General features: G+C 65.4%; 53 protein-coding genes, 1 tRNA gene and 3 pseudogenes (1 of these 57 cut by a window edge). 36 read left to right on the top strand and 21 right to left on the bottom strand.

Features of this window, described 5'->3' with window-relative positions; translation table 11 throughout:
• From HHA01_RS11340 to speB, 3 genes are all read right to left on the bottom strand, one after another.
• On the bottom strand, positions 1 to 1,495 hold the 5' portion of the coding sequence (locus tag HHA01_RS11340; RefSeq protein ID WP_141320764.1) for a 5-guanidino-2-oxopentanoate decarboxylase. The gene continues 137 nt to the left of window position 1, outside the view; 1,495 of the gene's 1,632 nt are visible here — the first part of the coding sequence; the start codon lies at positions 1,493 to 1,495; its stop codon lies off the left edge, out of view.
• A gap of 11 nt (positions 1,496 to 1,506) precedes the next feature.
• Positions 1,507 to 2,892, bottom strand: coding sequence for a YjiH family protein (locus tag HHA01_RS11335; RefSeq protein ID WP_141320762.1), 1,386 nt, complete (start codon positions 2,890 to 2,892; stop codon positions 1,507 to 1,509).
• A 67-nt stretch (positions 2,893 to 2,959) separates the two neighbouring features.
• Positions 2,960 to 3,910, bottom strand: a complete 951-nt coding sequence (gene speB, locus HHA01_RS11330; RefSeq protein WP_141320760.1) for an agmatinase — start codon at positions 3,908 to 3,910, stop codon at positions 2,960 to 2,962.
• Between the two features lie 171 nt (positions 3,911 to 4,081).
• Here speB and HHA01_RS11325 point away from each other — a divergent pair, with 171 nt between their 5' ends.
• Entirely contained in the window at positions 4,082 to 5,497 is a 1,416-nt protein-coding gene (locus HHA01_RS11325; RefSeq protein WP_141320758.1) for a sigma-54 interaction domain-containing protein, read from the top strand.
• A 40-nt stretch (positions 5,498 to 5,537) separates the two neighbouring features.
• Here HHA01_RS11325 and HHA01_RS11320 read toward each other — a convergent pair whose 3' ends face one another.
• The 5 genes from HHA01_RS11320 to HHA01_RS11300 all read right to left on the bottom strand — a co-directional run bounded on the left by HHA01_RS11320 (position 5,538) and on the right by HHA01_RS11300 (position 12,228).
• Positions 5,538 to 6,311 (bottom strand): DUF3726 domain-containing protein, encoded by a 774-nt coding sequence (locus tag HHA01_RS11320; protein ID WP_141320756.1) that lies wholly within the window; start codon positions 6,309 to 6,311, stop codon positions 5,538 to 5,540.
• A gap of 43 nt (positions 6,312 to 6,354) precedes the next feature.
• Positions 6,355 to 8,097: a hypothetical protein gene (locus HHA01_RS11315; protein ID WP_246053892.1), complete on the bottom strand. Its 1,743-nt coding sequence runs from the start codon at positions 8,095 to 8,097 to the stop codon at positions 6,355 to 6,357.
• Complete coding sequence (locus HHA01_RS11310; protein ID WP_141320754.1) at positions 8,084 to 9,670, bottom strand: BCCT family transporter; 1,587 nt, start codon at positions 9,668 to 9,670, stop codon at positions 8,084 to 8,086. Before HHA01_RS11310 ends, HHA01_RS11315 begins: the two co-directional genes overlap by 14 nt.
• 90 nt (positions 9,671 to 9,760) lie before the next feature.
• Positions 9,761 to 10,765, bottom strand: a complete 1,005-nt coding sequence (locus tag HHA01_RS11305; RefSeq protein ID WP_141320751.1) for a dipeptidase — start codon at positions 10,763 to 10,765, stop codon at positions 9,761 to 9,763.
• Positions 10,766 to 10,785: 20 nt separating this feature from the next.
• A complete protein-coding gene (locus tag HHA01_RS11300) occupies positions 10,786 to 12,228 on the bottom strand; it encodes an aldehyde dehydrogenase family protein (RefSeq protein WP_141320750.1) in 1,443 nt (480 codons plus the stop codon).
• A 106-nt stretch (positions 12,229 to 12,334) separates the two neighbouring features.
• On the opposite strand from HHA01_RS11300, the gene HHA01_RS11295 reads away from it, so the two are divergent.
• Positions 12,335 to 13,234 carry a LysR family transcriptional regulator gene (locus HHA01_RS11295; protein WP_141320748.1) on the top strand — a complete coding sequence of 300 codons (900 nt, stop codon included), beginning with the start codon at positions 12,335 to 12,337 and terminating at the stop codon, positions 13,232 to 13,234.
• A 118-nt stretch (positions 13,235 to 13,352) separates the two neighbouring features.
• Here HHA01_RS11295 and HHA01_RS15105 read toward each other — a convergent pair.
• Positions 13,353 to 13,550 (bottom strand): annotated as a pseudogene (locus HHA01_RS15105) (hypothetical protein); the annotation flags it as partial.
• Positions 13,551 to 13,680: 130 nt separating this feature from the next.
• Positions 13,681 to 14,571, bottom strand: coding sequence for a LysR family transcriptional regulator (locus HHA01_RS11285; protein WP_141320746.1), 891 nt, complete (start codon positions 14,569 to 14,571; stop codon positions 13,681 to 13,683).
• 103 nt (positions 14,572 to 14,674) lie between these two features.
• Between HHA01_RS11285 and HHA01_RS11280 the strand changes: the two genes are divergently transcribed.
• The gene (locus HHA01_RS11280; RefSeq protein WP_141320744.1) at positions 14,675 to 15,781 is read left to right on the top strand and encodes an aldo/keto reductase; all 1,107 of its coding nucleotides are present in this window, start codon (positions 14,675 to 14,677) and stop codon (positions 15,779 to 15,781) included.
• A 160-nt stretch (positions 15,782 to 15,941) separates the two neighbouring features.
• Here the strand turns inward: HHA01_RS11280 and HHA01_RS11270 are convergent, their stop codons facing one another.
• Positions 15,942 to 16,232: a winged helix-turn-helix transcriptional regulator gene (locus HHA01_RS11270; RefSeq protein WP_246053891.1), complete on the bottom strand. Its 291-nt coding sequence runs from the start codon at positions 16,230 to 16,232 to the stop codon at positions 15,942 to 15,944.
• On the opposite strand from HHA01_RS11270, the gene HHA01_RS11265 reads away from it, so the two are divergent.
• The 5 genes from HHA01_RS11265 (at position 16,218) to HHA01_RS11250 (ending at position 20,881) form a co-directional block, all read left to right on the top strand.
• Positions 16,218 to 17,153, top strand: a complete 936-nt coding sequence (locus tag HHA01_RS11265) for an SDR family NAD(P)-dependent oxidoreductase (protein WP_246053890.1) — start codon at positions 16,218 to 16,220, stop codon at positions 17,151 to 17,153. The two genes, HHA01_RS11270 and HHA01_RS11265, sit on opposite strands and share 15 nt — an antisense overlap.
• A 35-nt stretch (positions 17,154 to 17,188) precedes the next feature.
• Positions 17,189 to 17,311 carry a hypothetical protein gene (locus tag HHA01_RS15015; protein ID WP_281285697.1) on the top strand — a complete coding sequence of 41 codons (123 nt, stop codon included), beginning with the start codon at positions 17,189 to 17,191 and terminating at the stop codon, positions 17,309 to 17,311.
• Positions 17,312 to 17,462: 151 nt separating this feature from the next.
• The gene (locus HHA01_RS11260) at positions 17,463 to 18,851 is read left to right on the top strand and encodes a YfcC family protein (RefSeq protein WP_141320738.1); all 1,389 of its coding nucleotides are present in this window, start codon (positions 17,463 to 17,465) and stop codon (positions 18,849 to 18,851) included.
• A gap of 2 nt (positions 18,852 to 18,853) precedes the next feature.
• Complete coding sequence (locus tag HHA01_RS11255) at positions 18,854 to 19,558, top strand: DUF1028 domain-containing protein (RefSeq protein ID WP_141320736.1); 705 nt, start codon at positions 18,854 to 18,856, stop codon at positions 19,556 to 19,558.
• Positions 19,559 to 19,639: 81 nt separating this feature from the next.
• Positions 19,640 to 20,881 carry a M20 family metallo-hydrolase gene (locus HHA01_RS11250; protein ID WP_141320734.1) on the top strand — a complete coding sequence of 414 codons (1,242 nt, stop codon included), beginning with the start codon at positions 19,640 to 19,642 and terminating at the stop codon, positions 20,879 to 20,881.
• Between the two features lie 24 nt (positions 20,882 to 20,905).
• On the opposite strand, the gene HHA01_RS11245 is transcribed toward HHA01_RS11250, so the two are convergent.
• Positions 20,906 to 21,655, bottom strand: a complete 750-nt coding sequence (locus HHA01_RS11245; RefSeq protein WP_141320732.1) for a FadR/GntR family transcriptional regulator — start codon at positions 21,653 to 21,655, stop codon at positions 20,906 to 20,908.
• A gap of 72 nt (positions 21,656 to 21,727) precedes the next feature.
• Positions 21,728 to 22,921: a GAK system CofD-like protein gene (locus tag HHA01_RS11240; RefSeq protein ID WP_141320730.1), complete on the bottom strand. Its 1,194-nt coding sequence runs from the start codon at positions 22,919 to 22,921 to the stop codon at positions 21,728 to 21,730.
• Positions 22,922 to 23,079: 158 nt separating this feature from the next.
• On the opposite strand from HHA01_RS11240, the gene HHA01_RS11235 reads away from it, so the two are divergent.
• The 5 genes and pseudogenes from HHA01_RS11235 to HHA01_RS11215 form a co-directional block, all read left to right on the top strand.
• The gene (locus HHA01_RS11235) at positions 23,080 to 23,574 is read left to right on the top strand and encodes an NUDIX domain-containing protein (RefSeq protein WP_218023805.1); all 495 of its coding nucleotides are present in this window, start codon (positions 23,080 to 23,082) and stop codon (positions 23,572 to 23,574) included.
• Positions 23,555 to 25,195 (top strand): phosphotransferase, encoded by a 1,641-nt coding sequence (locus tag HHA01_RS11230; protein ID WP_141320728.1) that lies wholly within the window; start codon positions 23,555 to 23,557, stop codon positions 25,193 to 25,195. Before HHA01_RS11235 ends, HHA01_RS11230 begins: the two co-directional genes overlap by 20 nt.
• Complete coding sequence (locus tag HHA01_RS11225; protein ID WP_141320726.1) at positions 25,188 to 26,075, top strand: GAK system ATP-grasp enzyme; 888 nt, start codon at positions 25,188 to 25,190, stop codon at positions 26,073 to 26,075. Before HHA01_RS11230 ends, HHA01_RS11225 begins: the two co-directional genes overlap by 8 nt.
• Positions 26,072 to 27,187, top strand: coding sequence for an HprK-related kinase B (locus HHA01_RS11220; protein WP_141320724.1), 1,116 nt, complete (start codon positions 26,072 to 26,074; stop codon positions 27,185 to 27,187). The genes HHA01_RS11225 and HHA01_RS11220 overlap by 4 nt, the downstream gene beginning before the upstream one ends.
• Positions 27,184 to 28,083: pseudogene (locus tag HHA01_RS11215) on the top strand (histidine phosphatase family protein); the annotation flags it as partial. The gene HHA01_RS11220 and the pseudogene HHA01_RS11215, both read left to right, overlap by 4 nt.
• On the opposite strand, the pseudogene HHA01_RS15060 reads toward HHA01_RS11215, so the two are convergent.
• Positions 28,004 to 28,177, bottom strand: a pseudogene (locus tag HHA01_RS15060) (hypothetical protein); the annotation flags it as partial. The pseudogenes HHA01_RS11215 and HHA01_RS15060 sit on opposite strands and share 80 nt — an antisense overlap.
• Here HHA01_RS15060 and HHA01_RS11210 point away from each other — a divergent pair.
• From HHA01_RS11210 to HHA01_RS11200, 3 genes are all read left to right on the top strand, one after another.
• Positions 28,158 to 28,865 (top strand): histidine phosphatase family protein, encoded by a 708-nt coding sequence (locus tag HHA01_RS11210; RefSeq protein WP_141320721.1) that lies wholly within the window; start codon positions 28,158 to 28,160, stop codon positions 28,863 to 28,865. The pseudogene HHA01_RS15060 and the gene HHA01_RS11210 overlap by 20 nt on opposite strands.
• A gap of 92 nt (positions 28,866 to 28,957) precedes the next feature.
• Positions 28,958 to 30,397: a metallophosphoesterase gene (locus HHA01_RS11205; RefSeq protein ID WP_141320719.1), complete on the top strand. Its 1,440-nt coding sequence runs from the start codon at positions 28,958 to 28,960 to the stop codon at positions 30,395 to 30,397.
• Positions 30,394 to 30,669 (top strand): amphi-Trp domain-containing protein, encoded by a 276-nt coding sequence (locus HHA01_RS11200; RefSeq protein WP_141320718.1) that lies wholly within the window; start codon positions 30,394 to 30,396, stop codon positions 30,667 to 30,669. The genes HHA01_RS11205 and HHA01_RS11200 overlap by 4 nt, the downstream gene beginning before the upstream one ends.
• A gap of 109 nt (positions 30,670 to 30,778) precedes the next feature.
• Here the strand turns inward: HHA01_RS11200 and HHA01_RS14955 are convergent, their stop codons facing one another.
• On the bottom strand, positions 30,779 to 30,991 hold the full coding sequence (locus tag HHA01_RS14955; protein WP_281285699.1) for a type II toxin-antitoxin system RelE/ParE family toxin: 213 nt from the start codon (positions 30,989 to 30,991) through the stop codon (positions 30,779 to 30,781).
• A gap of 59 nt (positions 30,992 to 31,050) precedes the next feature.
• Complete coding sequence (gene relB / locus HHA01_RS11190) at positions 31,051 to 31,248, bottom strand: type II toxin-antitoxin system RelB family antitoxin (RefSeq protein WP_141320717.1); 198 nt, start codon at positions 31,246 to 31,248, stop codon at positions 31,051 to 31,053.
• 346 nt (positions 31,249 to 31,594) lie between these two features.
• On the opposite strand from relB, the gene HHA01_RS14855 reads away from it, so the two are divergent.
• A complete protein-coding gene (locus tag HHA01_RS14855; protein ID WP_218023804.1) occupies positions 31,595 to 31,819 on the top strand; it encodes a PIN domain-containing protein in 225 nt (74 codons plus the stop codon).
• A gap of 242 nt (positions 31,820 to 32,061) precedes the next feature.
• Here the strand turns inward: HHA01_RS14855 and HHA01_RS11180 are convergent, their stop codons facing one another.
• Positions 32,062 to 33,000: a DMT family transporter gene (locus HHA01_RS11180; RefSeq protein WP_141320715.1), complete on the bottom strand. Its 939-nt coding sequence runs from the start codon at positions 32,998 to 33,000 to the stop codon at positions 32,062 to 32,064.
• Positions 33,001 to 33,094: 94 nt separating this feature from the next.
• Between HHA01_RS11180 and HHA01_RS11175 the strand changes: the two genes are divergently transcribed.
• Positions 33,095 to 34,015, top strand: coding sequence for a LysR substrate-binding domain-containing protein (locus HHA01_RS11175; RefSeq protein WP_141320713.1), 921 nt, complete (start codon positions 33,095 to 33,097; stop codon positions 34,013 to 34,015).
• Positions 34,016 to 34,197: 182 nt separating this feature from the next.
• Positions 34,198 to 35,346, top strand: coding sequence for an alpha-hydroxy acid oxidase (locus HHA01_RS11170; protein ID WP_141320712.1), 1,149 nt, complete (start codon positions 34,198 to 34,200; stop codon positions 35,344 to 35,346).
• Between the two features lie 155 nt (positions 35,347 to 35,501).
• Here the strand turns inward: HHA01_RS11170 and HHA01_RS11165 are convergent.
• Together HHA01_RS11165 and ispB are read right to left on the bottom strand one after the other, a co-directional pair.
• Positions 35,502 to 35,578 (bottom strand) — tRNA-Pro (locus tag HHA01_RS11165).
• Between the two features lie 105 nt (positions 35,579 to 35,683).
• Positions 35,684 to 36,685, bottom strand: coding sequence for an octaprenyl diphosphate synthase (gene ispB / locus HHA01_RS11160; RefSeq protein WP_141320710.1), 1,002 nt, complete (start codon positions 36,683 to 36,685; stop codon positions 35,684 to 35,686).
• Between the two features lie 279 nt (positions 36,686 to 36,964).
• Between ispB and rplU the strand changes: the two genes are divergently transcribed.
• The 15 genes from rplU to HHA01_RS11085 all read left to right on the top strand — a co-directional run bounded on the left by rplU (position 36,965) and on the right by HHA01_RS11085 (position 51,008).
• On the top strand, positions 36,965 to 37,276 hold the full coding sequence (rplU, locus tag HHA01_RS11155) for a 50S ribosomal protein L21 (RefSeq protein ID WP_141320709.1): 312 nt from the start codon (positions 36,965 to 36,967) through the stop codon (positions 37,274 to 37,276).
• A gap of 34 nt (positions 37,277 to 37,310) precedes the next feature.
• Positions 37,311 to 37,568 carry a 50S ribosomal protein L27 gene (rpmA, locus tag HHA01_RS11150; protein ID WP_141320707.1) on the top strand — a complete coding sequence of 86 codons (258 nt, stop codon included), beginning with the start codon at positions 37,311 to 37,313 and terminating at the stop codon, positions 37,566 to 37,568.
• A gap of 174 nt (positions 37,569 to 37,742) precedes the next feature.
• Positions 37,743 to 38,873: an Obg family GTPase CgtA gene (gene cgtA, locus HHA01_RS11145; RefSeq protein ID WP_141320705.1), complete on the top strand. Its 1,131-nt coding sequence runs from the start codon at positions 37,743 to 37,745 to the stop codon at positions 38,871 to 38,873.
• A 143-nt stretch (positions 38,874 to 39,016) separates the two neighbouring features.
• Positions 39,017 to 40,156 (top strand): glutamate 5-kinase, encoded by a 1,140-nt coding sequence (gene proB, locus HHA01_RS11140; RefSeq protein WP_141320703.1) that lies wholly within the window; start codon positions 39,017 to 39,019, stop codon positions 40,154 to 40,156.
• A gap of 212 nt (positions 40,157 to 40,368) precedes the next feature.
• A complete protein-coding gene (gene rpsT, locus HHA01_RS11135; protein WP_141320701.1) occupies positions 40,369 to 40,635 on the top strand; it encodes a 30S ribosomal protein S20 in 267 nt (88 codons plus the stop codon).
• A gap of 247 nt (positions 40,636 to 40,882) precedes the next feature.
• Positions 40,883 to 42,406, top strand: coding sequence for a murein biosynthesis integral membrane protein MurJ (gene murJ, locus HHA01_RS11130; protein ID WP_141320783.1), 1,524 nt, complete (start codon positions 40,883 to 40,885; stop codon positions 42,404 to 42,406).
• Between the two features lie 153 nt (positions 42,407 to 42,559).
• Complete coding sequence (gene ribF / locus HHA01_RS11125) at positions 42,560 to 43,588, top strand: bifunctional riboflavin kinase/FAD synthetase (RefSeq protein ID WP_141320699.1); 1,029 nt, start codon at positions 42,560 to 42,562, stop codon at positions 43,586 to 43,588.
• Between the two features lie 10 nt (positions 43,589 to 43,598).
• On the top strand, positions 43,599 to 46,433 hold the full coding sequence (ileS, locus tag HHA01_RS11120) for an isoleucine--tRNA ligase (protein WP_141320698.1): 2,835 nt from the start codon (positions 43,599 to 43,601) through the stop codon (positions 46,431 to 46,433).
• Positions 46,434 to 46,443: 10 nt separating this feature from the next.
• Positions 46,444 to 46,962, top strand: a complete 519-nt coding sequence (gene lspA / locus HHA01_RS11115) for a signal peptidase II (RefSeq protein WP_246053888.1) — start codon at positions 46,444 to 46,446, stop codon at positions 46,960 to 46,962.
• A gap of 47 nt (positions 46,963 to 47,009) precedes the next feature.
• Complete coding sequence (gene fkpB / locus HHA01_RS11110) at positions 47,010 to 47,471, top strand: FKBP-type peptidyl-prolyl cis-trans isomerase (protein ID WP_141320694.1); 462 nt, start codon at positions 47,010 to 47,012, stop codon at positions 47,469 to 47,471.
• 62 nt (positions 47,472 to 47,533) lie between these two features.
• Entirely contained in the window at positions 47,534 to 48,487 is a 954-nt protein-coding gene (gene ispH / locus HHA01_RS11105) for a 4-hydroxy-3-methylbut-2-enyl diphosphate reductase (protein WP_141320692.1), read from the top strand.
• Between the two features lie 97 nt (positions 48,488 to 48,584).
• Positions 48,585 to 49,079, top strand: a complete 495-nt coding sequence (locus tag HHA01_RS11100) for a type IV pilin protein (protein WP_141320690.1) — start codon at positions 48,585 to 48,587, stop codon at positions 49,077 to 49,079.
• Positions 49,080 to 49,102: 23 nt separating this feature from the next.
• Positions 49,103 to 49,504, top strand: coding sequence for a type IV pilus modification PilV family protein (locus tag HHA01_RS11095; RefSeq protein WP_141320688.1), 402 nt, complete (start codon positions 49,103 to 49,105; stop codon positions 49,502 to 49,504).
• Positions 49,501 to 49,968: a PilW family protein gene (locus HHA01_RS11090; protein WP_170214868.1), complete on the top strand. Its 468-nt coding sequence runs from the start codon at positions 49,501 to 49,503 to the stop codon at positions 49,966 to 49,968. The genes HHA01_RS11095 and HHA01_RS11090 overlap by 4 nt, the downstream gene beginning before the upstream one ends.
• Positions 49,965 to 51,008: a pilus assembly PilX family protein gene (locus HHA01_RS11085; protein ID WP_141320684.1), complete on the top strand. Its 1,044-nt coding sequence runs from the start codon at positions 49,965 to 49,967 to the stop codon at positions 51,006 to 51,008. The genes HHA01_RS11090 and HHA01_RS11085 overlap by 4 nt, the downstream gene beginning before the upstream one ends.
• Before the next feature lie 9 nt (positions 51,009 to 51,017).
• Here HHA01_RS11085 and HHA01_RS11080 read toward each other — a convergent pair whose 3' ends face one another.
• Complete coding sequence (locus HHA01_RS11080; protein ID WP_141320682.1) at positions 51,018 to 51,587, bottom strand: GspH/FimT family pseudopilin; 570 nt, start codon at positions 51,585 to 51,587, stop codon at positions 51,018 to 51,020.
• Positions 51,588 to 51,679: 92 nt separating this feature from the next.
• Between HHA01_RS11080 and thiO the strand changes: the two genes are divergently transcribed.
• A complete protein-coding gene (thiO, locus tag HHA01_RS11075) occupies positions 51,680 to 52,777 on the top strand; it encodes a glycine oxidase ThiO (protein WP_141320680.1) in 1,098 nt (365 codons plus the stop codon).
• Between the two features lie 19 nt (positions 52,778 to 52,796).
• Here the strand turns inward: thiO and HHA01_RS11070 are convergent, their stop codons facing one another.
• Entirely contained in the window at positions 52,797 to 53,054 is a 258-nt protein-coding gene (locus tag HHA01_RS11070; RefSeq protein WP_141320678.1) for a PP0621 family protein, read from the bottom strand.
• Positions 53,055 to 53,163: 109 nt separating this feature from the next.
• Between HHA01_RS11070 and HHA01_RS11065 the strand changes: the two genes are divergently transcribed.
• Positions 53,164 to 54,795, top strand: a complete 1,632-nt coding sequence (locus HHA01_RS11065; protein WP_141320676.1) for an NAD+ synthase — start codon at positions 53,164 to 53,166, stop codon at positions 54,793 to 54,795.
• Positions 54,796 to 54,961 lie beyond the last annotated feature (166 nt).

Genomic DNA, 54,961 nt, shown 5'->3' with positions numbered 1-54,961 from the left:
CCGCCAGCATCTGGAAATCCGGGGAGCGGAGGTCCACCCCGAGTCGCTCGACGCCGGCATCGTCCATGAAACGACGAATCTCCTCGTAGCCCTGGTTATGCCACAGCAGGATCACCAGTGGCAGCCGCTCTTCCACGGCACAGGCCAGTTCGGGGAGGGTGAACATGATGCCGCCGTCACCGACCAGCGAGACGACCGGCAGGTCGGGACGGCCGAGCTGCGCCCCCATCGCCGCCGGGAGTCCGTAGCCGAGGGTGCCGTAGCCGGTGGAGGCGTTGAAGAAGCGCCGGGGCGCGGGCTGTGACACAAGGTGATTGGCGGCATAGGTGGTGGCGCAGGAGTCGCCGACCAGAATCGCCTCGGGCAACGCCTCGGCCAGCGTCGCGAACAGCGGCGCATAATCGGCAAAGGCGGGGGCCCGGGGCAGGTCGAGGGCATCCAGGGCGTCACGGGTACGCTCGGAGCCCCGGCGCTCGAGTCGTTCTGGGAAATGAGGCGCCAGAGCGTTCAAGGCCAGGCCGGCATCGGCGCAGATGGCCAGAGCAGCGTGCTGGTTGCGGGCCAGTTGCTCGGCATCGATATCGATACGGATCAGTCGGCCGGAGAGCGCGAAGCCACCGTCGAACACCACGTCGTAGTCGGTTTCGCCGAGCTCGGTGCCGACGGCGAGTATCACATCGGCCTCGTTGGCCAGACGGCGCACCGCCGGCAGTGAGGCATTGGCCCCGAGGTCCAGGGGATGGTCGCGGCCCAGCAGCCCCTTGGCGTTGATGGTGGTGACGGTAGGGGCATCGAGGCCCTCGACCAGCCGACGGGCCGCGTCGGCGGCATCCACGCAGCCGCCGCCCAGCAGCACCAGCGGGCGTTCGGCCTCGCGCAGCCAGGTGGCGGCCTCGCGGATGGCGGTGGTAGCGGGCGCCGGGGGCGACGGACGCAGGCGTTGCCAATGTGTGGGGGGTGTCACCGGAGCATTGAAGAGGTCGATGGGTATCTCGATATGCACCGGGCCGGGCCGACGGCTGTCGAACACCGCGAAGGCCCGCGCCAGGGCTTCCGGCAGCCCCTCGGGATCGAGCAGGGTATGGCTGAAGCGCGAGACGCCGGCCAGCAATTGCTGCTGGCAGGGTAGCTCGTGGAGCCGTCCCTGACCGCGCCCCAGGGTGTCGCGGCGATTGACGCTGGAGATCACCAGCATGGGCACGGAATCGGCCAGTGCCTGACCCATGGCGGTGGCGATGTTGGTCATTCCCGGCCCGGTGATGATGAAACAGACCCCGGGCTTGCCGGTGGCCCGGGCATAGCCGTCGGCCATGAAGCCGGCACCTTGCTCGTGGCGCGGCGTGATGTGGCGCAGGCCGCTGTCGTGCAGGCCGCGGTAGAGCTCCACGGTGTGCACGCCCGGGATGCCGAAGATGGTATCCGCCTGGTAGGTATCGCGCAGCAGGCGGATCAGCAATTCGGCGCAGGTCATGTCATGTCGGGTGGCATCATTCATGAAAGGGCTCCTCAGCCGACCAGCCAGTGGCCCATGACCACGATGATCGGCAGGGTGATGGCGGTACGCAGCAGGAAGATGACCACCAGCTCCCAGAGCTTGAGCGGAATTCTGGACTTCAGCAGCAGGGCGCCGATCTCGGACATGTAGATCAGCTGGGTCAGCGACAGGCAGGCGATCACGAAGCGGGTCAGCTCGCTCTCGATGTCGCTGGCCAGCACCGCCGGCAGGAACATGTCGGCGAAGCCCACCAGGGTGGCCGGCGCGGCGGCCGCGGCTTCGGGCACGCGCATCCACTCGAGGATCGGCACCATGGGGTACGACAACCAGGTGAACAGCGGCGTGAACTCGGCGAGCACCAGGGCCACTGTGCCGATGGCGATCACCAGCGGCAGCAGGCCGAAGAAGATGTCGGCGACGTTGAACAGCGCGCGGCGCAGCAGTTGGCGCGCCCCGGGCGCCTTCTCCGCCCGGGCGACGGCCATGCCGAGGCTGTAGCGCAGCAGGCCGGCGGAGCCGGTACGTTCCTCGGCGATCTGACAACCCGCCGGCTCGTAGTAGGTGTTCGGCTTGCGTGACAGAGGCGGCAGGCGCGGCACGATCACCGCGGCGACCAGGCCGGCCACCACGACCGTCAGGTAGAAGGGAATGAAGAGGTGGTTGATGCCGATGAAACTGGTCACCAGCAGGGCGAAGGCGATGGAGACGATCGAGAAGTTGGTGGCGATCGCCGAGGCTTCACGCCGGTTGTAGTAGCCCTGTTCGTATTGCTGGGTGGTGATCAGCACGCCCACGGTGCCCGAGCCCATCCAGGAAGCGGTGGCGTCGATGGCGCTGCGGCCCGGCAGGCCGAAAATCTTGCGAAAGGGCGTGCGCACCAGGCTGCCGATGAACTCCATGAAGCCGAAGTCGACCAGGAAAGGCAGCAGCAGAGCGGCAAAGAAGAAGAAGGTCAGCAGGACCGGCGCCAGGTCGTTGAGCATCACCCCGCCGGTGAAGGAGGCGGTGATCACGCCCGGCCCGACCTGGAAGAAGGTCATCAACGCGAAGACGGCACCCAACAGGCGCATCGCCATCCATAGAGGCGCCACGTCGAACAGCTCCCCCAGGGCGTTATCCCGGGCCCAGCCCGGCTTGGTGAACTTGACCAGCAGCGTCAATAGCGCCGAAGCGCACAGCACGACCGTGGCGATGGCGGGCAGGGCGTCGCCGAGCAACGCCTTGAGGCCGTCGGCAAGAAGGCCCATGCCGATGTTGATGGTGTCGCCCGTGGAGAAGGGCACCAGGAACATGCCGATGCCGATCAAGGAGGGCACGAGGAACTTGAGCAGGCCGGCCTTGCCCAGAGGGGCGCCGCCTGCTGCGGTATTCGGTGTGGAGTCGAGAGAGGAAGACATGGTGAAACCCTGTTTGGCGTTGTAATGGGGATGCCCGGCCGCAGTGCCGGGCAGGTACGGTCGGGTGTCAGTCGCGATGCTGGACGCCGGGCAGCACGCACAGCATCTCGTAGAGCAGAGTGGCGCCCATCAGTGCGGTGTTGCCGCTGGTGTCGTAGGGCGGCGCCACCTCGACCAGGTCGCCGCCGACCACGTTGAGCCCCTGGGCGCCGCGCACGATCTCGAGTCCCTGCTGGGCGGTCAGGCCGCCCATCTCGACGGTGCCGGTGCCCGGGGCCACCGAGGGATCCAGGCCGTCGATGTCGAAGGAGATATAGACCGGGCGGTCGCCCATCTGTTCGCGAACCTCGGCCATCAGGCGCGCCAGCGACTTGTACCAGCACTCCTCGGCGGTGACGACGCGGAAACCCTGCTCGCGGCACCAGTCGAAATCGTCGGCCGCATAGCCGGTGCCGCGCAGGCCGATCTGGACGACGCGGTTGCTGTCCAGCAGGCCCTCTTCCTGGGCACGGCGGAAGGGGCAGCCGTGCGCGACCTCCTCGCCGAACATCTGCTCGTTGATGTCGGCGTGGGCGTCGATATGAATCAGCCCGACCGGCCCGTGTTTCCTGGCGATGGCGCGCAGCACGGGCCAGGTCAGGGTGTGGTCGCCGCCCAGGGTCAGCGGCACGCAGTCCCGGGCGAGCACGGCGTCATAGTGGCGCGTGATGATGTCGAGGTTCTTGGGCAGGTTGAAGGTGTTGATCGGTACGTCGCCGATGTCGGCCACCTGCAGGCTGTCGAAGGGGGCGGCGCGGGTCGCCATGTTGTAGGGGCGCAGCATGCGCGACTCGTCGCGGATCTGGCGCGGCCCCAGGCGCGTCCCGGGACGGTTCGAGGTGCCGATGTCCATGGGGATGCCGAGGAAGGCGGCATCCAGGCCGGCGGCGTCGTCCTGGGTGGGCAGGCGCATCATGGTGGAAGGGCCGCCGAAGCGCGGCATCTCGTTGCCGCCGAGGGGCTGGTTGAAATGGCTCATGGTGGTCTTCCCGAGTCGTGGTGATTGTCCTCAGGTTCAAGCAGGAAATGTGCCAGGAGTTGGTTTTCTTGTTTTTCAGTTAGTTATATAAGTCAGTGATTCATGAATGAATCACATGAGGCGTCGGCGTGATACACTTCTGTATCAATGATCCGACAATGAATCAGTCCCATGAGTGATATCGACTCTCAGACCCTGCGCACCATCATCGAAACCGCCCATGATCATTTCTTCGTGGTCGAGGCCGATGGACGAGTACGCGATGTCAGTCCGGCCGCGGCGGCGGTATACGGCATGTCCCGTGAGGACCTGTGCCGCACCACGGTCCAGGCGCTGGAAGCCGAGGGGGTGTTGCGGCCATCGGTCAGTCTGGAAGTCATGCGGACCGGCGAGCCGGCTCAGGTGGCGCAGATAACCAGCACGGGGCGGCGGGTCATCGCCCAGGCGCATCCGGTATTCGATGCCGGCAAGCTCATTGCCGTGGTCAGCCGCTCGATGGACCTCACCGACCTGCAACTGCTGCAGGAGGAATATGCACTGCTGCAGCGACGTTTCAACGAGCATCTGAGGCGAGGTGGCGGTGAAGAGGCCGGCGGCGAGATCGAGTTGTCGGATCTGGAGGCTCGCAGCGGGCTGATGCGTGAGGTCGCGCTGTTGCTCAAGCGGGTGGCGCCGACGGATGCCACGGTGTTGATGCTCGGCGAGTCGGGGGTCGGCAAGACCGCTTTCGCACGGCAACTGCACCGCTGGAGTCCTCGGCAGGCGGGGCCCTTCGTCGATGTCAATTGCGGGGCGATCCCCGAGAGTCTCTTCGAATCCGAGATGTTCGGTTATCGGCAGGGGGCCTTCAGTGGCGCTGCGCCGGGTGGCAAGGCGGGACTGATGGAGCAGGCCGAGGGCGGCACGCTGTTCCTGGACGAGGTCGGCGAGCTGCCGTTGCCGATGCAGGCCAAGCTGCTCAAGGTGATCCAGGACGGCTTCATCACGCGGCTTGGCGACACGCGAGCGAGGCGTGTCGACTTTCGTCTGGTGGTGGCCACCAACCAGGATCTGGCGCGTAGCGTCGAGGCCGGTCGCTTCCGCCTGGATCTCTATTATCGCCTCAACGTCATTCCCGTGACCCTGCCGCCGCTGCGGGAGCGGCGCGAGGACATTCCCGGGCTGGTCGAGCGCCACCTGCAGCGACTCAATACACGCTATGGTCGCGACAAGATCATCGCCCGGGATGCCTGGCAGATGCTGATGGGCCAGGAGTGGCCCGGCAACGTGCGTGAACTCGAGAACTGGCTGGAACGGGCCTGGCTCTCGGCGGGCGAAGATGTGATCCGGCCCCGGGAAGAGGCCGAAAAGACAGGAGGCGTTGAGCGGGTCGTGGCGCCGGCGGAGGAGGCACCTTCCGGGCGCCGTGGTCTGGCCGAGGGCGAGACACTCCAGGCCGCCCTGGCACGCACCGAGCGGGATATCCTGGCCGGGCTCTGCCGCGAGGCGGCTTCGACTTATGCCATCGCCGAGCGCCTCGGCATCAGCCAGCCCAGTGTGGTGAGGAAGCTGCGGCGGCATGGGCTGCGTATCAACCGGTCCCGGTGATACGGGGCATGAGTCGCGAGAACCGGGGGGCATAGCTTGTTCAGTCGTTGTCCTGGTCACCGGCGCCGGCGCCGGCGCCGTCCCGCGAGGCGTCGGTGGCTTCCACCAGCATGCGGCTGGCCAGGTGCTTTAGGCGGGCCCACACAGCCTCATCCACCTCGATGCCTTCCGTCAGGGACTGGTTGCGGCTGGCCAGCAGAGTGGATTCGTCGTGGTGGGCCAGCAGGTCGTAGCGGTAGTCGGAGCGCATGGCCGGCAGCAGGTCGACGTGGTTGGCCATCACAATGGTGATGGCATTGTTGGGCTCGTTTTCTTCCGGAATCTCCTGCACGGCATAGACGCGGATCTCCGGGACCGCACTGTTGGCACGAAAGCCGACGACCTGCTCGGTCAGCGGTTGCTGGGCGTTGCGCCAGAAGGCGGTGACGTTCATGCCGCGTCCGGCCAGTCGGGCCAGGTAGCCCATGATCAGCTGGCGGTTGTGGCAGTGGCGAATCTTGATGACCGCCAGGCCGCGTGCCCGGGCCTTGGCGAAGCCGAGCTCCAGCGACAGGGTGGAGCTGCGCAGCACGCTCTGGCCATGCCCGTCGATGACCGCCAGGTCGCCGTCCTGGTAGAGCACGCTGGGCAGGTCGTCGGGGTCATCCTCGAGCAGGAAGTCGAGGCCGCGACTCAGGGCGGCCAGGCCGCCGAGGCCGAAACACTGCATCCAGGCGACCATGTCCGCCGCATCGGCGGCGTCACCCTCCTCGAAGCCCATGCCGATGAAGGCCTTGAGACACAGGCCCTGCAGCTCGTTGTAGGATGCTTTCATGATGGTTCCCCTGCAGAGTGGTGTATGCGTTCATGGGCCCGTCTCAGCGGGCCTTGGCGGACTCTCCCGGTGACTCGGGTTCCAGCGGGAAGCTCCAGTCATCGAAGTCCTGGAGGTCGTGGGGCTCGGCATTCAGCTCCTCGACCAGCGGGGCGCCCTGAAACAGCGTGATGCGCACCCAGCGGTCCGACTTGGGGTCGAAGCGGCTGGCGCCGAAGAACGACAGCTTGGTGCGCAGCAGGTGCATGGGCTTCATGTCGCGATGCCAGAGGTTGGCGCGAATTTCGCCGTAGGCGGTATCCACCATGGTCTGGATGCGTCGCACGATGTCCTTGTGGCGCGGGTGCGCGATCAGGAACTCGACCACCAGGGCGCGCGGATTGGCCTCGAGGAACTCGCTCAGCACGCCATGGGTATGCTGTACCCGTGGGGCAATGGCCAGATGCAGCTCCTTCTCGGCACCCGGCTCCCGGTCGCGCACGCCCAGCCGCGGCTCTTCCTTCTCCACCGAGCGATACCAGAACCAGTAGCGGGCTTCCGGGGTAGTGAAGTCCTCGTTCAGGGCCCAGTCGTAGTGGGTCTCGATCAACTGCTTGAGACGCACCAGGGGCATGTCCGGGGTCATTTCCATGCGCTCGATGACGCCCATCTGGTCTTCCAGATAGTCGACCCGCTCGGGGTAGAGCTCGATCAGTAGCGTATGAATCAGCTCCTGGGTCTCGAACGGTAAAGTGCGAGCACTCCAGGCTGTCAGCTGTTGCCAGAGGTCGTCCTCCAGCGGCATTTCTTCCAGCCAGGCAATGACCTCGGGCAGGGCCGCCACGGTCTGCGCGTTGCGCTCACCCTGTTCGATGTCCTCGCTGACCGTCTGCTCCAGGTGCTGCATGGCGCGTCGCGTCAGTGTCAGCAGGCGCTGGCGCCGGTCTTCATCAGGGGCCTGACGCAGCGCAGTCATCAGGGCGCTTTCACGACAGGTGATCCACTGCTGGATCAACTGCGGATGATTGATCAGGAAGGGCGCCATGCCGAGCCCGGTGGAGTTGCCGATGCCCAGATAACGCCGCAGTTCGCGGGCCAATGGCACGGCGTCATCTGGGCTCTGGTGACGGGCAATATGCTCGACCTGCTCGATGGAGAAGTGGCGCAGCAGATAGACCGCCATCATCTGCGCCGAGAAGGGGCGGTGAAAGTCGGCGTTGTTCTGCAGGCGCACGAAGTCGGCGATGCCGAACTTGCCATTGCCGTAGACGGCGGTGGTTCGGTAAAGGTAGCCGACCCGGGTGATCTGGCCGGAGTCCGGCTGGCGGCCGCTGGACAGGGCCTCGACGAAGTGCGCGAAATTGCGCAGGCTACGATTGGCGCGCGACAGCACCAGCAGGCGCGGGTGCTGCCGGCCGGCTTCCTGCAGAGGAACATTGGCGGCCATCTGCTCGAGCAGCCCGTCGTGGACATCGCCTTCCACCAGGCCGAAGGTCACGTCCCAGGCCTGGGCGATGACCCGGTCGGAGCGCTGCTCCGGCTCCAGATGCTGGGAGAAGATCACCCCGTGGTAACGGCCCTGGGGCGTCTGCAGGCGGTAGATGGCCACGCCATGGCCCGCGGCATCCAGGTCGAAACGCGCGCAGCTCACCTGCCAGCGCTGGTGCGCCATCTGGCGTACCAGGCTACGCACGAAGCTGAGCCGACTGGCATGCAGGCTGCCCAGGCGCTCGAGCGTCATCGCTTCATCGGCAGGGCGCAGCGCCACCGGGGTGGCGCCGGCCGTGGTGACATCAAGCATGGTCATGGTCCAGCACACGTCGAGCGGAAAGGCCCTGGGCGCGTGCCATGGCATAGGCCGCCTGCGGGCCGGTCCACAGCGATGGCAGCAGCACCAGCGAGACGGGAATGGCGGTCAGCACGATGAACTGCTGCAGCACGCTGATCTGGCCGGACCCCATGTACAACAGGATGCCCGCCATGAGCGCCATGGCAATGCCCCAGAAGGCACGCACCAGGGCGTTGGGTTCATCATGCCCGGAGCCCACCACGGCAATCGCATAGCTCATCGAGTCGCCGGTGGTGGCCACGAAGATGGTGGTCAGCAGCAGAATCGCGAGTGCCATGACGGTGCCGCCCGGCAGGGCCTGTGCCACGGTCAGAGTGGCCACGTCGAACTGGAAGTTGTTCAGGGCCTCGGTGAGGTCGATGGCGCCGGTGAGCTGATAGTGAATCCCCGAGCCGCCCAGCAGGGTGAACCAGACCGTGGTGGCGATCGGCGCCATGACGGCCACGGCCAGGATCATCTGGCGGATGGTACGGCCCCGCGAGATGCGCGCCACGAAGATCGCCATCAGCGGGCCATAGCCGATGAACCAGGCGAAGAAGAACACCGTCCACCACTTCATCCACCAGGCGGGTGCGGTTTCGGCGGTCATGGTCGCCATGGTGAAGAAGGAGGTCAGGTAGGTACCGAAGCCCTGGGTGAAGGCGTTGGTCAAAAAGAGCGTGGGCCCGAACACGAAGATGACTGCAGCGATGACCAGGGCCAGGAAGACATTGAAGCGGCTGAGGATCTGAATGCCGCGCTGAATACCGGTCATCGCCGAGGTGACATAGACGGCAGCCAGGGCCACCAACACGATCAACTGGGTAGCGAAGCCTTCCGCCATGCCGAAAAGGTCATGCAGGCCGAAACTGACCTGGGTGGCCAGAAAACCGATGGGGCCGACGGTGCCGGCGACCACGGCGATCACGCACAGGGCATCGACCACGCCGCCGAACCAGCCGCTCATGATGCGCTCGCCCAGTACCGGATAGAGCAGGGTGCGCGGTTGCAGTGGCTGGCCCTTGTCATAATGGGCATGGGCCAGCACCACGGCGGTCAGTGAGCCGAGCACAGCCCATGCCAGAAAGCCCCAGTGCATGAACGACTGGGCCAGTGCGCCGGCGATGGCCTCTGGCGTGCCGGCCTCGGTGGGAAAGGCCGGCGGTGTGACCACGAAGTGATAGACCGGCTCACCAGCGGCGAAGAAGACGCCACCGCCGGCCAGCAGGGTACACATGATGATCGAGAGCCACTTGAAAGTGCTCAGTTCGGGCTTGTCGAGATTGCCGATCTTGGCGCTGGCTGCCGGCGCGAAGGCCACGCCCATGGCCACGAAGAAGGTGATCAGCAGCAGCAACTGGAAGTAGGCCCCTAGGGTGCGTGCCGTCCAGGCGAAGCCGTTGCCGATGGCGTTGGCGACCATCTCGATGTCATACAGGGACAGGCCGACGAACAGCAGAATGAAGCCGATGCTCAGCGTCAGCACGATGGGATCGCCCAGGCGACGCTGTGCGCTGGACGAGGCGTGAGAATTGGCGTTTTGTTGTGTCATGGTTCCAGCCTTTTGCTGTGGGCCCCAGGGGCCTTGTTGTTGTCAGTCAAGCTGTTGTTCGCCGATCAGGTGCGAGGCCCTGGCCCGGCGTCAGGCCGCAGCCTCCCTTGGGGCTGGCACAGCGGCATTCTTCAGCAGCGCCAGCCAGTTCTGCCCCATGATGCGATCGATCGATGCCTCATCGAAGCCGCGTCGGCGCAGTCCGTCGATCAGGTTGGGAAAGTCGCGATTGTCGCGCAGCCAGGCCAGTGGCTCGGGCCAGCCGGCGTTGTGCTGGCTGCCTTCGCCGTAGTCCATGTCGCGCGACCAGCGGCCGTTGCGCATCCATTCCAGCACCGAGGTGGGTTGCCCCTGGCACAGGTCGGTGCCGATGGCGAGGTGCTCGATGCCCATCAGATCAGCGGTGCGCGCGATCATGTCGCAATAGTCCTCGAGGCTGCAGTCCGGCCCGTTCTTAAGGTGAAAGGGGTAGGCCGAAAAGCCGAGCAGGCCGCCCGACTCGGCAATCGCCTCGAGCACCCGATTGGACTTGTTGCGCTTGGCGTCGCGGAAGAAGCTCGGGTTGGCGTGCGAGATGATGACCGGTTGTTCGGAGAACTCCACGGCCTCCAGGGTCGAACGTTCGGCACTGTGCGACATGTCGATGATCATGCCGACACGGTTCATCTCGCGGATGACCTGGCGGCCGAAGCGCGTGATGCCGCTGTCGTCACTCTCGTAGCAGCCACAGGCCAGCAGGCTCTGATTGTTGTAGGTCAGCTGCATGATCAGCAGCCCCAGGTCGCGCATCAGCGCGACCATGTCGATGTCATCCTCGATGGGCGAGCAGTTCTGGGCACCGAAGAAGATGCCCACCTTGCCCGCCTGGCGTGCCCGCTGGATATCGGCGGCCTCGCGGACCGGCATGATGAGGTCACCATGCGCCTCGAAGCGGCGCTTCCACTCACCCATGCGCAGCAGCGTTTCGCGGATGTTCTCGTGGTACACCAGGGTGGCGTGGACGGCGTCCACACCGCCCTCGCGCATCTGCTCGAAAATCTCCCGCGACCAGTTGGAGTACTGCAGGCCGTCGATGATCAATCTTTCCTGCGACATGATGAACTCCTCGGCGCGGCTTACTGAAGCTTGACGTAGCTGGTCTTGACCACGGTGTAGAACTCGCGGGCATAGCGACCCTGCTCGCGCGGGCCGAAGCTGGAGTTCTTGCGGCCGCCGAAGGGCACATGGTAATCCGTGCCGGCGGTGGCCAGGTTGACCATCACGCAGCCGGTCTCGGCACGCGCCTTGAAGTCGTTGGCCAGCTTGAGAGAGTCGGTGATGATGCCGGCGGTCAGGCCGAACTGGGTGTCATTGAGGGTGTTGATGGCCTCTTCGTAATCGCGCACCTTGATCACGCTGGCAATGGGCCCGAAGACTTCCTCGCGGTTGAGCGGCATGTCATTGGTAGTCTCGGTGAACAGGGTCGGCGCCATGAAATAGCCATCGGTGTCGCACTCGACGCGTTCGCCGCCGAAGGCCAGGTGGGCGCCATCCTGCTGAGCGCGGGAGACCCAGGCAAGATTCGACTCCAGCTGGCGGGCATCCACCGCCGGACCCATCTGCACCCCGTCTTCCAGCGCATGGCCGACGCGAATGGTCTGCAGCTTGGCGACCAGCTTCTCGACGAAGGCATCATGCACCGCCTCGGTGACGATCAGCCGCGAGGAGGCCGTGCACTTCTGCCCCGTGCCGGAATAGGCACCGGCGTAGGCGGCTTCCACGGCCAAGTCCAGATCGGCATCGTCGGCCACGATCAGGGCATTCTTGGAGCCCATCTCCAGCTGGCACTTGACCAGGTTGCCGGCGGTGGCGGCGGCCACGCGGCGGCCCACGTCCAGCGAGCCGGTAAAGCTCAGGGCGTGGATGTCGGGGCTGGAGATCAGGGCATCGCCGACGCTGCTGCCGGCGCCCATCAGCAGGTTGAAGGTGCCGGCGGGCAGGGTCTGGCGGCTGATGATCTCGGTCAGTGCCCAGGCACTGGCCGGCACCAGATTGGCGGGCTTGAAGATCACCGCATTGCCGAACGCCAGGGCCGGCGCGATCTTCCATACGGCGGTGGCCATGGGAAAGTTCCAGGGGCTGATGATGCCGACGATGCCCACCGGCTCGCGGCGGGTATCCACCTCGATGCCCGGGCGCACGGAGTCGACCCGCTCGTCGATCTGGCGCAGCACTTCGGCCGCGTAATAACGGAAGAACTGACCGGAGCGGTAGACCTCGCCGACACCCTCGGCCAGTGCCTTGCCTTCTTCACGCGACAGCAGCCGGCCCAGTTCATCCTTGCGCGCGATCAGCTCGTCGCCGATGGCCATCAAGGCGCTGTAGCGCTGCTCCAGGCCGCTCTGGCGCCACTCGGCCAGCCCCTGGCGGGCCGCCTGAATGGCCTCGCCGACCTGGTCGCTGGTGGCCTGTGCATACTGGCCGATGACGTCGCTGGTGTCGGACGGGTTGATATTGACGATGCTGTCCTGGCCTTCAACCCAGGTGCCGTTGATATAGAGAGCGTGAAGGTGAGACATGAAGAACCTCCTTTGAACGTTGCCATCATGCTAAGCAAGCGTTAAGGATAAGAATAATCAATAATTAAAATGCTTTGATAAGTCTTTGTTACCTTGTGAGGGTGCCATGCTTCCCGAGCTCAAGATCCAGCCCCTGCGCTATGTGCTGGCGATTGTCGATGCCGGCGGCTTCCATGCCGCCGCTCGCCAGCTGCATCGCACCCAGCCGGCGATTTCCATGGCGGTACGCGAACTCGAGCGACAGCTGGGCGAGTCCCTGTTCGAGAAAGGCAGCAAGGCGACACTGACGCCTTTCGGTGCCTACTGTCTGCCGCGTTTCCGCGAACTGATCACCCAGCATGATCGCCTGAGCCGCGAGCTGGCCGCCCAGGTCCACCATCAGGCCGGACATGTCGACATAGCGGCTGTGCCTTCGGTGGCCAGCCGTCTGATGCCGCATCTGCTCAATGACTTCATTCAGCGCCATCCTGCCCTGAGGGTCAGCCTGCAGGACGGCAATGCGGATTTTGTCCGGCAGTTGGTGGTCAGCGGCGATGTCGAGCTGGGGCTGACCAGTCTCTGGCAGGCCGATGCCGACCTCTCGTTCAGGCCGCTGATGCGCGATGCCGTCGGGGTGGTATGCCGCGATGATCACGCCTTTGCGGAACGGTCCTCGCTGGGCTGGGAGGAGCTGCAGGACGAGGTGTTGATTCGCAACGGGACATCCCGTCTGCTGGCGGGCACGGAGGCCGAGCCGCTGTTATCTCGCAGTGCCTTCGAGATCTCCAACATGATCTCGCTGACCGCCATGCTGGTGGCCGGGATCGGCGTGACCATCCTGCCGCGCCTGGCATTCGCCGAGGAATACGAGCGCCTGCGCTTCATTCCCTTGGCGAGTCCCTGCGTCGAGCGTGAAATCGGCTTGCTGAGAATGAGCCGGCGCAGTCTCTCGCCGGCTGCCAAGGCCATGGAAGCGTTCGTTATCGAAACCCTTGGGGAGCGGCCGATCTCCGAGGTCGGCCGCTGAGTTTGACTGCTCCTTGGCCGACAGCTATCGCATCGGACTCGAAAAGCGGATCGACGCCATAGCGTTGGCGTTCGGCGTTGTGCTTCGAGAGACGTTCGTTCTACATGATCGATGGTCGTCAGTCAGCCGGCCCGATCAGGTGCTTGACCTCCGGGTAGGCGGCAAGCCCCCAGGGGCCGAGTTCGCGGCCGATGCCGCTGTGTTTGAAGATGAACTCGCCCTGATTCGTCAAGATGCGATGCCGAGCGTCGCGTACCGCGGCCAGTCCTTCGTCGGCGGCGATATCCAGATAGTCTTCGACGCTCTGGCGATGGCGCGGATCGAATGGCTGGCTCGCACCATCATGATGGTGGCTCGGTTTTCAGCAGAGAGGTGGCGATAGCAGTGAGGCATGGCAACACCGCACCTGATGGGTCATGTGTTGCACTCGGTCATTGAGACCGCTATCAATGAGACTTTAAAGCGTCAATCAAGGCGCGTAGCGCAACGGGTATGTGGCGGCGGTTTGGGTAGTAGAGATAGTAGCCAGGGAAGGTGGGGCACCACTCAGCGAGTACCTGGATCAATTGCCCAGAAGCGATGTCGTCGGCCACATCATGCTCTAGCAGATAGCCGAGGCCTGCGCTGGCTCTAACCGCCGCTACTGCGAGCGGTGCTTCATTAACAATCAGCGGGCCGTCGGTGTGTATCTTGAACTCCCGACCATTGTGCTCAAATTCCCAGGGTAATAGACCGCCGGATGTCGCGAGCCGGAAGCCAATGCAGCGATGGCGTTTCAGGTCTGCCGGTGTCCGGGGCTTGGGGTGTCGTGCGAAGTAGTCCGGTGTGCCCACCACCACCGTGCGCATCTGCGGCCCAACGCGGACGGCAACCATGTCCTTCTCAACCGTCTCACGAAAGCGGATGCCTGCATCAAACCCTGCGGCCACAATATCGGTCAACCCGTTCTCTATGCTCACCTCCACCTGAACATCCGGATTGTTAAGTAGAAAGGTGGGTAGCACGGGCTCCAGAATCATCTGCGCTGCATGGGCAAAGGTGGTAATGCGGATGGTTCCCGAAGGCGATTCGCGCCACTGGGCCAGTGCGGACAGGCCACCCTCTATTTCTGCCAACGCCGGGTCGAGTGAGCGTAGCAGGCGTTCGCCGGCCTCGGTCGGGGCAACGCTGCGCGTGGTGCGCGCTAATAAGCGAACACCTAGGCGATCCTCGAGCCCGCGCATGGCATGGCTGAGGGCGGAAGGGGACATGGCCAGAAGGGCGGCGGCACGAGTGAAGCTGCGTTCGCGTGCCACGGTCGCAAAGGCCAGAAGATCATTGAGCTCTCGTCGCTGCATTGCTGCATTCTATTCACAAGTTCATGCATTTGCCAGATCTAGTCGTCACACGACGATTACCCTATGGTGCGAGCGAGACGTTAATCGCTATAGGAGAAAAAACATGGATTTAACCCATTACCGTATGTTGGGAAATTCGGGGCTTGCAGTGAGTCCGCTGGCGCTGGGCACCATGACGTTTGGTACTGGTCGCTGGGGGACAGGAGAGGAAGCATCACGCGACGTGTTCAATGCCTACATCGAAGCTGGCGGTAACTTTGTCGATTCGGCAGATGTCTATTCAGATGGCCAGAGCGAAAAGATGTTAGGCGGTTTCATTGCCGAAAGAAGCCTGCGAGACAGCTTGGTGATTTCGACGAAATCCGGCTTTTCCCGCACTCAGGGGGCGCCCAATTCCGGCGGGAGTGGCGCGAAGAATATCCGCCTTGGGCTGGAGGGTTCTCTCAAGCGACTGGGCACCGATTATATCGACATGTTCTGGGTTCATGTGTGGGATCGGTACACGCCCGCAGAAGAGCTGCTGCAAACGCTGGTCGATGCGAAGCGGAGTGGAAAAATCCTTCATTACGGTTTCTCGAATACGCCTGGTTGGTATATCGCCAAAATCGCCACGTTAGCCCAGGCACACGGGCTGCCCGCGCCGGTCGGTCTGCAGTATCAATACTCGCTTATCGAACGGGGCATCGAACTCGACATCCTGCCTGCCGGTAACGAGTTCGGGCTTGGTATGGTGCCCTGGAGCCCACTGGGCGGTGGCCTCCTCAGCGGCAAATATGGTCGTGACATGCTTGCCGAGTCGCACCGTGAAGGAGGACTACCGGACAAGGCGGGTGCGGCGCAGGAAGGCAACGATGGCCGTCTGAACGGCGACAACCCTTTCGGTGGAATGCTATTTACCAAGCGCAACTTCGATGTCGTCGACGTGGTGCGCGACGTGGCTCAGGAGATAGACCGCTCGATGGCTGAGGTGGCGCTGGCCTGGGTCGTCAATCGGCCTGGCGTTTCCAGCGTATTAGTCGGTGCCAGTCGCGTTGCCCAACTATCCCAGAATATTGCTGCTCTCGATATCATGCTCAGCCCCGAACAGCAGGGCCGTCTTGACCGGGTTAGCGAACTGGCGCAGATCAACCCTTACTATATCTTCCAACTACCGCCGGACCTGATCCGTGGCGTGCCATCCGTCACTTCGTGGAGCGCAAGGGGTATCTGACCTCCCGGGAAGAGTACCAGGGAAGCACCCACCGCAAGCTCTACCGTGCAACCGACATCGGTCGGGAAGGGCTGGCGGTGGCCAAGCGAATCCTCAATCCGCATAACCTGGGGATTGGTGGTCGGAGTGGGAGGCTCTTTCAGGCCGTCGGGGTTGAGCATCACCTCGACGGTCGCGGTACCGAGCGTTGTGACATGAGTTTCTCGACCTCGGTCATATGCTCCGTTCCCCAGGCGCAGAGCGGTTTCAAGGCTTCGGCGAGGGTCTGACCGAACGCAGTGAGGGAATACTCGACTCTTGGCGGAATTTCCTTGAAGTCGAGCCGGTCGACGATCCCATCAGCCTCCAATTCCTTGAGTTGCTGAATGAGCACCTTGTCACTGACATTGCCGATGGCGCGCCTCAGGTCGCCATAACGTCGCGTTTGGTGGGCAAGGTGGAACAGGATCAAGGGTTTCCACTTGCCACCGATGACAGCCAACGCAGCGTCCAGCCCACAGATAAAGCCAGATGTTGTCATTTCGCATGCTCCAGTAAGTACTTACTAAAAGGTGCATACTTTAATAAAGGAAATCAAGTCTCTATTCTCTATTTCGAAGCGGTTATCATTTTTCAGGAGATCGAGATGGGTAGGCTTGAAGGTAAAATCGCCGTCATAACCGGCGGCAACAGCGGTATCGGTCTGGCGACGGCCAAACGGTTTGTGGCGGAAGGTGCCGAAATTTTCATTACTGGTCGTCGTCAAGAAGAGCTGGACAGAGCGGTAGAGGCGATCGGCTCCGGAGTGACCGCGGTGCAGGGCGATGTTTCGCGTCTGGACGATCTTGAGCGGCTGTTCGAGACGGTGCGTGCGAAAAGCGGACGAATAGACATTCTCTTCGCCAATGCCGGGCTTGGAAGCCTGGCTCCGCTTGGCACCATCGACGAGGCGTCGTTCGATTTGACCTTCGATGTCAATGTCAAGGGAGCACTATTCACGGTGCAAAAGGCTCTGCCGCTTATGCAGGACGGAGGATCCATCATTCTTACCGGTTCGACTACCGGCTCGACGGGAACACCGGCGTTCAGCATCTACAGCGCGACCAAGGCGGCAATCCGCAATTTTGCCCGAAGCTGGGCCCTGGACCTGAGAGGGACAGGCATCCGCGTAAACGTGCTCTCTCCCGGCGCCACCGAGACACCCGGCCTCAAGGGCTTGGCAAGTGCGGGCGAGGAAGATGCTTTGCTGGAGGGTCTTGCTTCGCAGATACCTCTCGGTCGTACCGGGCACCCCGAGGAGACGGCGGCGGTGGCGCTCTTTCTTGCCTCGAATGAAAGCAGCTTCATGACCGGTAGTGAGGTCTTCGCTGACGGCGGGGCCGCACAAGTCTGACGGCCGCTCACATCCAGGCCCCGAGCATTCTTTCCTTGGGGCCTTTTGTCGAGCGCGAAATCGGCCTGCTGCGCATGAGCCAGCGCAGCCTATCGCCGGCTGCCAAGGCCATGGAAAGCTTCATCATCGAGGAGCTTGCCTCGACCGGCGAGGCATAGCGCGCTGGCAGTTGTCTGGCAGGGCGTATTGACCCGACTATTTATCATGATAAATTGAACCGGGTGCCGGTCGCCTTGCGGCTTGCCTGAGGGCTGTCGCGCCCGCGGCCGGTCATTCGTCCCCTGTCTGACTTATAACAAGGACAACGTCATGAACCAGCAAGCCCAGGCGCAGCAGGCGCGCAAACCGTGGTACCGGACGGTCCCCGACCCCATGGTGCTGATCTTCCTGATCCTGGTCGCCACCTATGTGCTGACCTTCTTCATTCCGGCCGGCGAGTTCGAGCGCGTGATGCGCGATGGCCGTACCACCGTGGTGCCGGGTTCCTTCCACTATCTGAAGGATGTGGCGCCGATCCATCCCTTCGATATCTTCGTGGCCATTCCCAAGGGGCTGATCTCGGCCTCGCAGTATCTGTTCATCGTCTTCATCGCCGGTGGGCTCTTCCATATCCTGCAGAAGAGCGGGGCGCTGGAGAATGCCATCGGTGTGGCGGTGCGCCGCGTCGGCGTCGAACGACGTAACCTGATCATCACCGTGGGCACCTTCATCTACGGCTTCTTCGGCGTTGCCGTGGGTTTCGAGAACAACATTGCCCTGGTGCCGATCGCCGTGCTGATCGCCAGTGCCATCGGCTGCTCGAGCCTGGTGGGCACGGCCATGGCCGTCGGTGGTATCGGCGTCGGCTTCGCGCTGTCACCGATCAACCCCTATACCGTGGGCGTGGCCCAGGGCATTGCCGAGTTGCCGACCTTTTCCGGCGCCTGGTTGCGTACCCTGATGGTGGTCACCTCGCTGGCGCTCCTGTCGCTGTACATCTGCAAGCGGGTCACGCGCATGGACTTCGAAGAGTCGCCGCATGCCGAAACGCTCAGCAAGCACCTCAGTGACTATCGCATGAGCCGTCGCGACTGGCTGACCCTGGGCGTCTTCGTCGGTGGTCTGGTGGCCATGCTGTTCGGTGTCTTCATGGCCGGCTGGTACATCAACGAGATCGCCGGCATCTTCCTGCTGCTGGCGATTGTCATCGGTGCCATCAATGGCCTCGGTGCCAACGGCATCGTCAAGCAGATGATGGAAGGCGCGGCCGGTGTTACCGCCGGGGCGCTGGTCATCGGGGTCGCGGCGTCGATCCAGGTGATCCTCGAGCAGGCGCAGATCATCGACACCATCGTCAACTCCTTGAGCGGCCTGATCGAGGGCATCCCGATCATGTTCGCCGCGGTCATGGCGAGTGTCGTCCAGGGCGTGATCAACCTCTTCGTGCCGTCCGGTTCCGGTCAGGCACTGGTGACCATGCCGATCCTGATACCGGTGGCCGACCTGGTGGGCATGAGCCGCCAGCTGATGATCACCGCTTTCCAGGTGGGTGACGGCCTGACCAACCTGATCGTGCCGACTTCCGGCGGGACCCTGGCCATGCTGGCCCTGGGGCGGGTGTCCTATGCGCAGTGGCTCAAGGCCATCATGCCGTTTATGGCCATGGTCTACCTGCTGTGCTGGGGTGGTCTGATCATCGGCCATCTGGTGGGCTATTGAGCATGACGCTATCGCTGGTGCACCTGAACCCCGAGACCGGGACCTCCGCCTGTCTCGCCGCCACCGGGAGTGTGGCGGTGGGCGGCTACGTCAACCACTGCTGGCGGGGCATCGGGGCCTGTGCCACCCAGGGGCTGGCCACCAACCCCTGGTATCCGGAAACCATCCGACGGGGGCTCGAGGGCGGTCTGAGCGCTCGGCAGGTGCTGGACGATGTCACCGCGGCGGATGCCGATGCCGCCAGACGCCAGTGCCTGGTGATGGAGGCCTCCGGCCGGGCGGAACTGCACACCGGCACGGCCAACCAGCCGGCCCTGTCCGCCGCGCTTTACCCGGGTGTGGCGGCGGCCGGCAACATGCTGGCCAATGATCGCGTGGCCGGGGCCATGGTCGAGGCGTTTCTGGTCGCGACCTGTGATGACCCGCAGGCGGTGCTGGCCGAAGGCCGTTCCCCGGTGTTTCGAGACCACCACGACAGCGCCCTGCTCGGCGCCCTGATCGATGCCCTGGAGGCCGGGCTGGCCGCCGGCGGCGATGTCCGCGGCTGTCGCTCGGTGGCCCTGCGCATCGAGTCATTCCACACGGCGCCGATCGACCTGCGCCTGGACTGGGCCGATGTCGATCCGGTGGCCGAGATGCGTGCTCTGGCCGGGCGCGTCGAGGCCGCGGATTTTCAGGCCTTCCTGGGCTCCCTGCCTCACCACTGATGTCGGCTCGCCGCCGGTATCACGACAATGCTTGCCGCGCCCCGCCGATGGCCGGGGCCCGGTCTGGAGATGATGATGTCGATGCATGAGCAAGATGCCCGACTGGGGCATGAGCTGCTGGCCTGGCTGGATGCCGCCGGCGAACACTCCCTGCCCGGGCCGGGCGTGACCCGGCTGTTCTGCAGCCGGGAGCATCAGGCGGTACTCGAGTTGATCCGCGGCTGGATGCGCGAGGCCGGCCTGGAACCCGAGCTGGATGCCGCCGGCACCCTGGTAGGCAGTTGCCCGCGGGCAGCGGCCGGTGAGCCGACGCTGATTCTGGGTTCCCACCAGGACACGGTCGTCGAGGGCGGCAAGTACGATGGCATGCTGGGCGTGGCCCTGCCGCTGATGGCACTCAAGGCGCTGCGCGAGCAGGGGATCGAGCTGCCCTATGGCGTTCAGGTCGTGGCCTTCGGCGACGAGGAGGGTACACGCTTCCAGTCGACGCTGATCGGCAGCCGCGCCCTGGCCGGCACTCTGGACGCCCAGAGTCTACAGGCCACGGATGCCGAGGGCGTGAGCCTGGCCGAGGCGCTGCGCGATTTCGGCGGTAACCCCGATGCCATCCCGGCCCTGGCCCGGGACCCCGAGCGGGTGCTGGGTTTCTGCGAGGTGCATATCGAGCAGGGGCCGGTACTCGAGCAGCGTGATCATGCCGTGGGCGTGGTCACCGCGTTGACCGGCATCGAGCGTCATCGCGTCACGCTCACCGGCAAGGCCGGGCATGCCGGCACCACGCCCATGCCGGGCCGTCGCGATGCGCTGGTCGGTGCCTCGGCCATGGTGGTGGAGGCCGACCGAGTGCTCAACGCCACCGATGACCTGGTCGGCGTGGTTGGCAAGCTCGAGGTGCGACCCAATGCGGTCAATGTCATCCCCGCCGAGGTGACCTTCACCCTGGAGCTGCGCTCTCCCGATCCCGAGGTCCGCAAGGCCGGCCGCGATCGCCTGTTATCCACGTTCACCGGGATCGCCGAGCAGCGTGGGCTGGCGCTCGACCTGGAGCAGACCTACAGCGCCGAGGCGGTGGATTGCGCGGACTGGATGATCGAGGCCCTGGAAGCGGCGAGCGCCGCCTGCGGCCAACCGGCCGAGCGCCTGTTCAGCGGCGCCGGGCATGATGGCCTGGCGATGCACGACCTGACCGATATCGGCATGTTGTTCGTGCGTTGCCGCGACGGCCTCAGCCACCACCCCGACGAGGCGATCACCGCCGATGACGCCGATGCCGCGACGCGCGTCATCATGGCCTTCCTGCAGGGCATGCGCGAACGAGTTTGACGTTGATCGTGACGGATGTGCTTTTTAAGCTTCTGACAGAAACCCTCTACGCACCTGCGCCTCCTGGCGGTTCATGACCGTCAACGCCGATTCCAGGTGCTCGTGCATGATGCGCCGGGCCTGCTCGGCATCACCGGCCTCGATAGCGTCGAGGATATCGGCGTGGTAGCGGCAGCCGGTCGTGCCCAGGTCATGGGTGGCCGGCTCGTAGAGGCGACGATAGATCGTCAGGTCCGAGAGGATCTGGGTGGTGAAGCGGATGATGAAGCTCAGCAGCGGATTGCCGCCGGATAGTTCGGCCAGCATGAGGTGAAAGTCCAGCGAGTCGATGTGCTGCTGGCGCTCCTCTTCGGCATCACAGGCCGTGTGAGCATAACTGTGCAGGCTGGCGCGCAGGCGTGCCATGTCATCCGCGCCGACACGACCCGCCAGCGAGGCCGCGAGCCCCGGCTCCAGGGCCAGGCGAATCTGGTAGATGTCGTGGATCGAGATGTCCTGGAAGAACAGGTAATGGCTCATCAGCGAGATGGCCCGGGACTCGCTCATGGCGCTCACGAAGGCGCCGCCGCCGGGGCCGGTGCGCGTTTTCACCAGCCCCTGGGCCTCCAGCACGCGGGTGCTCTCGCGCACCGTGCCCTTCGATACCCCGAGTTGTGCCATCAGTTCTGCCTCGCCGGGCAGACGGTCGCCGGGCTTGAGCTGCTGCTCGACGATCCAGTCCTTGATGGTCTCCGCCACCTGATAGGGGCGCCGCTTGCTGGAGTTGCCTGCCATGACGTCTGCTATCCGCTCTTGAACACAGGGCGAGCGTAACAGAGCGGAGCCGGTCGCGGGACCGCCGGCCTCTCAGACCAGCGACAGCAGGGCGGTCGCCAGCAGGTCCGGGTCGTAGCGCGAGGCCGAGGCGTCCTTGACCAGCCGGGTGTCGATCAGGGTGATGCCCAGCGACTCGACGAAATCAGCGGACAGCGAGCCGGTGTAGTCGCCGTGGCGGCTGTCGAGGAGCACGAAGTCCAGCAGTTCATGGGCCGGACAGTCCGCGCCGACATCGCGGCGCAGGGTGTCGAGCAGGATGGTGATCTGCTGCGCCAGGTCGATGCCGGTCAATTCCGGGTCGGGGCTCGAGTTGGGGATGAAGACCTTGGGGCAGGGGTTGGCATGCACGGCCCGGCCGACGCCCTCCGGCAGCAGGTTGGCCAGCAGGCTGGAGTAGAAGCTGCCCGGCGGGTAGCAGATCAGCTCCGCGGAGGCGATCAGACGGCGGTTCTTCTTGCGCAGGCCGGCGCTGACGGGCACGAATTCATCGCGGCTGGCGGAGAGCGCCAGGTGGGCGATGGGGGAGCTCAAGGGGGCGACTTCCTTGCCGGTGATGCGGTGCTGGCCGACCACCCGGCGACCATCCGCGAGGGTGACCGCCAGGTGATAGTCCTTGTTGACCACGGCGCGCACCGTGCCGCGCACATGCACCAGCTTGGAGAACAGGAAGATGATCTGGTCGAGCTGCTGATGGTTGTTCAGGTAGCCGCCGGCCAGGATCAGGTTGCCGATGCTGGCGCCACGCAGGTCGAAGTCCTCGGGCATGGCCTCGCGGAAGAAGCCGAGCTGATTGCAGATCAACCGCCGCATGGGGTTGGGGATGTCCGCCGCCAGTGAATGGCGGCCGGCAATCAGCTCGTCCAGGGTGGCCAGCAGCGTGGCCTGGCTGGCCTCCGCGGACAGCCGATGGGTGAACAGCCGGTAGACTTCCGGGTGCCCCAGTATGGAGTCATCGGCCAGCGCCATCAGCCGGCTGCGCAGGTCGCCGATGGCCGGCATGGCGAAGGCCTCGCGCAGCTTGGCCGAGCTGCCGCCGGAATCGAAGGGCGTGACCAGATGGATCGAATTGTGCGTGTAATGCTGCAGGCGACGGGACAGGCCGTTGAGCGCCGAACCGCCGCTGAAGAAGAGAAGCGGCGGGCCCAGCTCGGGGGCCTTCTGATAGCGCTGAACCCGCAGTGGATCGGGAATCTGCGCGGTGCGGGTGACGCGGATGTTGGTCATGCCATCGACCCTTCTCTTGATCGTCTCCTGGCGAATAGAGTGCCTGTTTTGGCTGGGCTTGTCGCCCTTGTCGGCTCCCGGCCGCTGCCGGTCTTAACGCAAATGTCATCTGAAATGTGGCATGCTGGAGGTCCCGCTGAAGTTCGAGTGACCCGAGTATGGCCGAGCTGATCCCCGGCGTGCGCAATGCGGCCAGGGCGTTGATTGTGCGCGACTCGCATCTACTGCTGTTGCACAAGCAGGGCGGCCTCCATGCCCTGCCGGGCGGTGGCCAGGAGACCGGTGAAACCCTGCTCGAGGCCCTGCAGCGCGAATGTCGCGAGGAAATCGGCTGCGAGGTGTTGGCCCCCGAGCTGCTGCGCGTCAGCGATTATTTCAAGCTCAAGCAGAGCGACCCGCCCACCCGGCGCCACCAGGTGGACTTCCTGTTCCGCTGTCGGGTAGCGGCCGACTATGTGCCGCACAACGGCCCCAGTCCCGACAAGCGCCAGACCGGTGTCGCCTGGCTGCCGGTGGCGTCGCTGCCGGACTGTCGCTTCTCGCCGGCCTATCTGGGCGAGGTGTTGCCGGAGGTGCTGGCGTCCGGGATCTCTTCCGCGGCCCCGAGCGGGCCACTCTACATGGGCGAGTTTCATGACCTCGCGACTTCCTGAAGGCCTGCAGGACAACCTGCGTTTCCTGTGTGTCGAGGTCGACTCGCAACTGGCCAATCTGCAGGCCTTCCTGGAAGCTCCGAGCGCGGCCATTGCTCGGCGCGTGTCTGATCGCGATGGCTATGCGCGCAATCTCAAGATGCGCATTCACGCCGAGTGCGTGCGCCTGCTGTCGCGCAAGAAGACCGGCGAGGCCCGGCGCCGCGTCCTGCGCAGCCTGGAGATGGTGGCCACCGATCTCGACCGTCTGACCGAGCTTGGCCGCGCCAGTATCCGTCAGCTCGGCGGTGTCGACGACCTGTCGGCGCTGTCGCCGGCCGCCTTCGACGCCATGATCGAGCTGGTGCGCTCGGGCATCGGCCAGGTCGAGACGGCCCTGCTCGACAGCGACACCCAGCGTGCCCTGGAAGTCGGGCGTCTGCAGGAGAAGCTGCAGAAACGGGCCCGCAAGCGCATCGACGAGGGCGTGGCGGCTCTCAAGAAGCCCGACAACAACACCGAGGACCTGACGCGGGCGCTGTTCGTGGCCCAGATCAGCCAGCAGATGGGCGACGTGCTGCGCCACCTCAGTGAAGTCATCATCTCGGCCAACCTCGGCCAGTCGGTGAACTTCGAGCGGTACTATTCCCTTCAGTCGCTGGTCGAGGAGCTGGCGGCGGGCGAGGGCGATGAACTCAGCCTGGCGCCCATTGCCGAGACGCGTTCCGGCAGCCGTATCTCGGGCATCTCGAACGGCGATGACGACGACTATGTGGCGGTCTTCAAGGACGGCCTGAAGCGCAAGGTCAAGGAAGAGCGCCAGGGCGTCGAGAGCTGGCACGAGATCTACCCGGGCCTGGCGCCGAAGATTCTCTCCTACAGGAAACGCGGGCAGTCCGCGGCCCTGCTCATCGAGCATCTGCCGGGGCTGACCTTCGAGAACATCCTCCTCAATGAGTCACCCGAGCTGCTCGATGACGCCCTCCAGCGCCTGACCCGGACTCTCAAGTCGGTATGGCGCGAGACCTGGACCGCCCAGTCGGTGGCGGCGGGCTACATGCAGCAGCTCGAGAAGCGCCTCGACGAGGTCTACAAGATTCACCCGGAATTCAGGAACAGTGGCGCCTCGCTGTGCGGGGTCGAGCTGCTGGCCTTCGATGACCTGGTGGCGCGTGCCAGGCGCCGGGAAGCCGACTTGCCGGCGCCGTTTTCGGTGTATATTCACGGCGATTTCAACGTCGACAACATCATCTATGACCCCCTGGAGCGACGCATCAACTTCATCGATCTGCATCGCTCCAGCTACATGGATTACGTGCAGGATGTCTCGGTGTTCATGGTCTCCAACTACCGCCTGCAGATCCGCGATGTCCCGCTGCGTCAGCGCATCATGGGCCTGGCCCGGGAGTTCTATCGCGTGGCGCGTCGCTACGCCGTCAGCCAGGGCGACACCACCTTCGAGCTGCGGCTGGCGCTGGGGCTGGCGCGTTCCTTCGCCACCTCGACGCGTTTCATCCTCGACCCGTCACTGGCCAATGCCATGTTCCTGCGTGCCCGCTATCTGCTCGAGCGGGTCCTGGCGGCCGACCTCGACAAGGCGGACCGTTTCCGACTGCCCCTGAAGGAGATTTTCGTTGACTAACCCCAGGATCGGTGTGGTCGGTATCCCCGGAAAGTGGTCCACGGAAGTGCTGGCCGATGCCATCGAGCAGCGCACCGGCTTTCGCGCGGTGATCGACCTGCAGCGTGTCAGCCTCGACCTGGCCAGCGGCCGTCTCGAGCATGACGGCCGCGACATCGGCGAGCTGGATGCGCTGATCGTCAAGAAGATCAGCGCCGAGTACAGCCCGGCGACGCTGGATCGCCTGGAGCTGCTGCGCATGGCCGAGGCGCGCGGCGTGCGCGTGTTCAGCGGGCCCGAGAAGATGCGCGGCCTGATCAATCGCCTGGATGGCACCCTGACGCTGCACCAGGCCGGCATCCCCATGCCCGAGACGCTGATCACCGAGGATCTCGATAGCGCCTGCCGCGCCGTACAGCGCTATGGCGAGGCGGTGTTCAAGCCGTTGTTCTCGACCAAGGCGCGCGGCATGGGCGTGATCTCCGCGGACCAGCCCGAGGAGATGCTGCGGGCCGAAGTGGCGGCCTTTCAGCGCGACAATCCTATGCTCTACCTGCAGCGCCGGGTGGAACTGCCCGGTCGCGATCTGGGCATGGTGTTTGTCGGTGGTCACTACCTCGGCACCTATGCGCGGGTGCCACAGGATGGCGCGAGCTGGAATACCACCATCCACAGCGGGGGCCGCTATGAGGCCTTTACCCCGGACGCCTCGCTCATCGACCTGGCCACCCGCGCCCAGGCGCCGTTCGGACTGGACTTCACCACCGTGGACGTGGCGGAGACGCCCGACGGCCCGATCGTCTTCGAGGTCTCGGCCTTCGGCGGCTTCCGTGGCGCCCTGGAGGGGGCGGGCATCGATGCCGCCGGCGCCTACCTCGACCACGTGCTGAGCCAGCTATGAGCGTGCCGAACGCCTGCCCGGCGGGATATGCCGAGATACTGCGTGGCGAGGCGCGCCTGCTCGAGGCGCCGCTGGTGCTGGCCATGGGCGACTGCAGCCTGCGCCTGCGCAGCAATTCGCCGGCCATGCTCGAGCGCCTGGGCGAGTACTTCGCGCACTGCCGGTGTGACGCCGCCGAGGCCCCGCCGGAGTGTCTCGACCTCGAGATCATCGAGGGGGCGCCGCCGGCCCTGGCGGTCGACTTCATCGACTGGTCTCGGGAGCCCGGCAAGCAGGGGCGCAAGGACAGCTATCATGACCTGCCGGGCGGGCGACTGGTGCGCAAGGTGCGCACCGGCCTGGTCTTTTTGCAGAGTGCCGATCAACGCATGGCCGCCGGCCCCTGCCTGGCGCATGACAACCAGGTGATCAACTTCATCCTCGCCCAGACCATGAACCATCTTCAGCAGCGTGGCTGGCAGGTCTGTCATGCCGCCGCGCTGGTCGGCGCCGGTGGGGCGGTGGCCATCGCCGGCTTCTCCGGCGGCGGCAAGTCGACCGCCATGCTGCACGCCATGGACATCCCCGGGGCGCGCTTTCTGACCAATGACCGGCTCTTCCTCAAGCGCCAGGGCGAGGCCCTGCAGGCCGCGGGCGTGCCCAAGCAGCCGCGCATCAACCCCGGCACCGCCTTGCACAACCCCCGCCTGGTGGAGCTGTTGCCGGAGGCGCGTCGGGCGGCCCTGCGGACGCTGTCCAGCGCCGAGCTGTGGTCGCTGGAGGAGAAGTACGATGTGCCCGTGTCTGATATCTACGGCCCGGAGCGCAGCGTCTCGCGGGCGCCGCTGGGGGCCCTGGTCATCCTCGACTGGCAGCGCGACGCGGCGCAGCCGCTGACCATGAGGCGCATCGACCCGCGGCAGCACCCCGAGCTGCTGGCCGCCGTCATGAAGTCGCCGGGGCCCTTCTATCAGGCACCGGATGGCAGCTTTCAGGCCGATGGCGAGACGCTCAATGCCGAGCCCTATCAGGACCTGCTTGCGACGACACCCGTCTACGCTGTCAGGGGTGGCGTCGATTTTGCCGCCCTCGTCGAAGATCATCTCAAGCCCTTGATGGAGCGCCCGGCATGACCCGAGAACTCCTCCTCCTGCGCCACGGCAAGTCCGACTGGTCGAAGCCCGTCAGTGATTTCCAGCGTCCGCTGAAAAAGCGCGGCAAGCTCGGTGCCCAGCGCATCGGCGACTGGCTGGCCGAGTATGAGCTTGTGCCCCAACGCATACTCAGTTCGCCGGCCGAGCGGGCGCGAGCCACCGCCGAGAAGTGTGCCAAGGCCATGGGCCGCACGGCAGCCGAGGTGACACTCGAGCCCAGCCTCTACGAGGCCGATGCGGAGGAGCTGGCGCGCCTGGTTGCCGCCAGTGGCGACGAGGTCGAGCGGCTGATGGTGGTGGGCCACAATCCGGCACTGGAAGAGTTCGCCGACTGGCTGCTGCCCGACCCGCTGCCCGAGGGCGACGACGGCAAGCGCCTGCCCACCGCCACCCTGGTGCGGCTGGCGGTGGAGGGCAGCTGGTCGTCCCTGACCGCCGGCAACGCCCGCTTGCTGGAAGTGCAGCGGGCCAAGACCCTGCCCGAAGGTTTCGTCTTCGCCACGCCCGACGGCATCGAACGGCGTCCGCGGCCGGCCTACTACTACACCCAGTCAGCCGTGATGCCGTTTCGCTGGCGTGATGGCCAGCTCGAGGTGCTGTTGATCGGCTCCAGCAGCAATCGCCACTGGAGCCTGCCCAAGGGCATCGTCGAGCCCGGCCTGAGCGCGGCGCAATCGGCCCTCAAGGAGGCCCGCGAGGAAGCCGGCATCAGCGGCGAGATCGCCGAGGTGACGCCCGGCCATTACCCGCATGCCAAGTGGGGCGCCCGCTGTGGGGTGACGCTGTTCGCCATGCGCGTCGATGACCAGCTGCCCGAGCAGCACCGCGAGGAGCCCCAGCGAACGCGGCGCTGGCTGCCCGCCGCAGCGGCCACCGAGCACCTCGAACAGCCTTCGCTGGTGGTCGAGCTGCGCTCGCTGATCGAACGCCTGCAGGCCGAGGGGCCGGCATGACGTCGCCACGCACCATTGCGGCGCTGATCCGGCATGGTGACTACCAGCAGTTGCCGGACACGCCCAGCGCTCATCAGCCCTTCCCGCTGACCGAGCTCGGCCGGCGCCAGGCGCGTGCGGCCTGTCGGATGCTCTACGAGTTGCTCCAGGCGGAAGGCTGGCAGCTGGCCGAGGTGGTGGACAGCTCAGCACTGCTGCGTGCCTGGCAGACGGCCGGCTACCTGCGTGACGGCCTGGCCACGGCGTCTCCCGGCCTGCGGGTCGAGAGCTTCATGGCACTGGCCGAACGCGGCCTGGGCACGGCCGCCAATCTGAGCGCCGAACAGATCCGCCGGGTCGTGGCCGCCGATCCGCGCTGCGGGGAGTTGCCGGAGGACTGGAAATCGAATCCGCATTTCTGCCTGCCGCTGCCGGGCGCCGAGTCCCTGATGACGGCCGGCGAACGCGTCGCCCGACACCTCGAGACCCGCATGCAGGCCCTGGCCGAGGAGGCATCAATGGATAGCGTCAAGCTGTTCGTCGGCCATGGCGCGGCCTTTCGTCATGCCGCCCATCATCTCGGCGTGCTGGCGGCCGAAGATATTCCCCGCCTGAGCATGCATCACGCCAGCCCGGTGCTGGTGGAGCGCCTGGCGGATGGCGGCTGGCGTCACATCGCCGGCCACTGGAAGGTACGCCAGCGTGACGACGCTCACGCCGACTGAGTCGCGCACCCCGGGGTGACTGTCATGGCCTCGTCATCCGGTTGCAATACGCTGCTCGGTTGGACCCATTTCGCGTTTTCCGGAGCCCGCGCATGGCGAAAGGCAAAGCCAGCAAGAAGGCCGACCACAAGGCTGACCGCAAGGTCGACAAGAAGGCGGGCAAAAGGGGCGGCAAGAAGGCAGCGTCCGCTGCCACGCGCCGGCTGTCACGGCATCTGCCGCGCTACCAGGGGGCCGACTGGCTGCCGCATGCCCTGCCGACCCGGGCGGAGGTCTGGACGCCCGATGACGCGCCGGGTCGCCTCCAGCAGGCCCTGGCCGGCAACGCCGCGAGCTGGCCGGCGCGGCGCGTCTTCTTTATCTCCGATCCGCATGCCGACGCCGAAGCCTTCGAGGCCTCGCTGGTGGCCAGCGGCGGTGTCAGCAAGAGCGGCCCCGGCCTCGGCGACTTCACACTGACCAGGCCGGGCCGCAAGGGGCGCTTCATCATCGGCGGCGACTGCCTCGACAAGGGGCCCAGCAACCTGGCCATGCTGCGCAGCCTGCAGCAACTCATCGACAGCGGTGCCCGGGTCACCCTGCTCGCCGGCAACCACGACATGCGGCTGCTGATGGGCCTGATGGCGCTGGAACGGCTACGCTCGCCGCGCACCGAACACCTTTTCGTGCGCATGGGCCACAAGGTCATCCCCTTGCTGCAGGAGGTCCATGCCGAGTACCTGGACGACCGGGCCAACGCGCTTTCCGGGATTCCCTCGAACAAGGTCTGCCGGCGTCGTCTGTTCCCCCGCGACTCCTGGTTCGAGACCTTTCCGGCGCAGGCCGAGAGCGTCATGCCCGAAGGGGCCATCGACAAGGAGCTGGCCCGCCTGCGCAAGAAGGTCGGCCACTTCGAAGCCGCCTGCGACAAGGCTGGCCTGTCGCTGCGTCAGGTCTACGCGGCCGCCCTCAAGCTGCGCGAGCTCTTTCTGCATCCCAAGGGCGAGTTCGCCTGGTTCTTCCAGCGCATGTGCCTGGCCCATCGCGAAGGCGCTTTTCTGTTCGTGCATGCCGGACTCGATGACGAGGTCGCCGGGATCATCGCCGCGGAGGGCGTGGCGGGGCTCAACCGGCGTTTCGACAGGGCCGTGGTCGAGGACCCTTGTGGCTTCTATTACGGCGCCCTGGCCAACACCCTGCGCACCAAGTATCGCTCGGTCGACTTTCCCCTGACCGAACCCGGGATGGCGCGCCTGCACGAGCAGGGCCTGCAGGTGGTGGTGCATGGCCACATCAACCTCACCCGCGGCCAGCAGTGGCGGATGCGCTCCGGCATGCTGCACCTCGACGGCGATATCACCCTGGATCGCCACTCACGGCGCAAGGAAGGCCTGGCGGGCTCGGGCATGGGCGCTACCATCATTCACCCGGCGGGGCAGGTGATCGGCATCAGCAATGATTACCCGCATGCCAGGGTCTTCGACCCGGCGCACGACCTCGCCGCCGCCACCTCACGGGCGTCGTCCCCCAAGTCAAAGGCTGCATCGTCATGAAGACCGAAAAGAACCTCTTCCGGCACGAATCCCTGCAGAGCATCAAGGGCGCCCAGGACATCCTCAAGGCCATCACCAAGGGGCTGGCCAAGGGCGTGCTGTCCTTCTCCGATGACCACGGCGAAATCCGCCTGGCACCCAGGGGGCTTTTGCACCTCAAGGTCACGGCACGCAAGGAAGACGACTACCACCGGCTGGACATCCGCCTCTCCTGGCAGGCCAGCAACGGCGCCTCGAAGAAGTCCAATCTGCAGATCAATCATGACGGGTGACGGGGCCGGGAGCAAGCCATGACGCTTTGACGGTGCCGCACTCAGGCTTTGCGGCCATGGTTACATGTTGCACTTTGCCATTGAGACAGCCGATCTTGAATCTCGGGGATCAGGGGTAGTTTTGGCGAGCGTGGACCACGGACGTGACCTCGATACGATCCGTCACCTGGTAGACCACGATGAAATTCGGGTGGGCAACAATCTCTCGCGTGCCGGGCACGCGGCCGACCTGGTGCAGGTAGGGGGGTTCGGCCACCGACGCTACGGCCGCCTCGATGCGGGTGCGCAGTTGCCGGGCGGCCTGGGGGTCGCGTTCGGCGATTTAGGTGATCAGCTCAATCAGGTCGGCAATGGCATCGTCACGCCAGTGGATCGGCAGGCTCACGACGTCTTGCCGTTCTGGCGCCGTGCCGCGTCCTCGATGATCGCGTCGGCCTTGGCCATGACTTGGTCATGGGGCTGCCCCTGTCCCGGGTTATCGAGGCTGTGCTGGACCTTGGCTCGAAACCAACGATCATAGCTGTCGGCCTGCTCCTGGGTCGCGAATTCCGAGACGATCGGGTCTAGTTGGTCGCTCATGGGCGCGTCTCCTTGGTTGCTACCAGTCTAGTCGGCGTCGCCATTCTGGTACAGCGATCTGGCGAGCGACCGCAGGCCGTGGGGGTCGCTATTGTTGAGGGTGTCAGGATCCTGGGCGTCTGTCGAGGTCCTTCCTGGCTGACCAGGCTCAGGGTCTGAACCTTTGTGGTCGTCTACCACGTGTGCGTGCTCTACCCTGCGCCATTGCGGGACCTGCTGATGCGACTGGCCACCTCGGGGCTCTATGCGGCGCGCTGGACAGAACAGGTCCACGCCGAGTGGACGCGCAACCTACTGCACAAGCGCCCGGAACCTGGCTGAGGCGCTACCGCGAACTGTCGAGTTGATGAATCGTGCGGTGCCGGATGCCCTGGTCACCGGGCATGAGCCGTGGATCTCAGCGGTTGAGTTGCCCGACCCCGATGACCGGCATGTACTGGCAGCGGCGATTCGCAGTGGGGCGCAACTGATTGTCACTTTCAACTTGAAGAACTTCTCTACCGACACCCTGGCCGCCTGTGGTCTGATCGTCACCGCTGACAGGCTACGGGAGTTCATTGATGTGCTGTAACTGTTAGCAGGGTCATGATGAGGTGGGGGAGAGTTCACGGAGGGCTGTTTATCTTGAATCGAACCGGCACCGGCTGTATATACGCCTCTCCTGGCAGACCAAAAACGGCGCCTGGAAGAAGTCCAACCTGCCGACCCGTCATGACGAATGAGCGGCATCTTGATCGGCCATCTATGTCACCAAGTCTTGGTCACAAAGGCTGAAGGTCTCCACTATTTTCCCATGTCTCTACGTTCCTGGGCCTATGACGTACTAATGCGTCCGGAGCGGTGCCTCAGCACCAGCAGGCCTGATGCGAGGATCAGGCTCATGCCCAGCCAGGTCATTCCGTCGGGGACTTCATGGAACAGCAGGTAGCCCCAGAGGCTGGCAAACAGCAGGTAGGCGTAATCGAAGGTGCCGATCAGCGCGGAGGGGGCGACCTGGTAGGCCTTCGCCACACTGGTGTTCACGGCCACCATTAACAGGGCGTAGGCGACGATGATGATGAGTTCATCGTGGCCGATGGGCTGCCAGGTGGCAAACAGGAAGGGCGACTGCTCGGCGAGGAATGAGGTGTCGGTGAAGGCGAGCAGGATGCTGACACCGCCACCGGCCACCAGGAAGGCCAGGTTCAACCCCAGTGCCAGTGTCAACGGGTGCTCCTTCTGACAGTAACGCCTTGTCGCCACCATCGCCAGGGCATACAGCACTGCCGCCAGGACCGGCAGTAGTGTTGCGGGCTCGAAGGCGTCGCCGGTGGGACGGAGCACCACCACGACCCCGACGAAGCCGCACAGGATACCGCCCCATATTCTGATGGAGAGGCGCTCTCGGGCGCCCATGGAGGCCAGGATGGCGATGAACAACGGCGTCGTGTAAATGGCAACTGCCGCCACGGACAAAGGTATCAAGGGCAGGGCCATATAGTAGGCCATCCACATCAGCAACAGCAGCAGGCTCCTGATGCCGACCCAGCGCCATGATATGAGGGGCAGGGGACGTGCTTTTCGCTGGGCTATGATCAGCCCGACCAGGGTGGGCAACGAGACCGATGAGGCGAGGACATAGAGTTGCCACAGGGTGATGCTTGCGCTTAGATACTTGACGAGAGCGTCGGCGAGGGCGAGTAGAAAGACGGCTCCCACGATCAAGTTCACGCCTCGAGCTGTGTTGTCTTCATGCGTATCATCTACCGTCATCACGGGCTCTCCTGCTGGGATTCGACAAGCAGAGTGCCGATTTTTCGGTCAGCCACTCAAACGATTTCTCGGCCCTTTTACATAAGGGGAAATTATGGATTCGCCCACCAAGTCCTTGCCCCCGCTCGCGACGCTACGACCTTTCGAGGCCGCCGCAAGACTCGAGAGCTTCACGCGTGCCGCCGCCGAGCTACACCTGACGCAGGCTGCGATAAGCCGGCAGATACGACTGTTGGAAGAGGATCTGGGGGTGACGCTCTTCGAACGAAGTCACCGCCGTGTCTTCCTGACCCGCGAAGGGCGTGAGTTCGGTCGGACGGTATCGCAGGCCCTGGACAGCATCGCCACCGATGCACGCGCGCTGAGGGGCGATATCGGGGATAAGCAGGTGGTGTTGTTCTGCCAGCTGTGCGAAGCCTTCTACTGGCTCATGCCGCGTCTGGATGATTTCAACCGACGCCACCCCGAGCTGGATATCAAGCTGGCGACATCGACGCGCCCGATCACGGAATTCGACGAGCCCTTCGATGTCGCCCTGCAGACCAGCGGGCGCCCCAGTGGCACTCATCAACTGACATTGACGGCCGCGGACGAGATCTTTCCCGTATGCAGTCCCGCCTATCTGGAAGGACCGGCGGGTTCATTGCGCCTCGATGACCTGCCGGGTCATCGGCTGTTGCACTATCGGGTCGAGCCGGCGGACTGGCTAGAATGGCCGGACTGGTTCCGGGCCGTGGGGCGTGGCGACCTCGCTCTTGGGGAGGGCGTGGACTTCGACAGCTATCCACTGTTGCTGCAGGCGGCGGTCGCCGGACAGGGGATCGCCCTGGGCTGGCGGCGCACCACGCAGCGCCTTATCGACAGTGGCGAGCTGATTCGGCCCGTCGTGGAAAGTCTGCCGCAGCGGGATGCCATCGCCATCTATACCCGACGGGGAACATCGCGGCGAGCTGCCACCCAGGCGCTGCTGGGGTGGCTGGACGAACGGCTGGGAGGAGGCTCGCTCCCGTCGTGACAATGAAAAGGTTTTCGTGAGGGCCTGCAGCTTATGCCGTAAAGGCTGTTGCACTCAAGACCTGCATCCGTAGAGCGTCGGCTTGTCGCGACCGCGATGGGCGAGGGTATACTGAGCCCCGGTGGCCCCTGATGCGAGCGACCCGAGAGGTGGCTGCCTGACACGGAAGGAGTTGATAGCGCATGACCATCACCTGTGTAGATGACCTGCAGCGCCTGGCGCGTCGTCGTGTTCCCCGCATGTTCTATGACTACGCCGACTCGGGTTCCTGGACCGAGACCACCTACCACGCCAATGAAACGGACCTGGCGGCGATTCGCTTTCGCCAGAAAGTCATGGTCGACATGTCGAACCGTCAGTTGGGCACGACCATGCTCGGCGAATCGTTGGCCATGCCCGTGGCCATCGCCCCGACAGGGCTGGCCGGCATGCAGCATGCCGATGGCGAGATCCTCGCGGCCCGCGCCGCCGAGCGCTTCGGCATTCCCTACACGCTTTCGACCATGAGCATCTGCTCCATCGAGGACGTGGCCGCCCACACCTCGCGCCCGATCTGGTTCCAGCTCTACGTCATGAAGGACAAGGACTACATCGCCCGGCTGATCGATCGCGCCAGGGCGGCGGGCTGCTCGGCGCTGGTGCTGACCGCCGACCTGCAGATCATGGGTCAGCGCCACAAGGATGTGATCAACGGCCTCTCGGTCCCGCCGAAACCGACGTTGCCGACCATTGCCAACCTGGCCACCAAGTGGCGCTGGGGGCTCGGCATGCTGCGCACCAAGCGCCGCACCTTCGGTAACATCGCCGGGCATGTGGACGATGCGACCAACCTCGAATCGCTGGCGGCCTGGACCGCCTCCCAGTTCGACACCTCGTTGAGCTGGGACGATATCAAGTGGATCAAGGACCGCTGGGGCGGCAAGTTGATCATCAAGGGCATCATGGAGCCGGAAGACGCCCGGTCGGCCGTCGATGCCGGCGCCGACGCCATCATCGTCTCCAACCACGGCGGCCGCCAGCTCGATGGCGCGCTGTCCTCGATCCAGGCTCTGCCGGGCATCGTCGCCGCGGTCGGCGATCGGGTCGAGGTGCACATGGATGGTGGGATCCGCTCCGGCCAGGACGTGCTCAAGGCCATCGCCCTCGGCGCTAGGGGCGTCTACATCGGCCGCGCCTACCTCTACGGGCTCGGCGCCAAGGGCGAAGAAGGCGTCAGCGAATGTCTCGAAATCATCCGCAAGGAACTCGACACCACCCTTGCCCTTTGCGGCCTGCGCGATATCCAGGACGTGACCAGCGACATCCTGGTGCCCGGTACCTACCCGGAGTAGTGACTCGGCACTCCATGCGGACTAGTAACTAGTGGAAGCCGGCCGCTGCTGATGGACAAGGGGGGGCCGACGAGGGGGCGGTGATGTCGCCTGGCTGCCGCAACGAAAAACGGCCACCGCTCGTTTGAGCTAAGTGGCCGTTTTTACGGAATTCCTGGTCGGAGTAGCAGGATTCGAACCTACGACCTCTGCCTCCCGAAGGCAGCGCTCTACCAAGCTGAGCTATACTCCGATTCTTTTTGATTGTTGGCCTTGCGGCCGACAACGGATGCGTATTATACGTTTTTTGGGGCTGCGTGCAAGCCCCTGTTGCGCCGTGGTGCCCCGGCGGCGGGGGTCAGGTCTGGCGGTCGACGGCCTGTCGGGCGAGCATGGCCATGCGGTCGCGGTACTCGGAGGGCGGCAGCTTGTCGAGCTCGGCCAGGGCCTTGTCGGCCATGTCGTCGGCGCGGCGCTGGGTGTAGTCCAGGGCGCCGGTCTCGTGCACGATGCTCAGCACTTCGTCGAGCCGCTCGAGGCCGCCCTGGCGGATCGCCTGGCGAATCACCTTGGCCTGCTCAGGGGTGCCGGTGGCCATGGCCTGGATCAGCGGCAGGGTGGGCTTGCCCTCGGCGAGATCATCGCCGACGTTCTTGCCCATGGCCGTGGCGTCGCCGCGGTAGTCGAGGAGGTCGTCGACGAGCTGGAAGGCCAGCCCCAGGTAGCGGCCGTAGGCCTGCAGGGCGGCTTCCTGCTCGGGGGTGGCGTCGGCGATCAGGGCACCGCAGTGGGAAGCCGCCTCGAAGAGCATGGCGGTCTTGCCCTGGATGGTCTCGAAGTAGGCGGCTTCGTCGACGTCCGGGTTGCCCACATTGGTCAGCTGCTGGACCTCGCCCTCGGCGATGGTGCAGGTGGCGGCGGAGAGCACTTCCATGATGCGCATGGAGCCGACGCCGACCATCATCTGGAAGGAGCGCGAGTAGAGGAAGTCGCCGACCAGCACCGAGGGCGCGTTGCCCCAGGCGTCGTTGGCGGTGGCGCGGCCGCGGCGCAGGTGCGATTCATCGACCACGTCGTCATGCAGCAGCGTGGAGGTGTGCATGAACTCGATCAGGGTGGCCAGGGTGATGTGCTTGTCGCCGTCATAGCCCAGGGCGCGCGCCGCCAGCAGCACCAGCAGCGGGCGCATGCGCTTGCCGCCGCTGTCGACGATGTACTGGGCGATGGCCTCGACCAGCGGGATGCGCGAGGCGAGCTGGGTCTGGATGGTGTGGTTGACGGCGTCGAAGTCGTGGGCGACCACCGCGTGGATGGGCGTGTCGGGCGTGCTGAGCTGTGTCGGCGCGGTGGTGGCTGGCATGGGGGCAATAATCGTGGCAGTGCGATGAGAGGGGGATGACGAGCCGCGCTGGCAGGCGGCGTGATCCGTTGAGTGCCATGCTATGGGCCCCCCTGTGGGGCGTCAAGCGTGCCGATCCGGGGGCGGCCGGTCGGCGCTGCTGGCAGTTGAAGGTGCGGGCTTTCATCGTTATAATCCGCGACCCACTCATCTCGCTCCCTGTCAGATGGTACCAAGAGGGGTGCCACTCGAAGCAGGCCGACGAAGAGCCAACCCCTGATGAGTCCTGGAGAGAGACACATGTACGCAGTTATCAAGAGCGGTGGCAAGCAGTACCGCGTTCAGGAAGGCCAGACGCTCAAGCTCGAGAAGCTGGAAGTGCCGACCGGCGACACCATCGAGTTCGATGATGTCCTGCTGGTGGGCAACGATGATGACGTCACGGTCGGTGCGCCGAACGTCGACGGTGCCAAGGTCTCCGCCGAGGTCGTGTCCCACGGCCGTGGTGACAAGATCAAGATCATCAAGTTCCGTCGCCGCAAGCACAGCATGACGCGCAAGGGCCACCGCCAGTGGTTCACTGAAGTCAAGATCACCGGGATCTCCGCGTAAGCGGTCCATCCCCTGAACGAGCGAGGTATTTGCAATGGCTCACAAGAAGGCAGCGGGTTCTACCCGTAACGGTCGCGACAGCGAATCGAAGCGCCTTGGCGTCAAGCTCTTTGGCGGCCAGGCAGCAGTTCCGGGCAACATCATCGTCCGTCAGCGTGGCACCAAGTTCCACGCCGGCGCAGGCGTCGGTATCGGCAAGGATCACACCCTGTTCGCGCTGGAAGAGGGTCAGGTCAAGTTCGAGACCAAGGGTCCGAAGAACCGCAAGTTCGTGAGCATCGTCTCTGCCTGAGGCGACGCGGACTTCTAGGGAGCCGCCGTTCGGGTGACGTTGGATGGTGGAAGGTGTTCGTGTTGCGTGCACTTCGCTATGCTCACCTGACCAGGTCAGGCTCCTCGCAGGAAGGCCCCGCCATGGCGGGGCCTTCTTGTATCATGGCGACATGAGTCGCCGGGAGAATAGGTAATGCAGTTCGTCGACGAAGCATCGGTCATCGTGGAAGCTGGCAAGGGTGGCAATGGCTGCCTGAGCTTTCGCCGTGAAAAGTACGTGCCCAAGGGCGGCCCGGATGGCGGCGATGGCGGCCATGGCGGCAGCGTCCATCTGATCGGGGACGATGCGCTGAACACCCTTATCGACTTCAAGTATCAGCGCTTCTACAAGGCCCAGAACGGCCAGCAGGGTCAGGGGCGGCAGATGAGCGGCCGCACCGGCGAGGACCTGCACATCAAGGTGCCGGTGGGCACCACGGTGATCGATGAAGATACCCTCGAGGTCATCGCCGACGTGACCGAAGCCGGTCAGGTCGTGCTGGTGGCGCATGGCGGGCGTCGCGGACTGGGCAACATTCATTTCAAGTCGTCCACCAATCGGGCGCCGCGGCGCACCACGCCGGGCACCGAGGGCGAGCGGCGCAATCTGCGCTTCGAGATGAAGGTGATGGCCGATGTCGGCCTGCTGGGCATGCCCAATGCCGGCAAGTCGACGCTGATTCGCTCGGTGTCGGCGGCCAAGCCGAAGGTCGCCAATTATCCCTTCACGACCCTGGTGCCCAATCTCGGGGTGGTCAAGCTGGGCCAGTATGAGCATTTCGTGATGGCCGATGTGCCGGGCCTGATCGAGGGTGCCTCGGATGGGGCCGGGCTCGGCCTGCGCTTCCTCAAGCACCTGACGCGTACCCGTCTGCTGTTGCATGTGGTCGATGTGGCTCCCTTCGACGAGAGCGACCCGGTCGAGTCGGCACAGTCCATCGCCCATGAGCTAGGCCAGTTCTCGCCCACGCTGTCCGAGCGGCCGCGCTGGCTGGTGCTCAACAAGCTCGACCTGCTGCCGGAAGACGAGCGTCAGAAGGTGGCGGACGAGATCGTCGCGCGCCTCGACTGGCAGGGGCCGGTGTTCCGTGTCTCGGCGATCAGCGGCGATGGCACCGATGCGCTGGTGCAGGCCGTGCACCGCTGGCTGACCGAGCAGCGCCGCATGGAAGACGAGGCGGTGGCGCGTGCCGAGGCGCGGCTGGGTCGCAAGCGCAAGCGGGCCGATGACGACGATGACTTTGATGATGATGAGTACGACGTCGAAGTCGAGTACGCACCCTGAGAAAATGCCTGCGCGCCTGGTTCCGCTGAAGAAGGAAGAAGGAAGAAGGAGAATCTTACCTCTTACCTCTTACCTCTTACCTCTTACTTCTTACTTCTTACCTCTTATAGCCCGCAGCCCGTATCTTGAACACCGAGGAGCCGATGAACGATCTCGAACAGGTGCCTGACCGCGAGGCGCTGAAGCGCATGCGGCGTGTCGTGGTGAAGATCGGCAGTGCCTTGTTGACCAACGACGGTCGGGGGCTCGATGAGCCGGCGATCGGTCGCTGGGTCGACGAGATTGCCGAGTTGCATCGCCAGGGCGTCGAGGTGGTGCTGGTCTCCTCCGGGGCCGTGGCGGCGGGCATGGTGCGCTTCGGCTGGCAGACTCGGCCGTCCGAGGTGCATGCGCTGCAGGCGGCGGCGGCCGTGGGCCAGAATGGCCTCACCGAGTGTTACGAAGGGCATTTCGGGCGACATGGCCTGACCACGGCCCAGGTGCTGCTGACCCATGATGACCTGTCCAACCGCAAGCGCTACCTGAATGCGCGTTCGGCGTTGCGCACCCTGGTCGAGCTCGGGGTGGTGCCGGTGGTCAACGAGAATGACACCGTGGTCACCGACGAGATCCGTTTCGGCGACAACGATACCCTGGGTGCGCTGGTGGCCAACCTGCTGGAGGCCGATGCGCTGGTGATCCTCACCGACCAGGAGGGGTTGTACGATGCCGATCCGCGCCATGATCCGAATGCCGGCCTGATTGCCGAGGGCCGGGCGGATGATCCGCGCCTGGCGACGATGGCCGGTGGCGGCGGTGCCCTGGGGCGCGGCGGCATGTCGACCAAGGTGCGGGCGGCGCGGCTGGCGGCGCGTTCCGGTGCGGTCACGGTGATCGCCAGCGGGCGTCAGCCGGGTGTGCTGGGGCGGCTGCTGGCCGGCGAGCGCCTGGGGACCCTGCTGCTGCCCGAGCGGGCGCCGATGGCGGCGCGCAAGCGGTGGCTGGCGGGCCAGCTGCAGGTGCGCGGCACCCTGACCCTGGACGACGGGGCGGTGAAGGTGCTGCGTGATCGCGGCTCCAGCCTGCTGCCGGTGGGCGTGCGGCGCGTGTCGGGCGACTTCGTGCGCGGCGACATGGTGGTCTGCGTGGATGAGCAGGGGCAGCGTATCGCCAAGGGGCTGATCAACTACGGCGCCGGTGAAGTGGGCCGCCTGCTGGGTCAGCCCAGCCACCGGATCGAGTCGATCCTCGGCTACATGGAGTCGCCGGAGCTGATTCATCGCGACAATCTGGTCATTGTCTAGGTCCTCGCGCCGGCACTTGACAAGGCTGGCAAGCTCATTCGCGGCATGATAGGATACGCCATCCTCTCAGACACGGCCCGTTAGCGATTGCGCCCAGCGGCGTGATCGGCCAGATGGCCAAGCCTACGGGGAGCTTTATTATCCCTGTTGGATCAAAATGTTATTACAACCGCCCGAGTCGGCGGTGACAACTTTCTCCAAGGAGACAGTCAGTGGCTAACAGCAAGCAAGCCCGCAAGCGCGCCCGTCAGGCAGAAGAGCGTCGTGTCCATAACGCCAGCCAGCGCAGCATGGTTCGCACCTACGTCAAGAAGGTCATCAAGGCGATCAAGGGCGGCGACCACGCTCAGGCCATGGATGCCTTCAAGCAGGCCCAGCCGGTGATCGACCGCATCGCCGACAAGGATGCGCTGTCCAAGAAGAAGGCCGCTCGCATCAAGAGCCGCCTCAACAAGCGCATCAAGGCCCTGGCCGCGTAATAGCGCCGGATGCCCATGAGGCGCCGCGAGCCTCTCGCGCTCGCCTCATCGAAAAACCGGCTGCGGCCGGTTTTTTTGTGGCTGAGCGCCGTGTGGCCGGCATGGCCGACCCGATATCACGCCTGGTCCGGCGAGGAAGTGCTTCGTGACTGATTCCCAACCGCCCACCGAGCCGACGCAGCCGGCGACCGAACCGGCCGCCGATGAGGACGCCGCCCAGCAGGTGGCGCCGCGCCGCGGCGGCCTGATGCGCTCCGGCATGGTCGTCAGCAGCATGACCATGCTGTCGCGGGTGATGGGGCTGGTGCGCGACATGGTCATTGCCACTCTGTTTGGCGCGGGCCAGGGCGCGGATGCCTTCTTCGTGGCCTTCAAGGTGCCCAACTTCCTGCGTCGCCTGTTCGCCGAGGGGGCCTTCAATCAGGCCTTCGTGCCGGTGCTGTCGGAATATGCCACCCAGCGCACCCGGGAAGAGGTGCGCGAGCTGCTGGATGCGGTGGCCGGCAGCCTGGCGGCGGTGCTGCTGCTGATCACGGCCCTGGCGATGCTGGCCGCGCCCTGGCTGGCCTGGGGCTTTGCCCCCGGCTTTGCCCGTGACCCGGAAAAGCTGGCGTTGACCGCCGACATGCTGCGCCTGACCTTTCCGTACCTGCTGCTGATCTCGCTGACGGCCTTCGCCGGGAGCGTGCTCAACACCTGGGGGCGTTTCGCCGTGCCGGCCTTCACGCCGGTGTTGCTGAATCTCTCGCTGGTGGGGGCGGCGATGCTGCTCACGCCGCTGGTCAGCGAGCCGGCCATGGCGCTGGCGTGGGGCGTGATGATCGCCGGCGCGGCACAGCTGGCCTTTCAGGTGCCGTTTCTGGCGCGCCTGCGCCTGCTGCCAAAGCCATGGCCCAACTTTGCCCATGAGGGTGTGCGGCGCATTCTCAAGCTGATGGCGCCGGCGATGTTCGGGGTCTCGGTGGCACAGGTCAACCTGCTGCTGGATACCGTGCTGGCTTCGCTGCTGGCGGCCGGCAGTGTCTCCTGGCTGTACTATTCCGACCGCCTGGTGGAGCTGCCGCTGGGGGTGTTCGGCGTGGCGATCGGTACGGTGATCCTGCCGGCCCTGTCCAAGCGGCATGCCGAGCAGTCGCCGGAGCATTTCGCGAAGATGCTCGACTGGGCGATCCGCGCCGTGTTGCTGCTCGGCCTGCCGGCGGCACTGGCGCTGGTGGTGCTGGCCGAGCCGCTGTTGATCACGCTCTTCCACTATGGGGCGATGACCGATCACGACATCCAGATGGCGGCCATGAGCCTGCGCGCCTACGCGGTGGGGCTGGTGGCCTTCATGTTGATCAAGGTGCTGGCGCCGGGCTTCTTCGCGCGTCAGGATACCAAGACTCCGGTGACCATCGGCATCATCGCCATGGCCGCCAACATGGTCTTCAACCTGATACTGATCTGGCCGCTGGCGCATGCCGGCCTGGCACTGGCCACGGCGCTGTCGGGCCTGGTCAACGCCGGCCTGTTGGGTACGCTGCTGTACCGGCGCGGCATCATGATCTTTCAGTCCGGCTGGGGCCGCTATGCCGTGCAGTTGCTGGGGGGCTGCCTGGTCATGGGGCTGCTGCTGGCCTGGCTGGCGCCGGGGTGGCGTGAGTGGCTGGCCTGGTCGCTGCCGTGGCGTGCCGGCTGGATGGCCCTGCTGGTGGTCAGTGGTGCGGCGGTGTATTTCGCCTGGTTGGCCGCCACTGGCGTGCGGTTGCGCCATTTCCGCATGAAAAGCTGACGAGACGCAGGGCCGGCCCGGGATCAACGCGGCTGTCAGCGGGCGCCGGGTCCGTTATAATCGACCCCTTTACGCAAGGCCGGCCAACCCGGGCGACCGGGTTGCGGCTCGAGGACGTTTTCCACCAATGCAGACTCTGCGCGAACATCGCCTATGCAAGTGATTCGAGGGTTGCACAATCTGCGCGACGAGCACCGTGGCTGCGTGGCCACCATCGGCAATTTCGATGGGGTGCATCGCGGCCATCAGGCGATTCTCGAGCAGTTGCTCGAGCGCGCGCGGGCGCTGTCGCTGCCGGTCACGGTAGTGGTCTTCGAGCCCCAGCCGCGGGAATTCTTCGCCGGTGATCAGGCGCCGCCGCGACTGACCCGGTTGCGTGACAAGGTGCGCCGGCTCGACGAGCTGGGGGCCGACCGGGTGCTGTGCCTGCCGTTCAACGACGCCCTGCGCAGCCTGACGGCCCGGGAGTTCATCGAGCGCGTGCTGGTGCAGGGGCTGGGCGTACGCCATCTGGTGGTCGGCGACGATTTTCGCTTCGGCTGCGACCGCCGGGGCGATTTCGAGCTGCTGCAGTCCGTCGGGCCGGAATCCGGCTTCGAGGTCGAGCATACGCGGACCTTCCTGCTGGACGGCGAGCGGGTCTCGAGCACGCGGGTACGCACCATGCTGGCCTGTGGCAACTTCCAGCAGGCCGCCAGCATGCTGGGACGCCCGTATCGGCTGTCAGGCCGGGTGGTGCGTGACCGCCAGCTCGGCCGCACCATCGGCGTGCCCACTGCCAACCTGCCGCAGCCGCCGTTGCCGCTGGCCCTGCAGGGCGTCTATGCGGTGAAGGTCGAGCTGCCCGACGGCCGCCCGGCCGATGGCGTGGCGAATATCGGCTGGCGTCCCACGGTGGGCAGCGTCTGCCCGGTGCTCGAGGTGCATCTGTTTGACTTCGAGGGCGAGCTGTATGACCAGCGGCTGACGGTGACGCCCTGCGCCAAGCTGCGTGGTGAACTGAAATTCGATGGCCTCGAAGCGCTCAAGGCCGAGATTCGTGCCGATCAGGCGCGGGCGCGACGTTTCTTTGCCGAGACGGCGAGCGCCGATTCTCTCCCTCTGGCATCGGCGCCGCTGGCGCGCGAGGCCGTGTTTTCCGATTCCTCGGCGGGCTCGCCCGCCGACCCTGATGACGGCTGACCCCCAGGATATGAGCGACTACAAACACACTCTGAATCTGCCCGAAACCGACTTCCCGATGCGCGGCATGCTGCCCAAGCGCGAGCCGGCTCGGGTGGCCCAGTGGCAGGACATGGACCTCTATCATCGTCTGCGCGAGGCACGCCGGGGACGCGAGCCCTTCGTGCTGCACGATGGCCCTCCCTATGCCAATGGCGGCATTCATATCGGTCATGCGCTCAACAAGATCCTCAAGGACATCATCGTCAAGTCGCGCAACCTGGCGGGCTTCGATGCCCCCTACGTGCCGGGCTGGGATTGCCATGGCCTGCCCATCGAGCACAAGGTGGAAACCACCCACGGCAAGCACCTGGCGCCGGATCAGGCGCGGGCGCTGTGCCGCGAGTATGCCGCCGAGCAGATCGAAGGTCAGCGTGACAGCTTCATCCGCCTGGGGGTGATCGGCGACTGGGCCAAGCCGTATCGCACCATGGACTTTACCAACGAGGCCGGCGAGATCCGCGCCCTGGCTTCGCTGGTCGAGGGCGGCTATGTGTTCAAGGGGCTCAAGCCGGTCAACTGGTGCTTCGATTGCGGTTCGGCGCTGGCCGAGGCCGAGGTGGAGTACGCCGACAAGCAGTCCGATGCCATCGATGTGGCCTTCCCCTGCGCCGAGGACGACAAACTGGCAGCGGCCTTCGGGCTGGGCGGACTGGCCAAGCCGGCCGCCGTGGTCATCTGGACCACCACGCCCTGGACCATCCCCGCCAACCAGGCGCTGAACGTGCACCCCGAGGTCACCTATGCGCTGGTCGACGTCGGCGAGCGCCTGCTGCTGCTGGCCGAGGAACTGGTCGAGAGCTGCCTGGAGCGCTTCGGCCTGCAGGGCGAGGTGCTGGCCACCACCCAGGGGCAGAACCTCGAGCTGATCCAGTTCGCGCATCCGCTCTACGCGCGTCGTTCGCCGCTGTTCCTGGCCGACTATGTCACCGTCGAGGAAGGCAGCACGGGCATCGTCCACTCGGCGCCGGTGCACGGCGTGGATGACTTCGAGTCCTGCCGTCGCTACGGCATCGAGTTCCAGGACTTCATCAGCATCGTCAAGGGTGATGGCCACTATGTGGATGACCTGCCGCTGTTCGGCGGCCAGCTGATCTGGAAGGCCAACCCGCAGATCGTCACCCAGCTGGATGAAGCGGGGGCGCTGCTGGCGCATCAGCCGATCACCCACAGCTACATGCATTGCTGGCGCCACAAGACGCCGGTGATCTATCGCGCCACGGCGCAGTGGTTCGTGGGCATGGACCTGACCGGTCATGATGGCCGAACCTTGCGTGACCGGGCCCTGGCCGGTGTCGAGGCGACGGCCTTCACCCCGTCCTGGGGCAAGGCGCGCCTGCACTCGATGATCGCCAATCGTCCCGACTGGTGCATCTCGCGTCAGCGTAACTGGGGCGTGCCGATTCCTTTCTTCCTGCACGAGCAGAGCGGCGAGCTGCATCCACGCACCGTGGAGATCATGGAAGAGGTCGCCCAGCGCGTCGAGGCCGAGGGTATCGATGCCTGGTTCCGCCTGGACCCGACCGAGCTGCTGGGCGACGAAGCCGGCGACTACGAGAAGGTCACCGATACCCTGGACGTGTGGTTCGATTCCGGCACCACGCATCGTCACGTGATGCGCGGTTCTCACCCCATGGGGCATGACCAGGGGCCGCGTGCCGATCTGTACCTCGAGGGCTCGGACCAGCACCGCGGCTGGTTCCATTCCTCGCTGCTGACCGGCTCGGCCATCGATGGCCATCCGCCGTATCGGCAACTGCTGACCCATGGCTTCACCGTCGACGAGAAGGGCCACAAGCAGTCCAAGTCGAAGGGCAACGTGGTCGACCCGCATGAGGTCATGAACCAGTATGGCGCCGACATCCTGCGTCTTTGGGTGGCCTCGACGGACTATTCCGGCGAGATGGCGGTCTCCGATCAGATCCTCAAGCGCACCGCCGATGTTTATCGACGCATCCGCAATACCTCGCGCTTTCTGCTGGCCAACCTCAACGGCTTCGATCCGGCGACGGATGCCCTGGCCTTCGAGGACATGCTGGCGCTGGACCGCTGGGTGGTCGACCGCGCCGCGCAGCAGCAGGCGCGCATCGCCGAGGCCTACGAGGAGTATCGCTTCCTGGATGTCTATCAGGAGGTCCACGGCTTCTGTGCCCGCGAGCTGGGTGGCTTCTACCTGGATGTCATCAAGGATCGCCAGTACACCACCCAGGCGGACTCCGTGGCGCGGCGCAGTGCCCAGACGGCGTTGTATCACGTCATCCAGGCGCTGGTACGTTGGGTAGCGCCGATTCTTAGCTTCACCGCCGAGGAAATCCACGAGAACATCCCGGGAGCGGGTGGCGCGAGCGTGCTGCTCGAGGAGTACTACACCGAGCTGGGCGTGCTGGAGGACGAGGCCGAACTGGGGCGCGACTTCTGGGAGCGGGTGCTCAACGTCAAGCAGGCGGTCAACAAGTGCCTGGAAGACGCGCGCAATGCCAAGGTCATCAAGGGCAACCTGGCCGCCGAGGTGACGCTCTACGTGGATGACGAGCTGCGCGAGACGCTGAACCGCCTGGGCGAGGAGCTGCGCTTCGTGATGCTGACCAGCGAAGTGCACCTGGCCCCGCTGAATGAGGGCAGCGCGGCTGAGGCCACCGAACTCGAGGGGCTCAGGGTGGCCGTGGCGGCCAGCGCACATCACAAGTGCGAGCGCTGCTGGCACCATCGCCCGGATGTCGGCCTGCATGCCGGGCATGACGACCTGTGCGGGCGCTGCATCAGCAATCTGCCGGAAGGCCCCGGCGAGACGCGTCACTATGCCTGAGGTGGGCCGGATGACTGAGCAGGATGACTCACGGGGCGCCGCCGCGGCGCCCATGCAACGCCCGCTGCGCTGGCTGTGGCTGGCCGCGGTGGTGGTCGTTCTCGATCTGGCGACCAAGGCGCTGGCGACGCATTTCCTGGCCTACGCCAGGCCGGTCGAGGTGCTGCCGTTCTTCAATCTGACGCTGCTGCATAACACCGGTGCGGCCTTCAGCTTCCTCGCCGACCATCCGGGCTGGCAGCGCTGGTTCTTTGCCGCCATCGCAGTGGCGGCGACGGTCGGCCTGACGATCTGGATGCGTCGGCTGCGGGCCGACGAGAAGATGCTCGGCGCCGCCCTGGCGCTGGTCATCGGCGGTGCCCTGGGCAATCTGCATGACCGGCTGCTGCATGGCTATGTGGTGGACTTCCTGTCCTTCCACGCCGCCGGCTGGTACTACCCGGCCTTCAATGTGGCGGATATCGGCATCACCCTGGGCGCCATCGGCCTGATCATCGAGTCGCTGTTCGGTGATCGACGGCGCCGCTGACGCCCGGCCACCGACATCCCCTGTTCGAGACCCCGGAGAGAACGCCCATGAGCGATGAACACGCGAACGCCCACCGCATCGACGAGGGCATGCAGGTCACCCTGCATTTCACCCTGAAGCTGGAAGATGGCACCGTGGTCGACTCGACCCGCGACAAGCAGGCGGCGACCTTCCAGGTCGGCGACGGTAATCTGCCGCCGGGCTTCGAGCGTCCCATCATGGGGCTCTCGGCCGGTGACGAGGGCAGTTACGAGGTTTCCCCCGAGCATGCTTTCGGTCAGCACAATCCGCAGAATGTGCAGATGATCGCCCTCGATGATTTCGGCGACCAGACCCCGGAATCCGGCATGGTCATGTCCTTCGCGGACGCCGCCGGCGGCGAGCTGCCCGGGGTCATCAAGGAAGTCGGCGAGAAACAGGTCGAGGTGGATTTCAATCACCCCCTGGCAGGGCGTACCCTGACCTTCGAGGTGGAAGTCATCGAGGTGACACCCGCCACGACGCACTGAGCCGCTCTGCTATTTTGTACTCATCATGTCCAGAGGTGCTCGAGCACCGAGGCTAGGCAATCATGCAAATCAAGCTGGCCAATCCCCGCGGTTTCTGCGCGGGCGTCGATCGCGCCATCGAGATCGTCAATCGGGCGCTGGATGTCTGCGGTCCGCCGATCTATGTGCGCCACGAGGTGGTGCACAACCGCTTCGTGGTCGATAGCCTGCGCGAACGCGGGGCGATTTTCGTCGAGGAGCTCCATGAGGTGCCCGACGACGTGATCGTTATCTTCTCGGCCCACGGCGTGTCACGGGCCGTGCAGGAAGAAGCGGACCGGCGTGGCCTCAAGGTCTTCGACGCCACCTGCCCGCTGGTCACCAAGGTGCACATGGAAGTCCTGCGTTATGCTCGGGATGGTCGGGAGTGCGTTCTCATCGGCCATGCCGGGCATCCCGAGGTCGAGGGCACCATGGGGCGCTATGACACCTCGCGCGGCGGCCACATCTATCTGGTCGAGGACGAGCAGGACGTCGAGCGTCTCGAGGTCAGGGACCCCACGCAACTCGCCTTCGTCACCCAGACCACGCTGTCCATGGATGACACGGCGCGGGTGATCGATGCCCTGCGCGAGCGCTTTCCCGAGATTCAGGGGCCGCGCAAGGATGACATCTGCTATGCCACCCAGAACCGTCAGGATGCCGTGCGCGACCTGGCCGCGGGTAGTGACCTGCTGCTGGTGGTGGGCAGTCCCAACAGTTCCAACTCCAACCGTCTGCGCGAGCTTTCCGAGCGTGTCGGCACCCCGGCCTATCTGATCGACAATGCCGAGCAGATCGATCCCGCCTGGCTGGAGGGCATCCAGACAGTGGGTGTCACGGCCGGCGCGAGTGCCCCCGAGGTGCTGGTCAATGGCGTCATCGAGCAGCTGCGCTCGCTGGGCGCCGAGGCCCCCGAGGAGCTTGCCGGCCGCGAGGAGACGATCACCTTCTCAATGCCGAGCGAGCTGCGTGAGCAGGTCATCGTCAGCGAATGATCCCGGCATCGCCTCCCTGACCGCACAACGCCGGGCCATGCGCCCGGCGTTTTGTATAGTGTGGGCATTAGCATCTTCATGAGCCGCCCACGGGGAGATGCGTACTCTGCATGTGGTCCGGCTGTCGCCCCCGCCGTTCCTGTTCCATATTGGGGGACAGGACGTCACGCCGGGGGACAGGGAAGTGTGCCACTCGCCAGTGCCGGATGCACGCCGTTCGGCCGTTGCTTGCCGACAGATGGGCTTCACGCTGCTGGAGCTGCTGGCCGTGGTCGCGCTCCTCGGCGTGCTCGTTGCCGTCGCCTACCCGCATTACCGGACGGCCCTGGCCGACGCCAGGGTGACGGAGGGGCAGGCGGCGCTGATGCAGCTGGCGGGGCGGCTGGAGCGCTGTCGCACGCGGTCCCGCTCCTACCAGGGCTGCATCGACACGCCGGCGTTCTCCGATGCCGGTCACTATCGCATCACGGCCAACCTTGCCAGGAGTGACTATCGGCTGACGGCGACCCACGACGGTGAGGCCGTCGCCGGGCGGTGTCGTGTCCTGAGTCTGAAGGCCAACGGGCGAGGCTTGCCGGCTGAGTGCTGGTAAGTGGCGTGCGGGAGGAGGTCAGGATGGTGGCCGTCAGAGCGCAACAAGCCTTCACGCTGCTCGAAGCCCTGATCGCGCTGGTGGTGCTCTCGGTGGGGCTGCTGGGCATGGCCTCGGTGCAGCTGGAATCCCTGCATGGCGCGCAGCTGGGCTATCAACGCGGACTGGCCAGCCTGGCGGCGCAGGACGCCGTCGAACTGCTCTGGTCGCGCCTCGAGGCGGGCGGCTGTCCCGCACCGGGCGCGACCGAGGCCACCTGGCAGGCGCGCTGGCGTGACCGGCTCCCGGGCCTGGAAGGCGAGGTCGCGCTGGGCGGGCCGGGTTGTAGCTATCGGGTGACACTCGAATGGTCGGCGTCACGACTGGCGGGCGATGGCTCGGGCGCACTGGTCTATACCACGCGCCTGCCGGAGGTGGCGCCATGAGGGGCTGTCGGGTGGTCGAGCGCGGGGTGTCGCTGGTCGAGCTGATGGTGGCGATGGCCATCGGCATGCTGGTATTGCTGGGGGCCGGGCGGCTCTATCTGGATGGGGTGGACAACCTGGCACGGGTGGAGGCGCTGGGAAAGCGTCAGCAGGCCGTGATGCTGGGCGCTCTCCTGGTGCTGCGCGATATTCGCCGCGGTGGCGTCGAGCCGGGGCGTTATGCCCTGGTGGAGGCGGCGAACGGGGAGGGCTGCAGCCTGTACGACAGCCAGGCCGGTGAGCCGCTGGTGGATGGCCTGGCAGCGACCGCTGCCAGTTGTGAGACGAGTCGGCCCGTGCAGGCGTCGGGTCGTGCCGGTCTGTACCGCATTCGCCTGCAGCCACTCGCCGAGGCGACCCCCGTCGTGCTGCATGGCATGGACCGGCGGATGGCGGTGCGCCGGGCCACGCAGGCTGCGCCATGAAGGCGCCATGGCGGGGTGCCGGGCAGCAGCGCCACCAGGGAATGGCTCTGCCCGTGGTGCTGATCCTGCTGGCCATGGGGGCGATGCTGGGCGTGGCCGGGTTGCGTGCGGCGCTGACGACCGAGCGCCTGGCTGGCAACCTGGAGCTTGCGACCCAGGCGCAGTTGAATGCCGAGGCGGCCCTTTCGCGGGGCCTGTCGGCGCTGCAAGCCCCTGCGGCCATGCGCGTCCAGCCCGATACCATCAGCCTCGGGTCGCTGACCTGGCAGGACTTCACCGACCCGGCTCGCTTCGGCGGCGAGGCGGCCGCCTCCGGCGGCTGTGTCGCCCCGCAACGCTGTGTCTATCGCTATCTGGAGGCGCCATCGCAGCGTCGTCGCATAGTGGCCATGGGCGCCTTTGTCACGGCGAGTGGTGACCTCGAGGCAGCCAGTCGGCCGGTGGTGGCCGAGGTGGCCTTCTCGCGTGCTGCCGCGCGCCTGGTGCGCTTTGTCGCCCTGGCCGATGGGCGGATCATCGCGCCCTCCGATCTGACATCGCAGGCTGACGTGCATGCCAATGCCGCCGTTGCGGCGGACGCGCGCATTGGTCTGCCGGCCATCGACACCTCGCCGCCCGACGTTGCTGTGGCCTTGAGCGTACGCACGGATGCGCAGGGACAGGCCTATTGTCGTTTCGAGGCCAGCGGCGACCGGAATGGTCGGGTCTATCATTGTCCGGGACGCCTGGAGGTCGCGGCCACGGCCGACTTTCACCATGCCACCCTGATGGCCCGAGGAGATGTCACGCTGGCGGGTCAGGTCGGCCAGGGCGAGCGCCTGGATGTCGCCATCCTGGCAGGTGGTGATATCCGGCTGTCGAGCACGGCGCGAGCCTGGCTGCTCGCAGCCGGCGATATCGAGCTGGAGGCCGGGTCGCGGCTGGCCGGCGCGCTGTTGGCACATGGCGACATGCGAATCGATGGCGACCTCCAGCATCGGGTCGGCCATCCGCGTCTACCCAATTCTCCTGTCGAGACGCGCTTGGTAAGCTGGCAGTGAGCACTCGGCTCAGCAACCGGCCGGACTGTCCTCGATCACGCGGACGCGGCCGAAGTTGCTGAGAATCAGCGAGGCGCCTTCGCCGTGTCGGCCGCATAGCCGAAAGGTGCCATTGTGTCCGGTGGCCCGCCCGTCGGGCCGGTAGCGAACCGGACGCTGGTCCTGGCGATAGGTGATGGCGTTCAGTCGGCTGGCGCGGCGTCGGCCGAGCAGGGTCTGCTCAGCGGGCGGCTGACCGACTTCCCCGGCGAGGATGCTCAGCGGCGCCGTCCAGTCATCACCGCAGCCGCTGCCGTCCGCGCTGGGGCAGACGGTGACGATGGCGCGTCGACTGATGGCGGTATGGCGGGCCGTCGCCAGGCTATCCTGGAGCCTCATGACTTCCACGGCGACCTCATGGCGTGCCATCAGGGCGCTCAGGCCGGGCAAGCCCCAACCGGCGGTGATGGCCAGGATGCTCAGCACCAGGCACAGTTCGAGCAGCGTCACCCCGGCCTGGCGCATGCCGGCCGACGGGCCGCGGGCTGGCAGTACCTGCCTGCCGGCAGGGGAGGAGGTAGTGTCTTCCTGGCGTTGCATGAGGGCTCGCTCGGTCGAGGAGGTGACGGCGTCGTTACTCTGACGTTAGCGGCTGCCTCCATGTCTTCCATCAGAGATTCAGGACGGATTGCGTGAGTGATTTTCTTGTCGTGGGTGGCGGTGTCATCGGCATGCTGACCACGCTGCAACTGGCCGATGCGGGGCATTCGGTCACCCTGGTCGAGCGCGGAGAGTGCGGCCGTGAGGCCTCCTGGGCTGGTGGCGGGATCGTCTCGCCGCTTTATCCGTGGCGCTATTCGGCACCCATCTCGCGGCTGTCCGCCTGGTCGGAGGGGCGCTATCCGGAGCTCGCGCTGCGCCTGCTGGAAGAGACCGGCATTGACCCGGAATACCGCCAGAAGGGGCTCCTGTATCTGCGCGTCGACGAAGAGGCGGCGGCAATGGCCTGGGCGCGCGACCTGGGCAAGCCGCTCGAGCGCGTGTCCGCCGATTTTCTCTACGCCAAGGAGCCCGCGGCGGCACCGGGGTGCGAGGAGGCCCTATGGATGCCGACTCTCGGCAGCCTGCGCAATCCGCGGCTGGCCCGTGCCTTGAGCACGCGCCTGCAGGCGATACCCCGGGTTACGCTGCTCGAGGGCTGTGAGGTCGAACGGCTGGAGGCCCGCGGCGGTCGAGTCGATGCGGTGAAGACGGGCCGGGGACGCTACCGGGCGGATCAGGTCGTGGTCTGCGGAGGCGCCTGGGCGGCGTCGCTGCTGGCCAGTGTCGACGTGAACCTGCCGGTACGCCCGGTCAAGGGCCAGATGATCCAGTTCCAGGCGCCGCCCAGCCTGGTGCGGCGCGTGGTGCTGATGGATGGACGCTATGTGATCCCCCGCGCCGATGGCCGCGTGCTGGCGGGCTCGACCCTGGAGGAGAGCGGCTTCGACAAGTCGCTGAGCGCCACGGCGCGGGAATCCCTGTGGGCCTCGGCGACGCGCATCGTGCCGGCGCTGGCTGACTGCGCGGTGGTGCATCACTGGGCGGGGCTGCGTCCGGGATCCCCGGATGGCGTGCCCTTCATCGGTGCCGTGCCGGGCTTCACCAACCTGCATGTCAATGCCGGACACTATCGCAATGGCCTGGTGCTGGCGCCCGCCGCGACGCGTCTGCTGGTCGATGAACTGCTGGGGCGCGAGCCGATCGTCGACCCCTTGCCCTATCGGTTGGCCGGCCCCCTGCCGGGCTGAGCAGGCGGCAGCGTCGGTGCTATTCCTCGCTATCCTGCTCGGCAAGGTACTTGTCGCGGTGCTCGGTCGAGCAGAACCATTCCCGGCGCTCGCGCAGGGCCTCGTTCTCGGGCAGATGCACCTGGCACCAGGCGCAGCGCACCATGGCATTGGCGGGAGTATCGTCCTGGTCACCGGCATTGCGGTCCTGCTGCCATTCCCGGTACATGCGATACAGTTTGAGGCCGGCGAAGAACAGCACGGCGAAGATGATCAGGCGAATCAGCAAGAGGTTCATCCTTTGAGCGGCTCCCTGGAAGTCGGGCTTGGGGCGGTCGGCTTTGCCTGACGGCCGCCCTTGCGGGACAATGGCCGTATCGATGGATTCTCGAGAGATTTTGACGCCCATGCAAGACCTGACGTTGGTGATGGCCCAGCTCGACCCGCTGGTCGGCGATATTCCCGGCAATACCGAGACGGCAATCGAGACGGTACGCGAGGCACGCATCGAGCATGGTGCCGATGTGGTGATACTGCCCGAGCTCTTCCTGACCGGCTATCCGCCGGAAGACCTGCTGTTGCGTCCTTCTCTGGAGACCCGACTGCGCGAGGCGCGTGCCCGCATGGCGGAAAAGGTGGCTCGCGATGTCATGGTGATCGTCGGTTATCCGGGACGCCGTGAGGGCGGGAACTGGAATCTGGCGGGGGTGCTGTATAACGGCGAATGGGTCGGCGAATATGCCAAGCAGGCCCTGCCCAATTATGAAGTCTTCGATGAGCAGCGCTATTTCGGCGTCGGTGATGCGCCGCTGGTGGTCGAACACAAGGGCGCCCGGCTGGGTATCCTGATCTGCGAGGACGTCTGGGAAGAAGGGCCGGTTCAGCAGACGCGCGATGCCGGCGCCGAGATCCTGATCACCCTCAATGCCTCGCCCTTCCATCAGGACAAGCCCGCCGAGCGTCTGGCGCTGCTCGAACAGCGGGCCGGCGAGGTCGGCCTGCCGATTGTCTACGTCAACCAGATCGGCGGTCAGGACGAGCTGGTGTTCGACGGCGGCTCGGCCTGCGTGGCCGCCAATGGTGAGCTTCGCGTACAGGCGCCGCACTGGTCGGTGGGCCTGATGCCGGTGCTCTTCGTGCAGGAAGACGGTGCCTGGGTGCCACGTGCCGGCGAGGTCGATGAAGACGTCAGCGCCGAGGAGAACCTCTACTGCGCGCTGGTCACCGGGCTGCGCGATTACGTCAACAAGAGCGGCTTCCAGGGCGTGGTGCTGGGGCTCTCCGGCGGCATCGACTCGGCCCTGTCGCTGGCCATCGCCGTGGACGCCCTGGGACCGCAACGCGTGCACGCGGTGATGATGCCCTACCATTACACGGCAGACATCTCCAAGCAGGATGCGGCCGAACAGGCCCGGATGCTCGGGATCGAGTACGAGGTGCTGCCCATCGAGTCGATGGTCGAATCCTTCATGGAGACCCTTTCCGCCAGTTTCGCGGGTACCGAGCGCGACACCACCGAGGAAAACCTGCAGTCACGCTGCCGCGGGGTGCTGCTGATGGCGCTTTCCAACAAGAAGGGCCTGATGGTGCTCTCCACCGGCAACAAGAGCGAGATGGCAGTTGGCTATGCCACCCTCTACGGCGACATGGTGGGCGGCTACAACGCCATCAAGGACGTCTACAAGACCTGGGTCTATCGATTGGCGCGCTGGCGCAACAGTCAGGAACCGGCGATTCCCGAGCGCGTCATCGAGCGCCCGCCCTCCGCCGAGCTGGCGCCGGATCAGCAGGATAGCGACTCGTTGCCGGATTACGACGTGCTCGACGCCATCCTGGTGCGCTACATCGAGGGCGACATGAGCGCCGAAGCGATCATCGCCGCCGGCTTCAACCACGACGATGTCTACAAGGTGGTACGCCTGGTCGACCGCTGTGAGTACAAGCGTCGCCAGGCGCCGGTGGGGGTGCGTGTCACCCGCCGCGGCTTCGGCCGCGACCGTCGTTACCCCATCGTCAACGGCTGGCAGCCAGGGGACTGACCCCCGGCTGCGCCGGGAGCTGGAAGAACGGCGCTTCGCGCCTGGAAGAGGGAAGAACGCGGCTGGCGCCGCTGGAAGAACGGCGCTTCGCGCCTTGAAGAGGCAAGAACGCGGCTAGCGCCGCTTTAAGAAGGAAGAAAAACCTTGACCCCATGCCGTCGGGGTT

The organism is Halomonas halmophila (assembly GCF_006540005.1).
Taxonomy (GTDB): domain Bacteria; phylum Pseudomonadota; class Gammaproteobacteria; order Pseudomonadales; family Halomonadaceae; genus Halomonas; species Halomonas halmophila.
This window is presented reverse-complemented; position numbering and strand designations above follow the sequence as displayed.

What these genes read in the sequence shown, in the direction of transcription:
- HHA01_RS11335 (WP_141320762.1), bottom strand. Translation starts at nt 2,892, where the DNA reads ATGTCTTCCTCTCTCGACTCCACACCGAATACCGCAGCAGGCGGCGCC.
- speB (WP_141320760.1), bottom strand. Translation starts at nt 3,910, where the DNA reads ATGAGCCATTTCAACCAGCCCCTCGGCGGCAACGAGATGCCGCGCTTC.
- HHA01_RS11325 (WP_141320758.1), top strand. Translation starts at nt 4,082, where the DNA reads ATGAGTGATATCGACTCTCAGACCCTGCGCACCATCATCGAAACCGCC.
- HHA01_RS11320 (WP_141320756.1), bottom strand. Translation starts at nt 6,311, where the DNA reads ATGAAAGCATCCTACAACGAGCTGCAGGGCCTGTGTCTCAAGGCCTTC.
- HHA01_RS11315 (WP_246053892.1), bottom strand. Translation starts at nt 8,097, where the DNA reads ATGACCATGCTTGATGTCACCACGGCCGGCGCCACCCCGGTGGCGCTG.
- HHA01_RS11310 (WP_141320754.1), bottom strand. Translation starts at nt 9,670, where the DNA reads ATGACACAACAAAACGCCAATTCTCACGCCTCGTCCAGCGCACAGCGT.
- HHA01_RS11305 (WP_141320751.1), bottom strand. Translation starts at nt 10,765, where the DNA reads ATGTCGCAGGAAAGATTGATCATCGACGGCCTGCAGTACTCCAACTGG.
- HHA01_RS11300 (WP_141320750.1), bottom strand. Translation starts at nt 12,228, where the DNA reads ATGTCTCACCTTCACGCTCTCTATATCAACGGCACCTGGGTTGAAGGC.
- HHA01_RS11295 (WP_141320748.1), top strand. Translation starts at nt 12,335, where the DNA reads ATGCTTCCCGAGCTCAAGATCCAGCCCCTGCGCTATGTGCTGGCGATT.
- HHA01_RS11285 (WP_141320746.1), bottom strand. Translation starts at nt 14,571, where the DNA reads ATGCAGCGACGAGAGCTCAATGATCTTCTGGCCTTTGCGACCGTGGCA.
- HHA01_RS11280 (WP_141320744.1), top strand. Translation starts at nt 14,675, where the DNA reads ATGGATTTAACCCATTACCGTATGTTGGGAAATTCGGGGCTTGCAGTG.
- HHA01_RS11260 (WP_141320738.1), top strand. Translation starts at nt 17,463, where the DNA reads ATGAACCAGCAAGCCCAGGCGCAGCAGGCGCGCAAACCGTGGTACCGG.
- HHA01_RS11255 (WP_141320736.1), top strand. Translation starts at nt 18,854, where the DNA reads ATGACGCTATCGCTGGTGCACCTGAACCCCGAGACCGGGACCTCCGCC.
- HHA01_RS11250 (WP_141320734.1), top strand. Translation starts at nt 19,640, where the DNA reads ATGCATGAGCAAGATGCCCGACTGGGGCATGAGCTGCTGGCCTGGCTG.
- HHA01_RS11245 (WP_141320732.1), bottom strand. Translation starts at nt 21,655, where the DNA reads ATGGCAGGCAACTCCAGCAAGCGGCGCCCCTATCAGGTGGCGGAGACC.
- HHA01_RS11240 (WP_141320730.1), bottom strand. Translation starts at nt 22,921, where the DNA reads ATGACCAACATCCGCGTCACCCGCACCGCGCAGATTCCCGATCCACTG.
- HHA01_RS11235 (WP_218023805.1), top strand. Translation starts at nt 23,080, where the DNA reads ATGGCCGAGCTGATCCCCGGCGTGCGCAATGCGGCCAGGGCGTTGATT.
- HHA01_RS11230 (WP_141320728.1), top strand. Translation starts at nt 23,555, where the DNA reads ATGACCTCGCGACTTCCTGAAGGCCTGCAGGACAACCTGCGTTTCCTG.
- HHA01_RS11220 (WP_141320724.1), top strand. Translation starts at nt 26,072, where the DNA reads ATGAGCGTGCCGAACGCCTGCCCGGCGGGATATGCCGAGATACTGCGT.
- HHA01_RS11210 (WP_141320721.1), top strand. Translation starts at nt 28,158, where the DNA reads ATGACGTCGCCACGCACCATTGCGGCGCTGATCCGGCATGGTGACTAC.
- HHA01_RS11205 (WP_141320719.1), top strand. Translation starts at nt 28,958, where the DNA reads ATGGCGAAAGGCAAAGCCAGCAAGAAGGCCGACCACAAGGCTGACCGC.
- HHA01_RS11200 (WP_141320718.1), top strand. Translation starts at nt 30,394, where the DNA reads ATGAAGACCGAAAAGAACCTCTTCCGGCACGAATCCCTGCAGAGCATC.
- relB (WP_141320717.1), bottom strand. Translation starts at nt 31,248, where the DNA reads ATGAGCGACCAACTAGACCCGATCGTCTCGGAATTCGCGACCCAGGAG.
- HHA01_RS14855 (WP_218023804.1), top strand. Translation starts at nt 31,595, where the DNA reads ATGAATCGTGCGGTGCCGGATGCCCTGGTCACCGGGCATGAGCCGTGG.
- HHA01_RS11180 (WP_141320715.1), bottom strand. Translation starts at nt 33,000, where the DNA reads ATGACGGTAGATGATACGCATGAAGACAACACAGCTCGAGGCGTGAAC.
- HHA01_RS11175 (WP_141320713.1), top strand. Translation starts at nt 33,095, where the DNA reads ATGGATTCGCCCACCAAGTCCTTGCCCCCGCTCGCGACGCTACGACCT.
- HHA01_RS11170 (WP_141320712.1), top strand. Translation starts at nt 34,198, where the DNA reads ATGACCATCACCTGTGTAGATGACCTGCAGCGCCTGGCGCGTCGTCGT.
- ispB (WP_141320710.1), bottom strand. Translation starts at nt 36,685, where the DNA reads ATGCCAGCCACCACCGCGCCGACACAGCTCAGCACGCCCGACACGCCC.
- rplU (WP_141320709.1), top strand. Translation starts at nt 36,965, where the DNA reads ATGTACGCAGTTATCAAGAGCGGTGGCAAGCAGTACCGCGTTCAGGAA.
- rpmA (WP_141320707.1), top strand. Translation starts at nt 37,311, where the DNA reads ATGGCTCACAAGAAGGCAGCGGGTTCTACCCGTAACGGTCGCGACAGC.
- cgtA (WP_141320705.1), top strand. Translation starts at nt 37,743, where the DNA reads ATGCAGTTCGTCGACGAAGCATCGGTCATCGTGGAAGCTGGCAAGGGT.
- proB (WP_141320703.1), top strand. Translation starts at nt 39,017, where the DNA reads ATGAACGATCTCGAACAGGTGCCTGACCGCGAGGCGCTGAAGCGCATG.
- murJ (WP_141320783.1), top strand. Translation starts at nt 40,883, where the DNA reads ATGCGCTCCGGCATGGTCGTCAGCAGCATGACCATGCTGTCGCGGGTG.
- ribF (WP_141320699.1), top strand. Translation starts at nt 42,560, where the DNA reads ATGCAAGTGATTCGAGGGTTGCACAATCTGCGCGACGAGCACCGTGGC.
- ileS (WP_141320698.1), top strand. Translation starts at nt 43,599, where the DNA reads ATGAGCGACTACAAACACACTCTGAATCTGCCCGAAACCGACTTCCCG.
- lspA (WP_246053888.1), top strand. Translation starts at nt 46,444, where the DNA reads ATGACTGAGCAGGATGACTCACGGGGCGCCGCCGCGGCGCCCATGCAA.
- fkpB (WP_141320694.1), top strand. Translation starts at nt 47,010, where the DNA reads ATGAGCGATGAACACGCGAACGCCCACCGCATCGACGAGGGCATGCAG.
- ispH (WP_141320692.1), top strand. Translation starts at nt 47,534, where the DNA reads ATGCAAATCAAGCTGGCCAATCCCCGCGGTTTCTGCGCGGGCGTCGAT.
- HHA01_RS11100 (WP_141320690.1), top strand. Translation starts at nt 48,585, where the DNA reads ATGCGTACTCTGCATGTGGTCCGGCTGTCGCCCCCGCCGTTCCTGTTC.
- HHA01_RS11095 (WP_141320688.1), top strand. Translation starts at nt 49,103, where the DNA reads ATGGTGGCCGTCAGAGCGCAACAAGCCTTCACGCTGCTCGAAGCCCTG.
- HHA01_RS11090 (WP_170214868.1), top strand. Translation starts at nt 49,501, where the DNA reads ATGAGGGGCTGTCGGGTGGTCGAGCGCGGGGTGTCGCTGGTCGAGCTG.
- HHA01_RS11085 (WP_141320684.1), top strand. Translation starts at nt 49,965, where the DNA reads ATGAAGGCGCCATGGCGGGGTGCCGGGCAGCAGCGCCACCAGGGAATG.
- HHA01_RS11080 (WP_141320682.1), bottom strand. Translation starts at nt 51,587, where the DNA reads ATGCAACGCCAGGAAGACACTACCTCCTCCCCTGCCGGCAGGCAGGTA.
- HHA01_RS11070 (WP_141320678.1), bottom strand. Translation starts at nt 53,054, where the DNA reads ATGAACCTCTTGCTGATTCGCCTGATCATCTTCGCCGTGCTGTTCTTC.
- HHA01_RS11065 (WP_141320676.1), top strand. Translation starts at nt 53,164, where the DNA reads ATGCAAGACCTGACGTTGGTGATGGCCCAGCTCGACCCGCTGGTCGGC.